Below are 45,905 nucleotides of genomic sequence, written 5' to 3' on the forward strand. Positions count from 1 at the left end.
TTGAAGAATTCAATTGCCACTCATCTGTTGTCCCCGCTGGGAATCCTGGTACTTGCAACGCTGTATTTACTGTCGTAAACACAGCAAGTGTACCAAAAATATTACCTGGTGCAGGCGATGTAGGGCTAAGTCCCAGCGTATTCCCAGTAAACGTGACGGCACCAGGTACTGTTGTCGTAAACCGATTTATAAAAGGCACACAATCATCTCATTTCAATTATAGTAAAAAGTGCTCTATACTATAAAATGTAGACAAACTATACAATGTACGTTGTCCAACAAAATTCCGCACATATGAGAGGGGTTTATAAAACTATGCGCTACGTTATTATAACAGGAACTTCACAAGGTTTAGGTGAGGCTATTGCCACACAATTGTTAGAAAAAAATACAACTGTCATCTCTATTTCTAGAAGAGAAAATAAAGAGCTTACGAAACTCGCAGAACAATATAATAGCAATTGTGTTTTCCACTCCTTAGATCTTCAAGATGTACATAATTTAGAAACGAACTTTAACAAAATCATTTCATCTATTCAAGAAGACAGTGTATCTTCTATTCATTTAATTAATAATGCGGGTACGGTTGCTCCTATGAAGCCAATTGAAAAAGCAGAAAGTGAACAATTCATTACGAACGTTCACATTAATTTACTTGCACCTATGATTCTCACCTCTACTTTCATGAAACATACGAAAGAATGGAAAGTAGATAAACGTGTTATAAACATCTCATCTGGTGCAGGAAAAAATCCTTACTTCGGATGGGGCGCTTATTGTACAACGAAAGCTGGCGTAAATATGTTTACACAGTGCGTGGCAACGGAAGAAGCAGCAAAAGAATTTCCAGTAAAAATCGTCGCTTTTGCACCTGGTGTTGTTGATACAAATATGCAAGCACAAATTCGGGAAACAAATAAAGAAGACTTCACAAATTTAGATCGATTCATCGCATTAAAAGAAGAAGGAAAGCTATTATCACCTGAATACGTTGCAAAAGCTATTCGTAACTTACTAGAAACCGAAGACTTCCCTCAAGGCGAGGTTATTAGAATTGATGAATAACAAAAAGGCGTGCTATTTTAGCACGCCTTTTTGTTCTACTTCTCTAAAAATATAAGCACAGACTCCGCAATTTGTTCATAACCAATTTCTTGATAAATTTTATTCGATGTTGGATTTGCCAGGTCCGTATATAATGTCGTTGTTTTGTAACCTTCATCTAACATACGTTGACTAAGTGCCGCTACACAATTAGATGCGTATCCCTTTTTCCTTTCTTCTTTCGGCGTATATACGAAATTAACTGTTATATTATTTTTAGTTGGACGTGTTTTTGCTGCTACAGAAACAAGTTTTCCATCTACTTCTAGACCAAATAAACGATGATTAGTAATTAATGTATGTGCCGTTTGTTTTGCTTCCTCTTTCGTAGTAGGAAGATTCACATCTCCACAAAATTGGTATATCCACTGTTCTATTAATGTTAGCTCATCACTATTTACTTCTCGAAAGACTTCATCTCCGTTCCACTTTTTCTTCACTTGTTTTAATTCATATATACCTTGCTCCATCGCAACAGTAGTTTTCTTATTTGCTAACACTGCAATCTCTTCGGCTAATCTCTGTACAATTTTCTTATTACCGATTAATCCAGGAACATTTGGATATACTTCCGCTAATTTTTTTGCAAGTTCCACGATGTCCTCTTCCGTAATTTCAGACGTAGCAACAATAATTTGTTTCTTCTCTTCTGTTTGAAGAAATACAACCGCAATTTCTTCTCCTTGTTTCGCTATCCCCATAAATATCGGTTGGTGGACCATTTGTAATACGCCTAATATGAGATTATTTTCCTGCTCATTCTTTTCTAGAAATGGTGTAACCTCTTCTTTAAAATTAACAATCTCTTCATATACATGCAATTGAATCATCGACAATCTCTTCTCTCTATTTATAGTTTTATTAAGGTATTGGCGATTAATTCACTAAATCCCTCTTTTACGATTCAATAATATTCGAAGCTAACGTATTCAAATTATTTTCAGCTTGTAAAATTCTCTGTTTTTCCTTTTCAAATACCTCTTCTTCTTGTCGAAATAACTCTTTTCGATTGTTAATCATGCGCTCCATTTCTTTTTTACTCGGCCCACCGTATACATTTCTTTTTTGTATAAAAGCTTCTGGCGATATAATTTCTTTCCACTCTTTTTCTAATAAAGTTATATTAAATTTTTCTTGTAAGTACATATTCACATCTTTCAAATGTAATTCATGAAGCTCCTTTTTCTGCTCCAATAACATATTTGCAATAGCACTCGCTGCATGATGCGCATGCCGAAATGGAATGTCATAGTTTTTTGTTAAAGCATCTGCGAAATCAGTTATCGTAATTGCATGTTTATAGGAACGATTTTTCAACGTTTCTTCCTCAACCTTCATCGTTCGAATAACTGCATTCATAATAGAAAAAACACGAATAGTCTTTTCAATCCCTTTATATAAGTATGGCTGCAAGTCATCCTCTGTATCAACAATATCACCAAATGGTGTATTATGAATCATTTGAAATACTGTAAATGCTTCTCCTAAAGCACTACTCGTAATTGCACGGGCGTGTTCAATGGAAACTGGATTTCGCTTTTGCGGCATAATACTACTAATTTGCACATATGGCTTCGCCACAGTAATACCATCATATTCTTTCGTCGCTAATAGTAAGAAGTCATGGATCCATCTGCTCGTATTCGTCATCATTACCATAAGTAAAGAGCTAACTTCTAATAAATAATCCGCTCCAGCAACAGCATCATATGAGTTCTCAATTACATTTGTAAACCCAAGTAACTCGGCAACTCGCTCTCGTTTAATTGGGAAACTTGTTGTAGCTAGCGCAGCGGCTCCCATTGGGGACTGATTTAAAAGTTTGTACGTTTTTTTCATGCGTTCTAAATCTCTCTGCATCGTATCATAAATCGCTAACGTATAATGACCAAATGTCGTTGGCTGCGCTGGTTGTGTATGGGTATAAGCTGGCATAATCGTTTCCTTATGATCAGCAGCAAGTTGCAATATACTCTCTTGCAATAACAAATGATGTTCCATTAATCGTAATACATACCGTCTTAAACTCATGCGATACATCGTGACACCCATATCATTTCTACTTCTACCAATATGCATATTACTTACAAAATTGCTTTTTGCTTCTTGAGAAATTAAATGTTCTACTAAAAAAAAGAGATCTTCATGCTGCTCTGTATAGAGCAATTGCTCTTCTGGCATTCCCTCTACCTTTTTTAACGCGTGTAATATAACTTTAGCTTCTTCCTTTTTCATTAAATTTTCTTCCATCAGCATCGTAATATGCGCTTTATGCACTTGAAACATATCTTTCAATAAGTAATTTCGTTGAAAATTAAATACATGTTGTAATACACAATCCACATATGTTTTCCCAGGGAAATCAGCGCCTTCACTCTTTATAAACTCTTCTTTACTTTGTTTCATCACCTTTTCCCCTTTCACCTAAGTATTACTACCCATCATACCCAGAGATAGCAAAAAAGTGCTTGTACACAAAAATAAACTCGGTGCTCTCTGCACCGAGTTTATTTAATAAAAGTCGCATCATACTTATCACTTTGCAACACTTGGAAATGCAAGTTTGCTAAATGTTTCCGTATTTCTGCACTGTCGTCCTCATTTAAATTATTTGCTAAAAACACTATTTCTGTACAGTTCCCCCGTTTATCCATCGCATAAACTGCTTTTGTAACTGTCCATGGCGTATAGCCGTTTTTTTGCCCTGCATGTCTAAATGTTTTACGGTATTTCTTAGCGCTCATATCTGTTTCAACGATGTTAGCCCATACTTTTTCTTCTGCTTCTGTCAGTCCACCCTTATGATTTGCCTTTTGAAGCAGTACCATATAATCGTTTGCAGAAGCAGCTGGCAACCGATCTGACCAAATTTTATCGTAACGTTCCTCTAAATAAAGAGGAATTTCCTTCTGTAATAATGGTCCCTTCTTTTTTAAGCGCTCATGAATAATCATCGCATATTGACGATATTGCTCTTGAGACATTTCTTTTAACTTTTTCTCTATTTTATATTTCGGAACGTGTAGTTCTTTATGCAAATATCCTGGAATGTACAAAGATGAAACAATTGGAAATAGCGGCTGATGTGCTGGAAGCGATAAACTTTGTAAATTCCGATTAATATTATCTAATCCTAACACTTCCATTAAATATTCAGCATTCGCATTCGAACTAAACTTAACCATTCCTTTTGCCACTTCTTCTAAAGAAATCGCTCCTTCAGTTATCTTACCTGTCTTCTCCAAATACCTTTGCCATCTATCTTGCGCACCACCATCTGTATTCGGTACATAATAACGATTCACATCATTTATGGAAACAAAACTAGACGAATCAATTTTCCCTTCCGTAACTTGTTTCGTAAATTCAAACGCCACAATTAATTTCATTGTACTAGCAACTGGCAATACAACATTCGGATTTACAGAATAAACGACTTTATCATTTCTTTTTACTAGAAGCGCGCTATTTTTTTCATCTTTATGTTCTTCAATAAAGGATGCGATATACTGCGCATCATCATTATTCAAACTCCAAACTTTTTTCACTAAAAAATTACCCGATATTAGCAAAACGAAAATACCCACAATCACTGCGCATACTATAGTTTTTTTCAAGTAAAATTCCTCTCCTATTGTGTAGCTCTTCTCTATCTATCTCTTACAAACAAAATAATGGAGATGATTATTTTAGTAATCATCTCCATTATTTTAACTTGTATTCTCCCATTATGTCTACGTCATAATTTTAACGAAATCTTCGAGGAATTTTTTATAGTGTAACGACCAACCAATTCGAACCCAATTCTTTAAAGCTTTTGCATCAGGTTGAGGACGAAAATCAGCAATACTCTCTCCTTTTGCAATCCCTACTGTATCTACATCGACACGGCGGTATACATAGTCCAAAATAGAGGGATTTGCCGCAACCATCATTGTAACGACGTCATGTACTGGACTCCCTGTTATTTTCGGATTTAATTTTCTATAAGCTTTATAATAATACGTAAAAATCGGTTCAATTAATTTATTAAAACTTGTTTTAGAATGTTTCGTAATGTACTTTACCATCTCTGGCGTAATTATAGCTTCAGATGTAACATTAAGCGGCACCAATGTCACATTCTTGGCATTTTGCATTACTAATTGTGACGCAATAGGATCACCATGAAAATTAGCTTCTGCGACTGGTGTCACATTGCCAGGCATTAAAAAAGCACCGCCCATTATATAATATTCCTTCACATACTTCATCAATGGTTTTTCTAAAATAAATGCTGTCGCAAGTGTCGTTGACCTACCAGCATCAACTATAATTAATTCTCCTTTATATTTTTCAAGTATGTCAAAAAACTCACAAAAAGGCTTTATATTTGGAGAAAGATTTTTTGGCGGTCGAATTGGTCCTAAACCTTCCGCCCCATGAATTTCTGGATAGTATGTTGTAATATCTCCAGATAAAGGGATTTTCGCACCATTAATAACAGGTATGTCTTCCCGCCCTGCCAGTTGCAATAAATATGCCGCATTACTTGTCGCCTTTTCTTGCGTTACATTTCCATATCCAGTTACTACACCAACAATATCAATATCAGGATGTAACAATCCATACATAATTGCCAAAGAGTCATCAATTCCCGGGTCTCCTAAAAACAATACTTTTTTCATCACCCTCAACTCCATCCCCTCAATTGTTATTAATTTATGAATATTCACAGGATTACAGAATAAAAAGAACAAATTTATACGAAAAAACGCAGTCCTCTAAGGACTACGTTCTCCCACTAACCTATACTGTTTTCTTTACAGCACTCATACTTCCAACAATATAAGCGATAAACGCAAAACAAATTGGGAAGACAACTGTATGTATACCGAACGGATTTGGATAGAAAAGATGGATACACATATATGAGCTTACCCCAACTAAAATAGATGCAAGCGCTCCTGTTGCATTTCCTTTCCTCCAATATAATCCTAATACGATTGGCCAAATGAATGCTGCTTCTAATCCACCGAAAGAAAATAAATTTAACCATATTAAAAAATCAGGTGGTTTAATTGCTGCTGCATAAACGAGCAGTCCTACGATAGCAGTAATCCATAAACTCCCTTTTCTAATCGTACTATCTGCCGCATCTTTATTTATGTAATTTACGTATATATCTTTAATGATTGATGAACTTACAAGTAGCAATAACGAGTTTACTGTAGACATAATCGCTGCCATTGGTGCAGCTAAGAAAACCCCAGCTAACCAAGGTGGCAACACTTCCATCGCGAGTAGCGGCATTACTTTATCTGGTACCGTTATACCTGGAAGTACGACTCGTGCGAACACACCCGTTAAATGCATACCAATCATAATTGTACCGACAACAATCGTCCCAATTATTAACGCTTGATGCATCGCTTTTGAATTTTTATAAGACATGGCACGCACACTAATTTGCGGTAAACCGACAACGCCAATTCCAATTAAAATCCAAAATGATGTCACATATGATTTCGTTAAACTACCATCTGCTCCGAATGGTGTAATTAAATTCGGATTGATTTGAACAAGTTCCTGCATAATCTTTTCAATTCCACCACCGGCAACGACAGTAGCAATTAAGATGATTGTCGTTCCAACTAACATAATGATACCTAATAACGTATCTGATAAAGCAACTGCACGAAATCCACCAATTAATACGTACACAAGTACAGAAAAAGTAAATAAAAATAGTGCTGTTGTATAAGAAAGACCCGTTAGCGACTCGATTAATCGGCCACCGCCGACCCACTGAGCTACTGTTGCTGAAAATAAAAAGATAATAATACATAACGCAGAAAGTATGACAACTGCTTTATTATTATATCTTCCCTTTAAATAATCGATAAGAGTAATGGCTTCCATCTTCCTAGCGATAATTGCAAACTTTTTACCGATAACTGTTAAAACGATATAACCTGTTACAACTTGAATCGCAGACAACAATACCCATCCAAGCCCCATATTGTAAGCAATACCAGGACCACCAATAAAGCTACTAGCACTACCGTATGTAGCAATCATTGTCATCGCTAATAATAAACCACCGAGCTCACGCCCACCTAAAAAATATTCTTGCAAAAATTTATTATGGGCAGTCGCTTGTACACGTCTTGAAGCATATACACCAATTAAAAATACAACGATAAACGAAATTATCATTGGAATGATTACATACCAATTCATCTATTATTCCTCACTTTTTTCTTCCTCATCGAGTGAAATATCTTGAAATACAAAACGAACAACTAAACTAAGTAAAATAACCATAACGATAAATCCAACGATACAGCTATAAAAAAACCATGCTGGAAAACCAAATACATATGTATATTCACTTGGATTTTTACTACCAAGCCCATAAGCAAATCCGTACCATATTATAAAATTGATAATAGCAAGTCCAAGACCAATTAACGCTTCTCTATGGGCGATTCGAAAGCGTGGATCATCATGATAATTCTTCATTTTTCTCCCTCCTCTCACGATGTATTATTGTACCATTGTTCTTCTAGTTTTTCCTACTAGAAAGCAAAAACAAGCAGGATTTTTTATAATCATATAGAAGACTTTCTTACATTACATATTTTTTACAATTGTAACACAAATGAAATTTGAATTTTCAGTATTTGTTAATTATGATTTTAATTAGAGGCTTTCCATCTAGTTTCCACATCCTTGATTTCGGAATAAACGCCGTCTCGTACTGCGTTTACATTATATTTTCAAGGGGGTTATACAATGAGTCAACTAGCTGTAAATCTTCATGAAAAGGTAGAAAAGTTTCTTCAAGGTACAAAAAAGTTATATGTGAATGGATCTTTCATTAAAAGCGCTTCCGGTAAAACGTTTAACACACCTAACCCAGCAACTGGCGAAACACTTGCCGTCGTTTCTGAAGCTGGTCGCGAAGATATTCATAAAGCTGTCGTTGCAGCTCGCATAGCTTTTGACGAAGGTCCTTGGTCTCGCATGAGCACTGCTGAGCGAAGCCGGCTTATGTACAAGTTAGCTGATTTAATGGAAGAACATAAAGAAGAGCTTGCACAGCTTGAAACGTTAGATAACGGAAAGCCAATCCGTGAAACAATGGCAGCAGACATACCACTTGCAATTGAGCATATGCGCTATTATGCTGGCTGGGCGACGAAAATCGTTGGTCAAACAATCCCTGTTTCCGGTGATTATTTTAACTATACACGTCATGAAGCTGTTGGTGTCGTTGGTCAAATTATCCCTTGGAACTTCCCACTTCTTATGGCAATGTGGAAAATGGGAGCAGCGCTTGCTACAGGATGTACAATCGTTTTAAAACCTGCAGAACAAACTCCACTATCTGCCTTATACTTAGCTGAATTAATTGAAGAAGCTGGATTCCCGAAAGGTGTTATTAATATCGTTCCTGGATTCGATGAATCAGCTGGACAAGCTCTTGTTAATCATCCACTCGTTGATAAAATTGCATTTACTGGTTCTACTCCAGTCGGTAAGCAAATTATGCGCCAAGCATCTTCCATGTTATAGGTACGTTTTTTCTTGGTCACTTTTAATTTCTCCTTGTGCCTCATAGGTTATTTGCATTTCGCCCAACACCTATTGGTCGAAATGATTCGCTAACTCCTTCTAAAACCTCTATTTTTAACTCACTTTTAAGTACAAATACACATATACGATTATTGGACTCGGAATCCTGTATTTCGTTGAAATGCTCCGCATATACTATTATGGGCGCATCCTGCATTTTGTTAGGAAACTCTTTACTGGTAAGGCATATACTGTTACTGGGTGGGGGTCCTGCATGACTAGGAGGGACTTTTTATGTCTCTTAATGAAGAGGACAATTTTCTAGAAGAAGACGAGGATGAAGGAATTGAATTAAAAACAATCCCCATTGCAGAGTATGTAAAACTGCGACGCGAACAACGAAAACAAGAACAACAAGTATTTGAAGACAAACTAAAAGTCCTCAAAGAAAAAACAGCTAGATTAAAAAAAGAACTAGGATACTAATATTAAAATGCCTCCGAATAATTTCATTCGAAGGCATTTTTTCTTTTTATGTTCTTTATAGGTTAGTATCAAAAAAGCTTTTATTGCCACTTCAATTGACCAGAGTTATGTTCATTCCAAACACCAAATCCCTCCGAATGTTTTTTATCTAAAAACATTGGTAACCTTTCTTTCATCCCTTCTGCAAGATTAAGTGTCGATAACTCATTTTTATCTACCCAAAATATACTACCTTCGTCCGTTTTATCTAACAATTCTCCATTAAACACTTCTGTTCTATAATTAAAAACAAAGAATTTTTCACCAGTTTCATCATTAAACCAATAAATAATTCCACACGGTTCTAAATTAGAAATCGTTAATCCTGTTTCCTCTTTTATTTCTCTTATAGCTGAATCAATTAGGCTTTCTCCATCTTCCACATGTCCTCCAGGAAATGAAATTCCTTTCCAAGATTTAATTCTATCTTGGACTAAGACTTTATTATTTTTTTTATCATAAATCATACACATATTTGTTAGTGTAACCTTAGTCATAAAGTTCCCCCTCCTTTGTTCTTGTAGATTAATCATAACAAATATACAGAAAATTACAAGAATACACGTTCGTTTAATTCATTTCAAAGACTATTTACGAAACTTACTTGCAAAGGAAGACTTTGGCTTCTTATCAAGGGGAAGAACCTTCGGCCCTTCTTGTACCTCTTCTTTCTCTTTAAACCCCTCTAGGAAAGCCGTAGGCTGTTCAAATGCCGTTTTCATGGCATAGTCCGCTTTTTGGTTTACTTCTTCGTTAGCATGTCCCATTAGCGTTCTATACAGCCTATATACCACACCTTGTAGCTTGTCCTTACTTTCTTTTTCTTTTTTCAAATCGTCTTTCACCTTATCGTGACTCTCTTGTAGTTTAGATAAGTCTTTCTGTAATTTCTTCTCTCTATCAAGCGACTCATGAAATTGCTTTTCCATGAAGAGTAAATGCTTTAACAGATCGTCTTTATCTTTATATCTTTTATTGACCAAATCCACTACATTTGGCACTTTCACTTCTTTTCCGTTGGACACAGTTATGGTTTCACTAAAAACCTCATTTGCTTTTTCTACTTCCATTCGACCGAGACGACCTTCTTTTCTCCAAAATGCATCAGAGGTAGAAGCTGATATGGCTCCTTGTTCATGAAGTGCATTCGCATAACGGTGAATCTCTGAAAAACTAATATTACCCATTTCCTGTACATTCTCTCTAAACATCAAAATTACTTTTCTTACTTCTTCCGTAGTTAATTTCGACTTACGACCAACTCTTTTAGTCATGTAACATGTCCCCTCCGTCCATATCTTCTATTTTAGAACTTAGCAATGCCATTTTGTATATATCGCTCTGGATAGCATTTGCTTTCGTTTTTATCTTCGTTAACAACTCTGGATTTCTTCTTGATAATTCGTCTTGTAGAAATTGCTTATTTAGGTTTTGTAAGGCTGCTGTCATTTCATTTACATTGTTTCTCATTTCAAGTATTTCCTTTTGAATCGTTTCTTTCTTTTCCACATACTCTTCGGTCGAAATTCCCCAGTGAGAACAGAAATAACAACGTTTGGATTCACATTTTTGTTCTTCGTCTTTACAAAATCCTATTTTCATTTTTTGTTTATACGTTCCACTAACTTCATACGCCTTCATCTTTACTTCGTCAGGAATAATTCCGACTTGTTCAGTTGAGAGACTAGTGTTTTTCACTTTTTTCATTAACTTAAACACTTCGCAATCCACCCAATATTCTTTATGATCACTATAGTGTAATTGTGTTTGAACAGTTTGGTGTCCACCTAAACGTGCAATTTCAACGGGACTATACCCTTGCATCATCAGAGACATGAACGCTATATGTCTGGTATCATTCGGTCGAAGCTGATTCTCTTCTTCTACTTTAAACCCATATACTTGTTCTATTGTTCTATAAAATCTAAAAATCATTTTTTCCAGATTCGCTCTATTAAATTGACTTATATTTTTTTGCAAATACCCGCGATTGCTGTCTTTCACACTCATAATCGAACGATATGAAATCAAAGTTTCTGTTTTTCCATACTGATTTGTTAAATCAATATAACGTTTAATTAGTTGGTACATTTCTTCATCTATTAATATTTTGTCCATAATTTGCACTCTTCTTGAAGATTGTTTCGTTCTCGGCAATTGTATATAATATTTCTCTTTATTTTTTTCTTTATCTATAATTAAACAATCTCGTTCTATCAGCGAAAACTCCGTACCACGCATTGGAATGATTGTTGTCAATCTCCACCATATTAAGATTGGATATACCATGAGTAATTCTTTATTAAAGTTTTCTTTATCAATAAAGCTTTTCATTAATGTTTCAAAATGATTTTCTAAGTAATAAGAAAACGACAATACATACTGTGAAGAGGGTAACTTTCTTATATTACTTTGTTGGCGACTCATTTTACCTTTTAGTTCTACAAGAGTAGGAAGGTAATCCTCTGCTATTTCCAAATCAGCATAATCAAAGAAATTACACAATGCAATTAAATTTTCTCGTCTATAATTATAACTTGTTTCTCCATATTCAATATAATCCGCGAGGGTTTTTATTTCAGTTGTTTGAAATCCTTTTGTTACTTCGAATACTTTTTTAAACATACTAAAAATCCACTTTGCGGTTTTTTTATTATCGATAATATTGATAAACCAACATTTCACTATTTCTTTAAAATCACTCGGTAATTTATGATTAAATTGGAATGAATCAAACAAGCTAAAATCATAATAATTAGACCTTTCATTATATAAAAGTGTATTAACTTCCCATTTATCCTCTTCAAACTCACCTCGAACCCAGCGATTTTCTTCTTCTAATCTTTTAATAATTTCTTTAGCCTCGATAATACTTTTTTTAATATCAAATGCTTCATCAGAAAAAACATCTATATCGAGTTCTATTTCTTTCACTGGACTATCTATTACGGACATATTTGCTCCCCCTGTACTACGATAAATATTTTGGATTGTATGTTAGATACTCATCAAAATCCTCACCCGTTTTTGTTTGTACTTCTCCAATCAAATCTACTAACTCGTTATATTCTTCTTTTCCTCTTTCGAAGAAATGAAATACTTCCTCTTCCCCAAACTTCTGCATGGCACGATGTAAATGGTCTAAATCCTTGTATAACACGTTCATAAGGCGCGTTTTTTCACCTTCGAAGGTAGTTGGGTTGAAATCTTTAACAAACTCCAAAATGGACGCTTTAAAGCCTTCTACGAGAGAAGAGAGTGAATAAAAGTTTGGAATAGCGAATGGGCAATCTTTACAAGATTCCAAATGTGGTTTTTGACAGTTTGGAGAAACAAGACATTGGTAATTTTCTTCTTTACTTGTCAAAGCATTAACTTCCAAATCAAACATTAAATCTGTGACTTTATCCAAACCCATTCCGAAAATTTGATCTGCTACTTTTTGTCGCTCCGCTAAAACTCTATTCATAAATCCAGAAGTTGCTTCCAATTTATGAATACCACCAAACGTTGTACTTAGAACCAATATTTCTTGTGTTCTTTGTTCTCTATCTTTCGTATCTCCAAGCAAAATGTCAGCCATCAAATCAGGGATATACCCAAAATTCTTACGATTAAATAAGCTTTCACTTAATGCGTCCAGTTCATGTTGTGGAATCACAAGATAGATGTTAGTAGTTTCAAAATCCTCGTGTGCTCGTAATCGTTGAGCCAGTTCTAAAGCTGCACTTCCTTTTCCTTTCTTTACAAGAACCATATATATCAACACTAATACTGTACGATTCATTTTAAGACTTTGGAATTGAAAATCTTTGATTTTAAAATCTTTAAAGAAAGCTTTGTGAGACTTGATACGGAAATAACTATCATCTTTTATACCAAAATCTACGATTCTCGTTTTAGTAGAATTTGAAGGAATGATAATGCTTGTTCGTTCTTTAGCGACAATCGAGCAAATAACAGCCGCTGTTGCAAATGAAACAACTAAATCTTCTGGACAATTAAAGCGATTCGTTGCGCCTGTTTTATTCACTGTCAAATCTTTTCGTTTGATTTGATTGATTATCGCATTTGCTTCTTCTTTTGTTAAATCCCGCGCTTTTAATGTTTCTAGAGAATTAATTCCGACCGATTCGAAATCAATCATTGGCATATCCAATACATCTCCATGACGCCAAGCGTTACCCAAGTGAGTCAATACATACAACCACGCAGAAGCGTAATAAGATATTCTTTTTGCATCTGCACCATTTATAATCTTTTCCGCATCAGAAATTGCTTTATGCTTATGATCTTCTTCTTGAACGTAATCGTATACTTTTATGTACTCGTCATACTCATAGACTTCTTTTGGCTTTTCTTCCACCTCATATTGATAAGGATTAATAATCCTATTCATATCAAATGGTTTCTTTTGTTCTCCTTGTTTATTTAAAAATATAATTAATTTTGCATGGAATTCCTTTAAGAAGGTATACAAATATTCTTGCGTACTCACAGGTATTGAAGGATTGAAAAAATTAAGATTGATTTCGTTAGAAGTGAATGAATACAATTCTTTTTCTAACGTTAAGTTTGATAAAATTTCCGTACAATTAACATACTTTTTTATCAAATTTCTCATACCTTTGTTACTGCTTTCAGACAGCGACAACTTTTGTTTGCAGTATGAATACCATTCTCGTTCTGTATATAGACTATTTTCAGAAAAAGAAATATCTTTCAATGTCAGCCATTCTTCAAATGCTTCTACTGACGTTTTTTCTGAAAGAATTCTTTTTATTTTATCTTGCATATCAAGTTTATTTTTGTATTCTTGTACTTCTTCCAATGGAAATACAAATGAAGCGTTCGTTCTAAATGCATATCTTATAATGGCATTTGTTTCGATTTTCGTAAAAACAGCCGTAGGTTGATTAACTGTTACACCACAAATATTAACAATTTCATTTGCAGGACAATATTTTTCTTTACTTTCCTTCATTTTTTTTGCAATTTCTTTAACAGCTTTTTTTGAGTAATAATTTCTAGCGTTTAACTTAACTGGTTCTATTTCTCCCTCTTTGGTAAATAACTGAAGTATATGATTTTTCATCCCAAGAATAGTATTCGTTTCCTCTCTTGTATAGTAATCATCCAAATTTGTGTCAAACACTTTAAAATGTTTAATATCCTCTATATGATAAAACCATACCATTCTAGTGAAACGTTTTCTTTTGAGGTTATTTCGTTTATCCACTATGTCAAACTGTGCATAATTTATATTGTATTTTTTCGCCAATTCCACGTTAGTTATATGTGTTTTAATAAAGCGAAGTATTTGCTCCTTATTTACATATAAAAAAGTTTTATCGAAACCATTTTTGTAGTATTTGTATTCAATTCTTTCCAAATCACAAAGAGAAATAATTTCAGCTATTTTACTTCTACCTGCAACACTATTGCCCGTAAAAGTACCTGTAAACCCAAGCTTTTTAGCCACTTCTTTTTCATTTAGATAATTTTTTTCCATTTCTTTTATTTTTTTCATCAAATCATCTAATTCTTTTATATTGAAAAGAGTCGCAGGTTTTCCATTTTCTCCTCTACCTTCTTTTGTAGTTAGATGACCTTGTTTTAACCAATATTTAAATCCATTAGCATGTGTTGAAATCTTTTTGTATTTTCCACATTTAATTACTTTCGATTTTGTAATCCACCCTTGTTCCAATGATTCTCCCGCCTTATAATTTTATAATTTGTTCTTCCACTTCTTCACATGGTCATAATCTATAACACCTAATTTTTCAGTAGGGTATTTTTTAAAATCATTTACAGCTTCTTGTATTTGTTCTGTCGTCAACGTTTGGTCAATGTATGACATAGCAGACGATAGATTTCGATCTCCACGCGCTATTGCTAGTTGCGTAGGAGTAAATCCCATATCAATTAGCATGTTTGTGAACACTCCTCGACCGATATGTGTGGACCAAAACGTATCCGTTAAAAGGTCATAATCTTTATGCCCCATTAACGATTCAAGAAATACCTTTTTTACTTTCTGAAAACGCCTATCATACACTTTACCAGACATCGCTTCTCCATCACCGTTTAGGAACAGAGCGCTCGGATTCTTGCATATACCCCTCTTAATCATGTAATCTAGTCTTTTATGATGTTTTCGATATACTTCCCAAACGAGGTCATTATCTAAAATAGTCTGTCTAGCCATCTCTGTTTGTAAGTAATTGAGTCTTTTAGGGTTCTCTGATTTTGTATCCTTTAGACGAGAAAAGAATTTGTTACGATTATCCCTTATTTGTACTTCCATTGATTCGCCTTCGCTTACAATCAAATCCCCTCTAGAAACATTAACAACTTCCCCTCTTCTCAATCCGCCATAAAATTGAAAACATAATCCTAGAGCTATGTCTTCTGCAACGTCCATAGCTGTTCGAATGAAGTGGGTTGTTAATTGTTTTCGGTCTTCTCCAAAATCCTTTAACTTTGCCACTTTTCTTTTACTTGTATCTCGTGAAGGGAATCTTGTTCCTAATTCTGGTTCTCTAAATAATGAACCATAAACAGCATCACCACTAGAATTCTTTTTTTCCTCTAAAGGAAAATCTTCTTCTATCCAATTCATTTTTTTCAAAAATACATAAAATGCAGAAAGGTATTTTTCATAATATTCTACTGTTGATTTTTGTAATCCCTCTAAAGAACAATGTGTTAAATATTGACTACCATGTCTACGTTGTAATCCGTGGATTCCCTTATCTTTCAAATCAATAAATTCTTCATGTCCTTCTTCAATCTTTTGTAAACAAAAATTCAAGAAACGACACACTACCCGTGCAGGTGCATCAGCACTGTTTAATGATCTCCCGTAAAACTCATACTGTTTTTTTATGAACTCTGATATAGGGTGCGGATATACAATACCTGTACTTTCCTCCAATACACCTATTGTAATCACTTTTATATTTCTCATTTTCCCTCTAATGATTTCATTTACAGTAGTTTCTTTACGAACAAATTTATAATCCATTATTTTATTCACTTCCCCTTATTCATAAAAGAATTTCTCCCTATGTACTCTCTTTTAATTTTGTTTAATATACTTACTTTTACTATTATCATTTCTCTGAATTAGTATCTAACTCTATCTTATTTTATTATCTCTATTTTGTCCAATAAATTATATATTGGGCTATTTCAAAAAAACTCATTATACCTTACATATAAACACTTTTAGTGTTATAATATAAGTACAATACATATTTTGACCAATAACGGGGGTATAAGAAATATTAAAGCGTGTTACACTTGAGTTAGGCGGTAAATCACCAAATATCATCTTGCCAGATGCTGATTTATCTCGCGCGATTCCTGGTGCACTTTCTGGTGTTATGTTTAACCAAGGACAAGTATGCTCTGCTGGATCACGTTTATTTGTTCCGAAGAAAATGTATGATAATGTCATGGCTGACCTTGTCCTTTACTCTAAAAAATTAAATCAAGGTGCTGGCTTAAGTCCAGAAACTACAATCGGTCCTCTCGTTTCCGAAGAACAACAAAAACGTGTAATGGGCTACATCGAAAAAGGGATTGAAGAAGGTGCTGAAGTACTTTGCGGAGGAAGTAATCCATTTGATCAAGGCTACTTCGTTTCTCCTACAGTATTCGCTGACGTAAATGATGAAATGACGATTGCAAAAGAAGAAATTTTCGGTCCAGTTATTTCTGCTATACCGTTTAACGATATTGATGAAGTAATTGAACGTGCAAATAAATCACAATTCGGCTTAGCAGCTGGTGTGTGGACAGAAAATGTTAAAACAGCACACTACGTTGCAAGTAAAGTACGTGCTGGTACAGTATGGGTAAACTGTTATAACGTCTTTGATGCAGCATCTCCATTTGGAGGATTTAAACAATCCGGTCTTGGCCGTGAAATGGGATCTTATGCATTAAATAACTATACAGAAGTGAAGAGCGTTTGGCTTAACTTAAATTAAAGAGAAAGAACCTGACCTATCCGGTCAGGTTCTTTTCATTCGCTGCCGTTTTCGTTAAACCTACAACGCCTGCCTTCGTAGCTGCATAGTTTGCTTGACCTATGTTTCCTTCTCTACTAATTGAAGATATATTAATAATACGTCCATACCCTTGTTGTCTCATGTAAAGCAGCGCTGGTTGCATACAATAAAAAACTCCAGTTAAGTTCACTTGTAATACTTGTTCCCAAGCAGACTTCTCCATTTTATGTAACATTGCATCCCTTGTAATCCCAGCGTTATTCACCAAAATATATAATGTCCCGAATTTTTGAACGGCATATTCAATTAACGACTTTGCTTCATTTTGATTACTCACATCACATCGATATAAGCTCACTTCATATCCTTCATCCAAGAACTCACGTGTCGTTTTTTGTAATTTCTCTTCATTTACATCACTAATTAATACTTTCGCCCCTAGTTTTGCATACACCCTTGCAATCTCTTTTCCAATTCCCTGTGCAGCTCCTGTTACAACAGCTGTTTTCCCGTTTAAAAACTCCATACCTATCCCCCATTTCTATTACTTATACTGTATATTTCGGCTTTTTACTTTCCAATTCCTCTTTGTATAAAAAAGTCTATTTGTGTCAAACTAACTTTGCAACGTCGCATAAAGTGAAACTTTAATCAGTGGGGATTTTCTTCATCTCCACTGATTATCAGCCCTCACCAATCGGACTTTTATGGGCAGCCCGTCCCCCCTAACTTCTTTGCTTTCACTGAATTTTAAGGTGGGGGTCTTACTGCCCATTAAAGCGGGATAAAGTGCAAGGAGATTGTGTCGAATGAACAAAAAAAATTTCAAACAAAACAAAGCTACTGATGGCATTGATGTAGAGTTCTCTCGTGAACTTGCTGACCACAATGACTTAGAAGCAAACGCACGTGCAAATGCCGCTGATGCACGTCAAAAACGCCAGTCAACTGAAAAATAAGGAAAGCACAACCTTATTCTTTTCAACAGGGACCTACTACCCAACAAAATAAACCGAGAGATATCTCTCGGTTTATTTTCTATATTTTTTTGTATAATGTGCCAAAGTAAGTAGCGGATAAATTTGGGCATAGCTATGATAACGAATATAAAACCCACCAGGTAAACCTGTTCCAGTAGGATATTTTTCATTCACATAAGGATTCGCAAGCAAATATGAAATGCCTTTTCGAATAGCTGGCGTTTCTGTATCATAGTAAGAAATGAGAGCATCTAACGCCCATGCTGTTTGAGATGGTGTACTAAATGGTAAAGTAATGAATCTTTTCTCCATACTACTTTGGCATGATTCTCCCCATCCACCATCTTCATGCTGTATATGTTCAAGCCATAAAGCTGCTCGTTTCAATGATGGATTGTTAGATGGAATTCCGAGTGACCGTAAACCTGTCATAACAGCCCACGTACCATATATATAACAAATCCCCCATTTCCCATACCATGATCCATTTTCCTCTTGTGCATTCATTAACCAATTTATCGCACTTTGTTTTTGTTTCTCAGGTAATTCATTTTGCGTATATGTCCCGAAAAGCTCTAACACTCTTCCTGTAATATCTGGTGTGGAAGGATCTGTAATCATATCACTTGCATTTTCGATTGGTAAATTTGCTAATAATTTGCTCGTCACACCTTTTTCAAACGCTCCCCAGCCCCCATCATTATTTTGTAATCCTTTAACCCAATCAATCCCTTTCTGCCAAGCATTATTTACCTTTTCATTCTCTCTACTTCTTGCCAACACTCTTAGTACAGCAGTTGTATCATCAACATCTGGAACTGTCGTATTTACATCCGAAAAACCCCAACCGCCAGGAATAAGTGCGGGAGCATGTACGCTCCAATCAGCTTTTTTTGTATGCTGTTTTTTTAATAAATATGTTATTGTCTGTTGAATCATCTTGTGATCTTTCGGAACTTGTGCCTCTTGTAACGCATAGCTGAGTAAAGCCGTATCCCATACAGTTGAAGGAGAGTTTTGCAAGTGACTCCCTCTTTCCATCTTCCATATATAAGATGTTATACCAGCTATAGCCTTTTGAATCATTGATGATTGAAGAGAATGCCCTAACGCAAGTAAAGCATAAATCATATAAAACGAGGCAGTTGCGTAACTATATAACGTTCCATTTTCATCAATACGCTCTTTCATGAAACGTTCGACTTCCTCATATCCTTTATGATGTAACGAAAGTGGATACGAGATAATTTGTTTTACATCACTTAATAACGTTTGAAACAAAGGAGACCGATCCTCCCGAAACCATTCTCCGCCCCCGCCCGCAATGTGATTTAAATTTGGCAATAACTTTTTCCCTACTCGAAATCTTTTATTTAAACACACCATCATCGGAATTAAATGGATACGTGCTGAGCTACTCAATTCAAATATACTGAGGGTGGAATCATTCTGTAGAAACATGATTGGTGTTGGTACATGAAAGAGTGAAGGATATTCATATTCTCCATGAATTGCTAATAAAAACTTTGTCATAAAATGAGCACGCGCCACGCCTCCGCGTTCCTTAATGAAATTTTCCGCTCGCTTCATATTCGCATCTTCTTTTGTATATTTTTGCGAAGCAAGTAAGGCGGCATAAGATTGAATGGTAGCTGATAAATTACCTCCCACTTCATCTTCAAACAATTTCCACGTTCCTTCATTTGTTTGAAGTGATGCTAACCTTTTTACAAACGGTTCTATCTCTTTATCTCTACCTAATAATTTTAATAAAAAAATCATATGGCAATCTGTTAATGGAGCTCCTTCAAAACAAAATCGCCACGTACCATCTTGCCGTTGCATCGTTTGAAGTGCAGTTGCTCTTCTCGCTATTTCTTCATGCACTTTTTCATATAATAACAAGTTACTCACCCACCCTTTCGAAATCCGTATAACGATATTCAAGAAAGCAGCTGAATATGTATGAATACAAAGAAAAGCAGAACATATAAGATGCTCTGCTTATAAACAATATCCTACTCCGACAATAATCCCTAATAAAGCACCAACTACTACTTCATACGGCGTATGCCCGACAAGTTCATTTAACTTCTTATATTCTGTTTGTCTACCGTGAAAAAACTCATTCAATATTTTCGCCTGTTTACTTACTGCAAGCCTTACTCCTGAAGCGTCATACATAACTATAATGGCAAAAATAGCAGCAATTGCAAATAAAGTACTTTCCACACCTTCCACAACGCCAACACCTGTCGCCAGTGCTGTAACAGTTGAAGCATGAGAACTTGGCATCCCACCTGAAGCGAAAAACTTTGCAAAATCAAATTCACCCGTTTTAAATAATTTAAAGACTACTTTCGTTAATTGTGCTAAAAACCATGAAATTACAGCGGCCATAAGCGGATCGTTATGTAAAATCGTTTCCACGTTCTCAGCTCCCTACTAGCTATAATGGAAATCCTATAGTATCAGTATAAAGAAAAATGCGTAGAAAATACTACGCATTACGATACTTTTGCTGATTTATTTTTTATAAATTTCGGTTGTTTCTGCACCAAGAACTTTGTTTTCGCTACCGAGAATACAACTAATGCAACCCATATACAGAAAAATGCAATCATATGAGTAGATGTGAAATGTTCACCAAATACGAATACACCTAAAATCAAACTAATTGTTGGTGCAATATATTGTAAAAAACCTACCATATAAAGCGGAATAAGTTGGGCTCCTTTTGCAAAATAAAAAAGTGGCAATGCTGTAACAATGCCCGCTCCTATTAATAGTAATGTCGATAACATTGAGATCGAGCCAAATGAGCCGAAACCATGTACTCCTGTCATTACTAAATAAATAATCGCAAACGGCGTTACTAACATCGTTTCCATCGTAAGTCCAATTGTCGCATCATAGTTTAACATTTTTTTTGTTAATCCATATAATCCAAATGAAAGGGCAAGTGATAAAGAAACCCACGGAATAGCCCCGAAACGTACTGTTAAAATGATAACCCCTACTCCAGCTAAACCAACTGCAACGTATTGCCAAAAGTTTAACTTTTCCTTTAAAACGACTGTACCAAGTAAAATACTAATAAGCGGATTAATATAATAGCCAAGACTTGCTTCAATAACATGATTATGATTAACGGCCCATATGTAGACAAACCAGTTTCCGCTAATCAAGACTGAAGCTATTGTTAATGACATTAATAATTTAGGTCGTTTAAAAAGATTCACGAACTCTCCAATAAACTGACGAAATCTCTTCGTAACACCTAATACGATTAACATAAACACGAACGCCCAAACGATGCGGTGTGCTAATATTTCATCTGCTGGAACTTCCTCAACCCATTTCCAATAGATTGGTAGTATTCCCCACATCGTATACGCACCAGCCGCATATATAATCCCTTTTTTTTGCTCTGCTGATTGACTCCCCATCTTCCTTTTTCTCCTCTTCTCATTTTTTCTCCATTATACGTTCCCACGTGCTCACTTTACCAATAATCAATCTGCATTTCTTTCGACATTTCTCATACAACGAATAATAAACATACCGTTATTACAACAAGTAACGGTATGCCGAAAACAAATTTCTTTTTATGAGTTTTATGATGAAACATATACATACCGATCCAAGCTCCAACTGCTCCCCCAGCTGCTGCTGATAAAAACAACGTACTTTCTGGCGTTCTCCACTGTTTCTTCTTCGCTTTCCGTTTATCAAGCCCCATAAGGCTAAAAGCTATAACATTAATAAGAATAAAATAAATCCATTTCATCGCTTTCTCTCCCTATGAAAAATTCGCTTAATGGTAACATGAAAAAACGATGGAAACAACTGAAGAACACTTTTTATTAATTCGTTACCTTCATATTTACATAGCCAATCAAAAGACTAATTATAGCTATTAAATAGAAAGATGTTATAGGCAAGATCCTTATATTTCATTCCCTTCACCCACTACCATAGCATCAAAAAAACTTCTCTCAATCACTTTTTCATCAAAGTGAAGAACTACAATTAGCCCTACATATAAAGAAACGAAATTTAAAAACCATTCCCCATTATCATCCTTATTAGCTAAGCATTTAAATATCTCTTGAAATTGCATACGCTCGTCTATAGCAACAACCGGTCGCACACCAAAATATTTCAATACGAAATGTAAATCAAGCTGCACGGATAAGGATAAAATATATTTTAATAACTCCGTATAATGAGCAACATTTTTTTGACTATATAGCTTCACGAGCTTTTGATGTAAATGAGCAATCGATAATTCTTCATCAGTCATTTTTGTTGCTTCTATCGTTTCAATCATCTTCTTCATATTCATTACATTTACCCCTCCTGTTACAAAACAAAAGCCAAAGCTTATTTATTTTATAATCAGCAATAATTGAGTATTTCTCGTCTCTCTTTCTTCTTCACTAACTAAGTCATACTTTTTTAGAAGATGAAAGACATCATTTAATATTTCTTGTGAGTGATTACCTTGCAAAAAATTTTTTAATCCTTTAAAAATCTCTTCAGATAAAAAACTCTTTTGACTTTCAAGTTTATTCATTACATCTTCAATAGAATGATCGATATTACACACCATAAAAATCCCTCCTCTATCCTTTATAAATAATATCTTCTGCTAACGATGTAAACACTTCTCCAACAAGAGAATCTTCATCATATACAGATGAACCGCTATTTTCTTCACGTTTTGCAAAAGGTACTTGTGCGATTACTTCTGTTTGCAATTGTTCTGCTAACATTTCGCCGCCGCCTTTTCCAAACAGATAATTTTTCGATCCATCTTGTTCTTCATAATAAGCCATATTTTCCACAATACCTAAAATCTCGTGTTTCGTATGTTTTGCCATTACGCCTACTCTAGATGCTACGAATGAAGCTACATTATGTGGTGTTGTAACGATAATTTCTTTCCCCTGCGGAATCATTGCTGCAACATCAATAGCAACATCTCCTGTACCAGGTGGTAAATCAAGAAGTAAATAATCTAATTCTCCCCAGTGCGTATTCGCAAGGAAATTTTGAATCCATTTATTTAACATCGGTCCGCGCCACATAACCGGATTATTTCCTTCTGTAAAAAATCCCATAGACATAATTTTAACACCGTGACTAATAACTGGAATTGCTGTTTGATCAATCATCGTTGGTTTTTGATTCGTTTCCATCATAGCTGGAATGCTAAAACCATATATATCTGCATCTAATATCCCCACTTTTTTGCCCATACGAGCTAAAGCCGTTGCAAGATTAATTGTTACAGTTGATTTTCCGACTCCACCTTTTCCGCTCGTTACAGTAAGAAATTGTACTCCTGAATCAGGACGAAGCATGCTTGGCATACCAGTTTCTGTTCTAGTATTTTTCTTTAACTTCTCTGTTAAGACTGCACGTTCTTCTTTTGTCATAGAACCGAATGTTAAATCTACTTTTGATGCACCAATTGCGTAAAGTGATTCTTCAATATCTTGTTGAATTTTTGCTTTTAACGGACATCCTTGAATCGTTAGCACTACTTCAAGTTTAACCTCTGTTCCATTCATTTGTATATTTCTAACCATGTTTAACTCCACAATACTTTTGTGTAATTCTGGATCCTCTACATGTTTTAACGCATTCATTATTTGTTCTTGAGTAAGCATAGAACTCATCCCTTCTCGTATTCGAATTTATATATAGCATCTTCTTATCGTTTCAAGAAACGCTTATTATCCACCACTAACAGGCGGGATGAATGCGACAATATCTCCAGCTCGTATCATCTCTTCATTCGTTACAAACTCTTCATTAACAGCCACCATCACACTATCAAGCGATTGTAAACTATAGTTTGCTTTGAGCCATTCTTTTAATTGCTGCACAGTCATTTCTTGTTTTTCGGAAATTACGAATCGATCTAACCCGACTTCCTCACGCAAATTTGCAAACAGTAAAATTGTAATCATTTTCTCATTCTTCCTTCTTCGGTTTTCCTGCTGGATATGGTGTATTTTCAAGTTGATCGCCAATCCACATCGTCCCATCTTCCCAAAATTCTTTTTTCCATATTGGGACGATTCGCTTTATACGTTCAATTGCGTATTCATTCGCTTCATAAGCTACTTTGCGATGCGGTGATGAAACTGCGATGACTACCGCAATATCCATTATTTCTAGCCGGCCTACTCGGTGCGTAATTGCTATTTTTGCGTCCGGCCATCTTTCACTAATTTCTTCACCAATTCTCATAAGTTGTTTTACTGCCATCGTTTCATATGCTTCATACTCTAAATGTAGCGTTCGTCTTCCTTTTGTTAATTCTCTCACTGTACCAATAAAAGTTGTAATCGCACCTGCGTCTCTTCTTGCAACCTTATTTGTTACTTCTTCAACTACAATCGGTATATCTACAATTTCAAATAGCACTTGTCCCATTAGAATCACCTCTCACTTTATAAAATGTCCAAGGCCATTCACTACCTTCGTTATCTTCCAACAAGAGAACATCTACGAACATATCTTTTTTATACCCTCTCGTACCACCTGGAAGTACAATAAATATATTTGTCTCTGCTAGAGAAGAAACTGAGCTAGATTTATCAAACCCTGACGGATAAGCGATTAACTGCCCTTCGTTATATGTTAGTTTTCCTCGTACAAATCTTGTAAATGGATTTGGCTTTAAAAAGTCTTCTCCTAATAACGCTTTTTCTCTTTTTACATGTGCTTTTTCACTAAACATATACGTTCGAATACAAGGTCTTACAAACAATTCAAATCCTACGTAACAAGCAGATGGATTTCCTGATAAACCGAATAATAACTTGCCATTTAATTGCGCTACAGTCGTAACACTTCCTGGCCTCATTGCAACTTTATTGAAAAGAACTGATGCACCTAATTTTTCATATATAGCTGGCAAATAATCGTAATCCCCTACTGATACACCACCTGTTGTAATGAGCATATCTACTTGGCTTATTGCTTCTTTTACAGCCGTAAAACACGTATAAAAATCATCGCTAAACTTCCCAAAATACTTTACTCTTCCGCCTGCTCTTCGGATTTGAGACAATATCATATACGTATTACTATTTCGGATTTTCCCTGGCTGTAATGAATCGTTTACATCCAGTAATTCACTGCCAGTCGCTAATAGTCTAACTACAGGCTTTCTCGCAACTGGCACCTCGCTATACCCAAACGTAGCAAGAAGAGCTGAAATGCCTGGATGAATGTATGTTCCTTTCTTTGCAAGAACCGTTCCTTTACGAGCATCTTCACCTTGAAAAGAAATATTATCGCCCGTTTTGAATGACCGTTTCAATTCCATATACTTACTGCCAGCCTCCTCATATTGACGGGTCAGCTCTAGCATAACAACTGCATCACATCCACTCGGAATCTGTGCTCCCGTCATAATTCGAACTGCTTGAAACGGACCTACTTTCTCATCGAATAGCGATCCTGCACCAATTTCACCCACTACTTCAAATACAATTGGCGTTTCATAACTTGCTAAATTCGTATCTTCTGCTCTAATAGCAAACCCGTCATACGGTGAACGATTAAATGACGGCACATCATGGTCAGCTACTAAATCCTCTGCTAATATACGTCCGTAAGCTAATTCAATAGGTAGTAGCTCCTTTAAGCCGTTATGAGCAAATCCCATCACTTTACGAACAGCCTCTTCAACTGTGATTGGTACTCTTCTTTCCATTGTTGACAACCCTTTCTATTAGCCGAATACGCGATAATATAGTTGTTTCGCTTTCGAAATATCATTTGTGCCATGAATAAAAACACGACCATCCCGAAAAACAACGATGCGGTACTCATCTAATTGGCAAGATAGTAAATACGGATTCCGATTTACTTCCCCCACTTTTTTTAATACTTTTTCTATATCATCAAAATTGTATTTTCTATTGTCAACTGGTCTAATTTGAACTGTATTTCTTCCGCATAAAGCAGCTACCTTCGTTTGATTTTCGTATAATAAATAAGGATAAATGCGATTCAAACCGCATGAAGAGCAATTGTCTGTCTTGATTTTCCCTAGTTTTATAAAATGGTTTTGATTACTCCATATATCAAATATGGAAAATGTTTTTCTAATTGCTGCAAAATCTTCTACTAAAATTTTGAGTGCTTCCGCCACTTGATATGCTGCGACGATTTGTACAGTCGGGCTAATAATTCCAGCTGTATCACACGTCACACCTGTAACTGGAACGTTCTTCAGCACACAATGTAAACAAGGTGTCTCTTGCGGAATAATTGTACAACTCATACCGTACGAGCCAACGCAAGAACCATATACCCACGGGATATTATGTTTTTGTGATAAGTCATTTATTATAAATCGGATATCGAAATTATCTGTTGCATCAATGATTACATCGACATTTTCTAATAGCCCTTCCAAGTTTTCTACACACGCATCCATTACGAAAGCATGTATTTGTACTTCCGAATTAAGTTTTTCTAACCGATTTTTAGCAGCGATTGCTTTTGGCAATTTCTCTCTTGCATCTTGTTCAGAGTACAATTGTTGCCTTTGTAAATTACTCCATTCAACGTAATCACGATCTATGATCGTCAACTTGCCAATACCTGCACGTACGAAACTTTCGGCACTTGCACTTCCTAATGCGCCTACTCCTACAATTAACACATGTTTATTTCGAATTTTTTCTTGCCCTCTACTCCCAATTGATTTAAACAAATGTTGTCGTGAATACCGCTCAGCCATTACATATACCCTTCCTCTCACGAACTCTATTTCATATTAGAATGTTGTTTTTGATAACAAGCAAAGTACGCAAATCCAACAAAACCAGCCCCGCCAATTACATTTCCGATAAAGACAGGAACAAAATTTTTAGCAAGATCCATCCATGTGAGATGACCTGCAAAAATAACTACTGAGATGACAAACATATTTGCTACCACTTGCTGAAATCCAATCACTACAAATGCCATAATGGGAATCCAAATTCCGATTATTTTTCCGACAAAATCACTCGTCCCATAAGCAAGCCAAAGCGCCAAACAAACGAGCCAATTACACCCAATTGCTAAAATTAAAGTTCTTCCAAAAGATTCATGTAACTTGCCTTCTGCTATCGCTACCGTTTTATTTAAATAATCCCCCTCTGTTAATCCGCCAAGATGACCGAAACAATACGCTACGAAAATAGCTCCTACAAAATTCATGAAAGTAATCCAAATCCAGTTATTTAGCACACTAACCAATGTAATTTTCTTTGCATATAGCGCCATAGACAGTGACATCATATTTCCGGTAATTAATTCTCCTCCCGCTAATACAACGAGCATGAGTCCAACAGGAAAAACCGCTCCTCCTAAAACATTTACTAAACTCCCCCAGCGCTCAGGCAAATTACCTAAAACGCGAATGTTAAGTAAAAAACCTAGCGAAATAAACGCTCCTCCTAAAAAACCGAGAATAAGCATTGCTGGCAAGGTCTGACTTACTTTTTGAACACCGGCCTCAATGACAAGCTCAGCAATTTGTTCCGGTTTATGAAATGCCATTACTAATTCCTCCATTTTCTCCAAATAAAAAAGCAGCTTCAAAAAACCTCCTCAAAATAAAGGTTTTTGAATGCTGCTTAATTTCTCTGCACATCTTTTACAGAGAGATCAACCATCACTTTTACTATAAAATAGAAAATCTACAACCATTGCACATCTTCCATTTTGTATATACTTCATCATATTGTCACTTATATATATCAACCACCAATATGTGACATTTCAATTTTAGGTGCTCTTTTTTTTCTTGTATGACTTAAGCGTTCATCTGAATAACGATCTTCTCGTTTGTTCCATATATCGCGTACGACATCTGTTATTTCCTCGTCAGTGTATTCTGATCGAAGCAGTTCTCTCAAATCATTTCCTTTAGAAGCGAACAAACAAGTATATAATTTTCCTTCTGCAGAAATACGAGCTCTCGTACATGAGGAGCAGAAGGAGTCTGTTACTGATGAAATAATACCTATTTCTTCATCACTTCCAATATAACGATAGCGAGTCGCAACCTCTCCTGCATAATTCGCTTCTATTCGTTCTAATGGCATAACTTGATGAATCGTATCTACTATTTCTTGTTTAGAGACAACCTCTTTTAAATCCCAACCGTTATAATTTCCAACGTCCATATACTCAATAAAACGAAGAATATGTTTATTTTCCTTAAAGTATTGCGCCATCTGCAAGATATCCTGTTCGTTTTTCCCCTTTTGAACGACCATGTTTATTTTAATTTTCATACCGACTTCAGCTGCAGCTTGTATTCCTTCCAGAACCCTTTGTACTTTGCTTCTATTACCATTCAAATAGAAAAACCGCTCTTCTTCTAAGGAATCTAAACTAACTGTCACACGTGATAAACCCGCCTTATATAAATCAGGAGCAAACTTTTTAAGTAACGATCCATTAGTTGTTAAACCGATATCCTCCACACCATCTATTTTATTCAGGCGCTCGATAAGCTGCGGAAGACCTCTTCGAAGTAACGGTTCTCCGCCTGTAATCCGTAATTTTCTAACACCTAAAGAAACGAAAATACGCGTTATCCTTTCAATTTCATCAAAAGATAAAATTTTATCATTAGACAAAAACGAGTAATCAGGACCAAATATTTCTTCTGGCATACAATATCGACAGCGAAAATTACAGCGATCAGTAACTGAAATACGTAAATCCTTTAACGGACGTTGTAGTTTGTCTAATGTGACAGATTTCATATTTATTGCCTCGCTTTTACTTAGTTTATATTTAAAACACGCTCCGGATGCGTATATACATTTAAGGATTCATTCCGAATAAATCCTATCGTAGTAATACCTAATTCTTCAGCTAGCTGTAAAGCCAACTCAGTTGGAGCTGATTTTGACAGTATAATTTCACAACCAATTTTTGCAACTTTCAATAATATTTCCGAAGAAATACGACCGCTAAAAACAATAATTTTATCTCTTATAGAAATATTATTTTTTAAACAATAACCGTAAATTTTATCTAACGCATTATGCCTTCCGATATCCATTCGACTTAAAATAATACCATTCACATTGCACAAAGATGCATTATGAACGCCCCCTGTATGACGAAATGTCTCCGCAGATTGCTGCATTTCTTTCATTAATCGAAAACAGTCTTCTGCAGTAACTTGTACATGGACGCCATTCATTTTCTTTGCACTTAATGCATCATTCGCAAAAACAAATCCTTGTCTACTCATACCACAGCATGAAGTAATATAACGTTTATTTTGCATTTGTTCGTAATACGGATTTACTTTTGCCGTCGTGACATGTACAAATCCTTCTTTCTCTTGTACCCATATGTCATCAATATCTTCATACTTCCGAATGATTCCTTCAGATGCTAAGAAGCCTATTACCATATCTTCTATATATTCTGGAGTACTAACCATTGTAACAAACTCCTGTCCGTTCATTTTAATCGTGACTGGAAACTCTGTTACAATGCTGTCCTCTATATGTTTAAACGCCCCTTGTTCATAACGAAAGATTTCTCTTTCTACCTGTATCGGTTTCACGATCAGTATCCTTCTCTCACGTTATATTTTTATCAAAAACAAATACCGAAACTGCAATATCTTCTTCTACTTTCATATCTGAAAACAAATTCACTAATTTCGCTCCAACAAGTTCCTCCAAATGTTCACGGGAATTTGCAGCATACACTTCTTGAATCATTTTCGTTCTAGCCATATGAACCATTTCCGCACCGTCCATTGTACTTGAAATGAATTTTTCAGTAGGTGTTAAGTTTCCGTAAAGAGTCGCAATCGCCATATTTTCAGCAAAAACAGTATGAATTCGTTCTGGCCCTTTTCCGAAAAGTTCCTTTCGAAGTTTTCGAATCATATCATTAAATTCATGTACTTTTTTTGACATACAATTATACCTCCCAAAAAACCTCATTTTACTTTATTATATATTTTACCAAAATGAGCCTTCCGCCCAAACTATTTCGTACAAACATTTGGGCGAAAGGGTTCACTTCATGAAGTTTATTCTTCTTTTAATCCTTTTCCCATACCTTTTAAGAAATGAAGCCCAAACCCGATAGCACGGTTAATGTCTGGATCTTTCAATACTTTCATAAGATCGAATACCCCTACTTTTTTATTACTCTCTAGATGTTCATTACCTTTTTCTAGCCCTACTAATAAGCTACCTATAAGCTTTTTCGTAAGCTCCGGATCAAGTTCTGTTAAAGCACCCGCAGCCCCCATCATATTATTAATTAAATTTGTAACGGGCTCACGAGTCACTTGACCAAGAACAATCTTTGCGATTGGTTCTTTCGCCTTTAGCATAGAATTTGCTGCTTCTAGCATGCCAATATCATTCAATTCCCCTACTATATTAAACATTTGATTTAGAGCGTCTTCATTATTAGCTAGAAGCTCTTTTAAATCGTCTAATTTTTTCTGTTTTATTTCTTCCTCAGTTAATTCTTGTTTTTGAATCATTTTTATAGGTGCAGCCATATTTTTCTCCTCCTACTTATCCGTTAAATGCACATACCCTGGACGTGCCCACTTACGATGTACCTCAATACCAGATTGAGGATGACGTTTTTTATTACGCGGGTTCGCTTTTGGCATCGGATTTTCGCCATCAACTTCCAGCACTTCCATACGCACTTTCGTCTGTTTATAAGCAGGTGTGTTCGTACGCGTATCAACGGCAGGACCTGTTAAGAAATTAATTGCTGTTTCATTATCTGTAGAGTTCATCGGTAAATATAACTCATTCGCTTTTACACGATTTGTTACAAGTGCACGTAATTTTAACGCTCCAAACGGAGAGACAAGACGGACTAATGAACCAGTTTTTACTCCACGTTCTTTTGCAAGTGCTGGAGAAACTTCAACGAAAACGCCAGGCACTTTCGTTTGAATACCTGTTGATTTATTTGTCATATTCCCTTCATGGAAGTGCTCAAGCATACGACCATTGTTAATATGAAGGTCGAACTCAGCTGGGAATTCAGCTGGGCGCACCCAGTCAGCAATCGCAAAACGAGCTTTTTTATCCGGGAAGTTAAATCCATCTTGGAAAAGAAGCGGTGTATTCGTTCCATCAAAACTTCCCCAATGGAAACTATTCCATCCTTCCAATACTTCATAGTTTGCTTGTGAAAATAGTGGTGATAAACTTGCCATTTCAGCAAAAATTTCACTTGGATGACTATAACTCCAGTTTGCACCTAATTTATTCGCAACTTCCTGCACAATCCACCAGTCTGGCTTCGCATCTCCAAGCGTAGGAAGAACTTGATATAGTCTTTGAACACGACGCTCTGTATTTGTGAACGTACCTTCTTTTTCAAGAGATGGCGCTGCTGGTAATACAACATCTGCATATTGAGCCGTTTTAGATAAGAAAACATCTTGCACAACGAAGAAATCAAGGCTTGATAATACTTCATGTACATGATTCGCATTAGAGTCTACAAGAGCCATGTCTTCTCCGACAAGATACATAGCTTTCATTTTCCCTTCGTCAATCGCGTGAAGCATTTCAATATTATTCAGACCTGGTTCGCTATTAATTTTCACTCCATAAGCCATTTCAAATTTCGCACGTTCCATATCGTTCGTAACGTGTTGATATCCAGGAAGCCATCCTGGTAAAGTACCCATATCACAAGCACCTTGTACGTTATTATGACCTCGAAGCGGATATGCACCAGCGCCTGGACGACGATAATTACCTGTTGCAAGTAGTAAGTTTGAAATTGCAGCGGAAGTATCAGATCCACCTGTATTTTGCGTTACCCCCATTCCCCAAAGGATACATGTACCATCTGCATCACGAATCATTTCAGCCATTTGAATCAGTGTTTCTTTTGAAATACCAGTCATTTCTTCTGCATATTCAAGTGTATATGCTGTAAGGCTCTCTTTGAAATCTTCAAAGAAATTTACATTCTCATCAATAAATCGTTGATCGTGCCAGCCTTGATCAATCATATATTTCGTAACAGCCATTAACCATACTTGATCTGTTCCTTGTTTTGGACTAATAAAGACATCTGAACGCTCTGCCATTTCTGTTTTACGAAGATCAGCCACAATTAATTTTTGTCCGTGTAATTTATGTGCACGTTTAATACGTGTAGCTAAAACAGGATGACCTTCTGTCGGATTACAACCTACAATAATAACAAGACCAGATTGTGCAATATCTTTAATCGTTCCAGCATCTCCGCCCATACCAATTGTACGGAATAATCCGTCTGTCGCTGGTGATTGACAATAACGTGAGCAGTTATCAATATTATTCGTTTCAAATACTTGTCGAGCTAATTTTTGAATCACATAATTATCTTCATTCGTAATTTTAGATGAAGAAATAAAACCGATAGCATCTTTACCGTACTCTTCTTTAATCGATCCTAATTTACTTGCAACTACATTCAACGCTTCTTCCCATGTTGATTCAACAAACGTTCCATTTTTACGAATTAAAGGTTTCGTAATTCGTTCTTTAGAATTTACGAAATCCCAACCAAATTTTCCTTTTACACAAGTAGAAATTGCGTTAACTGGCGCATCAGAAGAAGGTTGTACTTTAAGAATTTTACGCCCTTTCGTCCACACTTCAAATGAACAACCTACACCACAAAATGTACATACTGTTTTCGTTTTCTTCGTACGAGTATCACGCATGGCCGCTTCCACTTCTGATACCGCAAAAATACCGCTATATCCAGGCTCTACTTCTTTAATTAAATCTACCATCGGTTCAAGAATATCTGGCTTTAGTCCCGTCATAAATCCAGCTTCACCGAGCATCGTTTTCTCCATTAAAGCGTTACAAGGACAAATGGTTACACATTGACCACAACTAACGCATGAAGAATCATTAATATTTACTCCTTCATCCCAAATCACTCGTGGGCGTTCCGCTTCCCAGTCTATCGATAATGTTTCATTTACTTGTAAGTTTTGACACACCTCTACACATTGACCACATGCAATACATTGATTCGGGTCATAACGATAAAACGGATGCGTCATATCAACTTCACTTACATCTACTTTCGGTTCATAAGGATATTTTTGATGTTCAATTTCCATTAATTCTGCCGTATTATGCAGTTTACAGTTCCCATTGTTGTTGTCACATACTGTACAGTATAATAAATGATTTTCTAGTAACCGATCCATCGCCTCTGTTTGTGCTTCTTTCGCACGAGTAGAATTACGTTCAATGTTCATACCTTCTGTCGCTACTGTCGAACAAGAGCGCATTAACTTTCCGTCAACTTCTACAATACAAGTGTCACATGTTTGAATAGGATCTACTTCTGGCACGTAACAAATTTGCGGATGTTCAATCCCGTTCTCATTTATAACACCCAATATCGTTGAACCGGGCTCCGCTGTATACTTTTTTCCGTCCATTGTAATATGAACCATGTTGTTATTCATGGTCTTTCCCCCTTTTTGAGAATAAAAAAACTCCACCACGAAAATATACGCACCACATTTCGGCACGTTATTATCATGGTGGAGTAGTTTATTAGCACATCTTGCTAAAATACCAATCCATTTATTCATAAATAAAACGATAGAGTCATAACAGGTCATATCACGATTCCATCTTTAACACTATAATTATAGCGTTAAAGTTAAAAATATACAATATAAAATTTAAACTACGCATATGTCCGTATGGAACTATCCATAATAACCCATATAAAGTGAAACTTTAATCAGCCCTCACCAATCGGGATAAAACATAACAAGGAGTAAGCAAACAAATGGGGTCTTTTAATAAATGGATTCGTGGTGAAAAATCTTTTTCTAACCAAGAGCAAGCTGATCACACATTAAATATATCTATTTCTTCTTCCCTTTCCCTTAATTTAAAGCACTTGTCCAAACTGTTTAGCGGTATTCCAGAATTAATAACACGCAATTTTCCATTAAAAAACGGACAGGAAGCTGCACTTATATATATGGAAGGACTTGTAGACAAAACTGTTATTAACGTAAACATCCTTCGTCCTCTCTTATTTAAAGAGTGGAATGAAGACGATTTTTGGGAAGCCTCTGTTTCTATCGGAAATATTAAAAAGATTGAGCAGTGGACAGACATTGAACAATCTCTTTTACACGGCAAAAGTATTTTATTTATAAACGGGCAATTATCCGCTTTAGAGCTTGATACGCAAGCGGCACCAAAAAGGAGCATTGAAGAGCCTACAACAGAGAGCTCCATAAAAAGCTCACACGAAGGATTTAATGAAGTAGCGAGCGACAGCCTTGCACTTATTCGTCGATATATTCCAAATCGCGAATTGAAAGTGAAGGAATTCACTGTTGGTGAACGAGCTACTTCAAAGGTTTTTTTGCTTTATCTAGCAGATGTTGCGGACGAAGATGTCGTAAAAGAAATGGCATCCCGTATCGAATCAGTAAAAGTGGATGCGATTCTTACTACTGGTGAATTAGAGGGGTTTGTTGAAGATAATTCCTTTACTCTCTTTCCGCAATTATCAATAACTGAACGCCCTGACACAACAGCACATCATATTCTAGATGGGCGAATTGCTGTTGTTGTAGATCGTTCACCAGGCGTATTAATTGGACCAATGACTTTTTCAGCTTTTTTTCAGACGATAGATGATTACAGCTTCAGGCCAATGATTCCATCTTTTATACGATTACTTCGTTTCACTGGATTATTTATTGCAATTTTTGCTCCTGCTCTTTATATTGCTATGATTTCCTTTCATTATGAAGTGATTCTACTTAAATTATTGTTAACGATTGGAGAATCTCGAGCTAAAATTCCTTTTCCTCCTATATTAGAAGCACTTTTGATGGAATTAGTACTTGAAATGCTCCGCGAAGCTGCAGTTCGGCTTCCGGGTCCCGTTGGACAAACCATTGGCGTCGTAGGAGGGATTGTCATCGGACAAGCTGCAGTTCAAGCAGGAATAGTAAGTAATGTCATGGTTATCGTCGTATCTATTACTGCAGTCGCTTCTTTCATCATCCCTAATCTAGAAATGTCTGCAGGAATTCGACTTCTTCGCTTCCCAATGATGATAATTGCCTCTTTATTTGGTGTCATTGGCATTATGGTTGGGATGGTAATCATTATTATTCATATACTTTCTATGGAATCTCTCGGTGTTCCTTATGGTAGTCCTTTTTCTCCGTTATTTGCTTCGGATTTAAAAGATATTCTTATACGTTTACCATGGAAAATAATGAAGAAGCGTCCACTATCCCTTAACTTAAAACAAGAGAATCGACAACGCGATATAGAAGGAACGGAGGAAGAGAAGTGACAAAGCGTGCAAAGAGGGAGATTAGTTTATTTCAATACATTTTAACGATTAGTGGTGTTCAAGTAGGATTCGGTGTCCTTACACTTCCTCGTGAAGTTGTACAAGGGGCGAATACAGATGGATGGATTTCTATTATTATTGGATGCGCTATCACTACTTTAGTCAGTCTATGTATTGTAAAAATTATGGAAAAGCATCCTGGGTATACTTTACTTGATGTGCTGACTCGTTATCTTGGGAAGTGGCTAGGAAGAGCAGGAATGATTTTTTGGATTTTATATGCTGTCCTTGCAGCTATTTCCTTAATTTTTTCCCTCTTATACGTTATTCACATTTGGATTTTACCTAGAACTCCAATGTTTTTAATTATGATTTTACTATCTATTCCCATGCTTATGCTCGCATGTAAAGGCGTTCTTATTATAAGTCGTTACGCTGTTTTCACTGTGTTTTTCACACTGTGGATGCCTTTGCTATTGTTTATCCCTCTTAAAGATGGGCATTGGATATACCTTCTCCCTCTTCTTAAAGAGGGCTGGATACCAGTTTTAAACACCGTAAAATCAACTATTATTGCATTTCTTGGATTTGAGTTTGCATTTATCCTTTATCCTTATTTGAATAACAAATCCTCTGCCAAAAAAGGGATTGTTATCGCAAATTTAATTACACTATTTCTCTATCTTCAAGTCACGTTCGTTTCTTTCGTTTATTTTAGTCCAGATGGTATAACAAAGTTTTTATGGCCCACCCTTTCTCTTGTTACACCATTTCACTTTTCATTTCTGGAACGGTTTGAAATTATTTTTTTATCTTTTTATCTCTTCATTATTTTTGATTCTTGCATTCCTTACATATTTACCGCTTCAGATGGAATCAATCAATTACTTAACAAAAAAGGGAGTTCCTTACCTATTTGGTTTTTATTATTCGGGTGTATTGTTGTCTTATTCTTTTATATCCCTTCCTCTTACCAAATAAGTGCTTTGCGAGACTTTTGGGGAACTGCCAGTTATTTTATCGTTTTTCTGTTTCCAGTCGTATTTCTCTTATACATGACACTTTATCAGCATTGGAAAAGGAGAAAAATTTAAATGAGACGCTTTATTCATTTCACTATACTTTACTTTCTCATAACCTTTTTAACAGGCTGTGGAGATCGGCTAGACTTAGAAAAACAATCAATTTCATTAATTTACGGCTTTGACGCAAAAGCAAAAGGAAAATTAATTGTGTACCACGTAAACCCTATTTTTAATGAAGACGTAGAAAAAAAGTACGAAACACATGAAGCGAAAGTAAGTACACCTCGAGAAGCAAAAGCAACGTTTAATAGTTCAAGTGGCGGTTTAGTATCTACAGAAAAGTTACAGCTCATTTTATTTAGCACAAATTTTTTAAAACAAGAAGGGGCTATGCCTTACCTTGATGTTTGGTATCGTGATCCTAAAAATACCGGAAACATGCGTATGGTTGCAGTAGACGGTCCAATTTCTTCAGTTATATATAATAACTTTAAAGATAAGCCTGCCCTTCCCGAGTATTTAACAGATTTAATTAATACGAACAAACTGTACAATCGGACCGTTTTTACGACATTCCATGAATTTCATAGGCAAACTTTTAATAAGGGTATAACACCTGCTATTTCAGAAATAAAAAAAGGTAAAAAAGATGTTATCGTTACCGGTTCTGCGCTATTAACTTCTCGCGGAATTTATAAAATGTCATTAAATCGTTATGAAAGCGCCCTTCTTCTTTTGTTACAAAAGAAAGCGAATACACCGGTTTCGCTTACATTGAAAATCCCTTCTACTTCAGTCGAAAGTAATAGTGATTTAAAAGATACCGATGGCGGCGATTTCGTAACAATAAATGTTCATAGCATGAATCGTGATATCCATACAGACTATAGCGATAACCACTTCAAATTTAATGTTAAAATGGATTTAAAAATTGCTGTATCTGAACTTACATTCAATATGGATATAGACAAAGATAGAAAGAAATTAACTTCTCTTATTACAAAACAACTAAACAAAGATTTGAACGATTTAATCCACAACATTCAAAAACAGCAGCTTGATCCATTCGGATTTGGTGATTATGCGAGAGCGTTTCAATATGAAGAATGGGAAAAAGTTGAAGACGATTGGCCGAGTGTCTTTTCAAAAGCTAACGTGAAAGTAGCACCTACGATTAAAATTTTAGAAAATGGGATTATTAAATAGCAAAAAACACGCTACTTGCTCTTATACGTTTAAAGAGTAAGTAGCGTGTTATCATTTTTATTTTGAAGCTTCTTATACAGTTACACTTCTGTTTCTTGTTCTTCACTTTCCGCTTGTTCCAATCTTTGCTGCTCCGCAATTTCAGCTGAAATCATCCCATAATAAATTTCTGGATACAATCCAAATATTTGATATATACTTCCTAAAAACGGCATCGGAATCCCTCTTTTCTAAAGTTGTATTGCCACTTTTAAGGATTCCCTATTCATTCATTATACATTCGTTTTTGGCGTTTCCTCTTCATCATGAACGCTTAATAAATTTTGCCACTTTTTATAAGGAGCACTATTTGGATCTACGTATCCTTTCGCGTATGAACGATCCCACAATTGTTTAATAAACATTTCTTTCTCTTTCTTGGCAACCATATCGGCACCTGTACCGTAATAGTTTTGGAAATATAACTCAATTTCATCAAGAAATAACCTTAATAATTCATCAGAAGTTTCTTCTAACGTTGGATCATATTTCGCTTCACGGTCATACATTAAAATCATATCTAAAATATTATGGACATGCTCTTTACGTAGCCATCTAATATCTTGAGCACCTAATACAAATGGATGTGTATATAAATGTCCACCTTGTATCATCGCCTTTTCTTGTTCTTCTTCAAATCTGGATAAGATGTTTTCATAAATGAACGGATTATGAAGTAACGCTCTATGCAATTTGTAACTTTCGCTTGAAATATTTTTCCCCATCGACTGAATTAAGAAACTACGTCCAACGCCGTTATATTGATACACGAATTGACCATCAACAGCAACTAAACTAATCCAGCGATATATATACGCGTATAGAAGAGCGCGATTACATTTATCGTAATCTAATTTCGTTTGCGTTGCATTTAAGTCTGGCATGAAGGCTGGTAAGTGCCAATACTTATCTAAATGCGGCGTTAAACTAGATTTTTTACTATTCAACTTGTTTACACGGCGATAGTAAGACTGAAAATAATCACCTTTATCATTCATAAATCCATTTGCAATATGTCCAGACGAAAGCTTAGGAAAGTCTTGCAATGATAAACCGTAATGCGCACGATAACAAATGACCTCAAATGGTGAAAAAGCTTCATTTACTGTATCTTTTTCTTTAAACATTTCTTGCATTAATTCTTCTTGCAGTTCTTTCTTTAAAGATGGATGTATACCCCAATATTGTAATTCCCTATGATGTGAAACTTTCGGTACGAATGGACTTGCTAAATGGAACAAGTCTTCAATTTTTTCACGAACATATTCATCACGATCACGCTTCTTATAATCCGCTTCTTTTCTTAATGCTTCAACGATGTTCAGCTCTAATTTATCTCGATAACGTATTTGTAATTCATCGTAACAATAGCTTAGTATGTGTTCACGATAAAAGTCTTCTACCTTTTTCGATTGAATCTCTTCTGTTTTCGCATCCCGGCAATATTCCCCGTATAAGCTCATATAAATTTCTGCACATATATCTTTCGGTAATACACCTAAATTTAAATGTTGTTGCATATCTTGCCATATCTTTTCTTGTAACTTCTCTTCAGCTAATACGTATACATTCGTTGGGTTTGTTTTCCCTTCAAATTCCTTGCTTCGTTTTTGAATTTCAAACAATAAATTTTCACGTGTTTCATGTAAATTATCAAAAAATCTTTCCCAATATTGAATCATTTTATTAACCGCTTGATATAACGATTGATACACGAGTTCTAATAGCATTTCTTTACGGTATTCGTTTAATTTGTGTACATACTGCGTTACAATATCTTCAAATTCCTTTTTAAATAAACGCTGCTGGTTATTAATCATTTTTCCAAACCAACCTTGTTGTTGCGCAATTTCTACTCGGCGTACAGCTGTTACCGTTCCATCAATGTTACTCACATTAAATTTCTTATCGTAGTTTTGAATTAAATTACGCTTTTGTTCATTATTTTCATGTAAACGATTCATTTTCTCTACTAACTGCTTTCGAATTTCATACAACATAAAACGAGCTGCTACTGGATGAACAGAATCCGTTTTCTTTAAAAACCATGTATTTAGTTGATATGACTGTCCTTCAGAACCACTTGGTGAAAAACGGTCTGATTCAATCATGTCATATAAAAGCGTCGTTACATGTTCATGTACGCGGCTCGGAATCGCATACGCATATAAACGAACCGCATGATCCACCCTTGCTACTTCACCTTTCATTTGTTCCGTCATTTTCAGTTTCGCAGCCGAAATTTTACACTCATGCTGCAGACGATTTAATTCCTCGTCTTTTTGCACTGTACGCTGTACATAGCTTTCTACAGCTTCTAAAAACAGTTTAGATTTCGCAACACCGACCTTACCACCCTCTGCTCCTTCACGCGTTTCATTATACATTTGTCTATAAAAAATATGAGCCTGTTCTGGACGAGTAGCAAGATGTTCTAAGTCTTCTAAATAACTTTTCCCACGCTCTGGCTTTTCACGCTGCATACCACGTTTTACATCTTGATCGTATCTTTGTTTCTTTTCTTGAAACAATTGATCTAAATGAAGCCACGATTCGTCTAAGCCTTGCACGGCCCATTTTAAAGCACAATATTTTAACACATGCTCATATGGATAAATAATTTTTGCCGTTCCAGCCCCGCAATATCGCCCTTTCCCGCTTGATTCTGCCAATTGCTGAATTTGATTATCTTCCTGTGCAAAGTGATTTGCAGACATCGGACTAAATAATTGTAAATAAATCGTATTTGCCATTTGCTCCATATAATCTGATAAATTATGCAGATGGTGTCCATGTAAATTTTCGTAATCGTATAAAAAACAATAATTGTACGGTAAATGGTGTTGTTTAATCGTGTGATTTGTTCTCCCATCCTCATCTACTTGATCCGGTCGATACTCTAATTCAATCGTAACCCCACCGCGTTTGGATAGTTCTCCTGTAGAACCGAGCGTAATGGCATGCAATTCTTTTAACGAGGCATAGCCGTTTGCTTGCACCGTTTCAAACTCTTTCGCACTAACTGTTCTCGTCTTCACTAACACATCCGGCATTAGAAACGCACCACGTATTAAAATGTTGTGATGTTGCAGTTTTTTTCGAAGCATTTCACGTAAATATAATGCAATTTGTAGAAACATTCCTGAACCTGTTCCGCCCGCTAGTGATGTTACGATAATGACACGTACTCCATATTCCGTTTGATCGCTTGTAACTGGAAAAATCTTCTCGATTTCTTGCCAAAAGGACGTTAATTTATCTTCTTTCATCGCAGCACGTAACGCTAAACGGGAAATGACGCGTAACTGTCCTGCTCCTTCTGTTAATGGTTTATCAAGTATAGTTGGATCCATCGGAAACCACTCTGGAATCGTCGGATCTCCCGCAATATACTCCCTAGGTGTTTTACTAGAGCTCGTTTGCGTCTTAAACTTTCGAATATGATCAAATTTACTCAATGTATTCACATCTGTATCAAATACGTGCATTGCTACTTTTTTCCAGTGCTCCTCAGGTAGTCTTTCATATATTTGATGTGTCACAGTACTACCGATTCCACCTAAACCAATTAATATTGTTGGAACTTGTAACGTCATGTGAACCACCTTCCTATTCTTGCTTGTTTGAAAAAAGGAGGGAAAAATAATACTCTCCTCTTTTCCCCATCTACTATTCACACTCGTATTTGTAAATCTCCTTACCATATCCTCTATCAATTACTAAAAGTTCATTTGGATATAGTGTCTTATGTTCCATTCCAACCTCATCCTCTGTTATAAACATCCCATCAATAATCATTCCTACTACTTGTGACTCTTTCGCTACAAATATCGATTTCGATCCTTTCTTTGCTATAAACGTAACGGATTGCACAGTCTTTCTTTCTGCTCTATACGGAATACCAAAATAATGTTTCCACCATTTATTTTTGAGTAACTCTGGCTCAGATTGATATAACCAATCTTTCGCTACCTCTTGATCCCATTCGTAATACAATAATGCTTTACGGTGAAATCTTGGACGGACAATCCATCCTAAAACGATTATTCCTACTATTAACAGTAATAAAGTGATAGGAATAACAAACTTAAAAATAAGCGCATACTTTTCATAAAACGGTGCATCTTGAATGTGGAGTTTTATGTTTTTCTTTACTTCTTGTAACTTTGAATCCTGCACTACGATGGTAGCTTCTACGGTGCCGGTATCTGTAAAATTGAACGTGTCGGAGTAATGCGGTCGAGGATAAATGTAAATTTGATTACCATGCTGTTTTATTTCATAGTTGATTGATTGTTTAGATGTGACACCAGTAGATTTTAATAGTTTTTTTACAGCCTCTTCTGTCATCGGCTTATCATCTAACTGTGGTTGTATAATAAATGGTTTACTATTCTCTAAATTTGTTACTTTTTCTTCATAATCTTTCGTGACAGTTTGAAGTGATAATTTAGGCTTTTTCGTTGTTTCGATTTTAAATTCTTTCGTTTGTCTGTAAAACCCCTTTATGTTCATATGAACTTTCCCACGTACTAATCCTTTAGTAAGCTTCGTTTCGTAATAAAATACATGTCTTTTATCGTCCCACTTCATCGCATATTGCTTTCCATCTATTTCTACTTCTGCCTGGAAGTAAGAAGACTGAACGGGCAACTCAGTAGGCTTTGCTTCAATAACAGCTGTCACACCTTCATACATTTCCTCAACATTTTTTCTATCCTTATCTTCTTTGTCATAAGTAGAAACAGTATAATTAAGCGCCGGTTCGACTAGTACTTGTAACCCTTCTTTCTCAATATCTCGATCCACTTCTATCGTATACGTTCCTGGTTTAATAACTTCTTCATTTTCCGTACTGATATGAACTATATTTCCGAACAATTTCGCTTCACCTGGTGCATGTATGGAAAAAGAAGATTGTAATTGTAATGGTTTAGAAATTTGTGTGACCTGATAATTAGACAAAGAAGGCGATTGTCGCACAAGCGTCATACGCTTTAACGGAAATGGTGTTGTAATCTCTACTTTCTTTCCTACCACTTTCGTTTTTACAATCGATTCCACAGAGGAGAACGGATCACGATTTGCCACTAATGCCGCCACTTGATTGACGCTTTTTACAATACCATCCTCTCCACTAGATGGCATCGTAACTCCATTTATCTCTTTTTTCCATATTTCTTTAAACGTATTTAGTTGTGCCTTTTCTTGCTGTCCTAAATCCTCTTCCATCGTAATTAAAATTGGATGTAACGATATCTTTTTTGCATCCATTTCTTTCTTAAACTGTGCTAACTTCTGTGTAATTTGTTCTTTTCCGCCAACCTTATCTTTCTCTAAATCATTAAATGCCCCGTCAGTTAAGACAATAAGCCAAAATTCACGTTTTCCATCTATATCTGCTTCCTTTTTTATAGATTGCATCGCCGTTTCTACTGCGCTAAACGGAGTATTTAAATACGTTTTCCATGCTCCAATTCCCTCAATTTCCGTTTGTCTCTTATCCTTCGTTAACGAAATGTTTAATGGATCATTCGGCTTGCTCATTGGAACGTAAGAAAATGTATCTTTTTCATCTAATAGCGCAACTAAACTTTGCAAAGCATAATTGGCATATTTCCAGCGATCGTTATTTCTCATGCTGCCCGAATCATCATATACAAGTGAAACGACCCTTTCCTTTGCCTCCTCTCCTTTTGCAAAAGTCCAAAAAGGATGTAACCATATAAATAGAAACAACATGAATGTGGCACAAATTCGAATTTTCATGATGAGGCTTCGCCACCTTTGTAGACAAATTCCTATGTTTAAATTTATGAGAGGATACAAGATATATGACTTGTATTTTAGGACAACGAACGCAGCATAACTTTATTATGTAAACAGTTATAAAAACGGAATATGATTCCTTCTAGCGTTTTCTATCCGGTAATGTAAGTAAAAAAGCCTGTTTAAGCTTTACACTTAAAACAGACTTTTCCTACTTTTTATTTTAAAAACACATAACAAAAAGTTTGATTTTTGACTTAACACATTACTTCTATTGTAAATCCACCAGGTGCTTCAACGTAAAACGTATACGCATGTGCACGTTTAGGAGCCTCAACCAAAAATCCATCTTCCTTCAATCTTTGATTTATCTTATCTACTTGTTCTTCACTTTTTTGTGGAAATCCTACATGAAATGTTTTTGGATAATGTACGTCTTTCCCTTTCATTAACGTTAATATAAACCCATCATTATCACGCATAACCGCAAAGCCATTTCCCCTTGTTCCGCTACAAGTTAAGCCAAAATACTTTTCTAAAAACTCTCTCGCAGCTACTACATCTGCAACTGTTAAATTAAGATGTTTAATTTTCAAACCATCACCATCTTTCTTAATTTTCTAACATTTTATCATAAAAAGTGAAACTTTAATAAGTGGGGGGTTCACCCCCCGCTTATTATTAGTTGAACCAATCGGGCTTTTACGGCCAATTGATCCCCTGCCTCCCTTCTTTGCTTCCGCTGAATTTTGAGATGGGGAATTTACTGTCCGTTAATGCGGGACAAATAAAAAACACGCCTTCACAGCGTGTTTCATTTCTTCACATACACTTCAACAATCGGATTATCTTTATGATCCGCATGCAAGCGTATATTCTCTTCACTTGTACGATAAATGCTAGCTAATAACATAATTGTTAACACGTTAGGAGTTTTTGCATCGCTCCCGTATTTCCTTTCCAGCGTTTCCTTATACTCAAAATCCAAGTCCCCCTGCACATATGTATACACCTCAAAACCATCTTCTAAATTGCAAACGACTGTATCAATAATATCTGCCCCTACTTGCTTCTTCATTTCCTCTCGCAACGCTTTAATAAATTCTTCCCACGGTACTTCGTATGTCTGAAACTGATCTGTAGATTTCATGCCTTTTCCTCCTTATATATCCTCTTCCTATATTTCCCCTTTCCTATAACAATTATGATAGTTAGGGCATTCGTACAAGCCGCACTTGTCCCCTTTACATATCGTATTACTGTAATGGGAAGGAGAAGAAACATGCATAGACAAAAATGTTATGATACATGCCGACGTTATTTCGGTAAAGTCGTTCGAATTGAAGATCGTGAGGGGCGCATCCATTTAGGCAAAATAATTGATGTGACAAAAGACTCTGTATGGATTGAACCAGTGCAACAGCACTCATCTTTTGATTCAGGATTCGGATACTATGATGCATATGCAAACGGTGGTTGCGACCTTTGTGGCGGCCTTAGCAGATGTGATAGTTGCGGATTTGGTTGTGGTGGTGGATTCAGCAGCTGTGGATGTGGTGGTCGTGGTTGTGGTAGTTGCGGCGGCTGGGGTGGCGGCGGTTGTGGCTGGGGTGTTGAACTCGGATTTGGTTTCATCTTCGGAATTACATTAGCTGCATTATTTTTCATTTAACATAAGTAAAGAGTTGACTATCTTTAGCCAACTCTTTTTCTTTATTTTTCACATATAAAAATACGATGACCTAAAATATGTTGGTACATAAGTCGTACATTTTCATGTTGCACCCATGCCTCATATAACTCATTCGGAATAAATTGTGATACATTCCATTCCGGCTCTTCTATATAGCCAGAAATCGTTTCTGCAATTGTACCACCGCCAGCAATTGTAACCCGCTTAAAGTTTGCTTTCTGAAATAATTGTACCCACTCGCTCTCTGTTAATAGTTCTTTCATCCCGTATAATTGAGCGATTTTTTCTTCCTCTCCCTTATCAATGTGCCTATCAATAATCATTTCAATGACAACAAGCTTACCGTCTTTCTGTAATACACGATAGCACTCTGAAATAACCTTTTCTTTTTCTGTAAAAGCGAGTATCGATTCTCCGAGTACGAACTCAAATAAATCATGTAAACAAGGTAATTGCTCTACATTTCCTTCAATTAATTGAATGTCTAGTCCTTCAAACAACCATCTATCTTTATGATGATAGGTAAGGCTTTGATGTAATCTCCACCTTTTCCCCCACCTCACACCGTACGTGCTAGTTTCCTAGC

At 35.9% G+C, this 45,905-nt stretch carries 41 protein-coding genes and 4 pseudogenes (1 of these 45 only partly in view); 9 read left to right on the top strand and 36 right to left on the bottom strand.

Going from position 1 to position 45,905, the window contains the following annotated elements; all coding sequences use genetic code 11:
• Window positions 1-199, bottom strand: the 5' portion of a protein-coding gene (locus PDQ33_RS05780) for a DUF7507 domain-containing protein (protein WP_270755042.1). It extends 7,274 nt beyond the left edge of the window; the window shows 199 of its 7,473 coding nt (coding positions 1-199); it begins with the start codon at window positions 197-199; its stop codon lies beyond the left edge, outside the window.
• A gap of 116 nt (window positions 200-315) precedes the next feature.
• Between PDQ33_RS05780 and PDQ33_RS05785 the strand changes: the two genes are divergently transcribed.
• Entirely contained in the window at window positions 316-1,065 is a 750-nt protein-coding gene (locus tag PDQ33_RS05785) for a (S)-benzoin forming benzil reductase (RefSeq protein WP_001271062.1), read from the top strand.
• 35 nt (window positions 1,066-1,100) lie between these two features.
• Here PDQ33_RS05785 and PDQ33_RS05790 read toward each other — a convergent pair whose 3' ends face one another.
• The 6 genes from PDQ33_RS05790 to PDQ33_RS05815 form a co-directional block, all read right to left on the bottom strand.
• A complete protein-coding gene (locus PDQ33_RS05790; RefSeq protein WP_048557163.1) occupies window positions 1,101-1,934 on the bottom strand; it encodes a GNAT family N-acetyltransferase in 834 nt (277 codons plus the stop codon).
• A gap of 67 nt (window positions 1,935-2,001) precedes the next feature.
• Entirely contained in the window at window positions 2,002-3,510 is a 1,509-nt protein-coding gene (gene argH / locus PDQ33_RS05795) for an argininosuccinate lyase (protein ID WP_000813994.1), read from the bottom strand.
• A gap of 101 nt (window positions 3,511-3,611) precedes the next feature.
• Window positions 3,612-4,721 (bottom strand): serine hydrolase, encoded by a 1,110-nt coding sequence (locus PDQ33_RS05800; protein WP_270755044.1) that lies wholly within the window; start codon window positions 4,719-4,721, stop codon window positions 3,612-3,614.
• A gap of 117 nt (window positions 4,722-4,838) precedes the next feature.
• Window positions 4,839-5,786 (bottom strand): nucleoside hydrolase, encoded by a 948-nt coding sequence (locus PDQ33_RS05805; RefSeq protein ID WP_155005152.1) that lies wholly within the window; start codon window positions 5,784-5,786, stop codon window positions 4,839-4,841.
• A gap of 106 nt (window positions 5,787-5,892) precedes the next feature.
• Window positions 5,893-7,326, bottom strand: coding sequence for a sodium/pantothenate symporter (gene panF, locus PDQ33_RS05810; protein ID WP_001104829.1), 1,434 nt, complete (start codon window positions 7,324-7,326; stop codon window positions 5,893-5,895).
• Between the two features lie 3 nt (window positions 7,327-7,329).
• Window positions 7,330-7,608 carry a YhdT family protein gene (locus PDQ33_RS05815; RefSeq protein ID WP_000800722.1) on the bottom strand — a complete coding sequence of 93 codons (279 nt, stop codon included), beginning with the start codon at window positions 7,606-7,608 and terminating at the stop codon, window positions 7,330-7,332.
• 273 nt (window positions 7,609-7,881) lie between these two features.
• Between PDQ33_RS05815 and dhaS (PDQ33_RS05820) the strand changes: the two are divergent.
• A pseudogene (dhaS, locus tag PDQ33_RS05820) lies at window positions 7,882-8,661 on the top strand (aldehyde dehydrogenase DhaS); the annotation flags it as partial.
• 297 nt (window positions 8,662-8,958) lie between these two features.
• Window positions 8,959-9,150, top strand: coding sequence for a hypothetical protein (locus tag PDQ33_RS05825; protein WP_073515859.1), 192 nt, complete (start codon window positions 8,959-8,961; stop codon window positions 9,148-9,150).
• Window positions 9,151-9,230: 80 nt separating this feature from the next.
• On the opposite strand, the gene PDQ33_RS05830 is transcribed toward PDQ33_RS05825, so the two are convergent.
• From PDQ33_RS05830 to PDQ33_RS05850, 5 genes are all read right to left on the bottom strand, one after another.
• The gene (locus PDQ33_RS05830) at window positions 9,231-9,686 is read right to left on the bottom strand and encodes an 8-oxo-dGTP diphosphatase (RefSeq protein WP_073515860.1); all 456 of its coding nucleotides are present in this window, start codon (window positions 9,684-9,686) and stop codon (window positions 9,231-9,233) included.
• A gap of 90 nt (window positions 9,687-9,776) precedes the next feature.
• Complete coding sequence (locus tag PDQ33_RS05835; protein WP_073515861.1) at window positions 9,777-10,463, bottom strand: hypothetical protein; 687 nt, start codon at window positions 10,461-10,463, stop codon at window positions 9,777-9,779.
• The gene (locus tag PDQ33_RS05840; RefSeq protein WP_100648802.1) at window positions 10,456-12,144 is read right to left on the bottom strand and encodes a site-specific integrase; all 1,689 of its coding nucleotides are present in this window, start codon (window positions 12,142-12,144) and stop codon (window positions 10,456-10,458) included. The genes PDQ33_RS05835 and PDQ33_RS05840 overlap by 8 nt, the downstream gene beginning before the upstream one ends.
• A gap of 16 nt (window positions 12,145-12,160) precedes the next feature.
• Entirely contained in the window at window positions 12,161-14,899 is a 2,739-nt protein-coding gene (locus PDQ33_RS05845; RefSeq protein ID WP_270755046.1) for a hypothetical protein, read from the bottom strand.
• Window positions 14,900-14,920: 21 nt separating this feature from the next.
• Window positions 14,921-16,219: a hypothetical protein gene (locus tag PDQ33_RS05850; protein WP_073515864.1), complete on the bottom strand. Its 1,299-nt coding sequence runs from the start codon at window positions 16,217-16,219 to the stop codon at window positions 14,921-14,923.
• A gap of 256 nt (window positions 16,220-16,475) precedes the next feature.
• Here PDQ33_RS05850 and dhaS (PDQ33_RS05855) point away from each other — a divergent pair.
• Window positions 16,476-17,189: pseudogene (dhaS, locus tag PDQ33_RS05855) on the top strand (aldehyde dehydrogenase DhaS); the annotation flags it as partial.
• A gap of 34 nt (window positions 17,190-17,223) precedes the next feature.
• Here the strand turns inward: dhaS (PDQ33_RS05855) and PDQ33_RS05860 are convergent.
• Window positions 17,224-17,736: pseudogene (locus PDQ33_RS05860) on the bottom strand (SDR family oxidoreductase); the annotation flags it as partial.
• A gap of 283 nt (window positions 17,737-18,019) precedes the next feature.
• On the opposite strand from PDQ33_RS05860, the gene PDQ33_RS05865 reads away from it, so the two are divergent.
• The gene (locus PDQ33_RS05865) at window positions 18,020-18,169 is read left to right on the top strand and encodes a YfhD family protein (protein WP_001035808.1); all 150 of its coding nucleotides are present in this window, start codon (window positions 18,020-18,022) and stop codon (window positions 18,167-18,169) included.
• 72 nt (window positions 18,170-18,241) lie between these two features.
• Here the strand turns inward: PDQ33_RS05865 and PDQ33_RS05870 are convergent, their stop codons facing one another.
• The 17 genes from PDQ33_RS05870 to fdhF all read right to left on the bottom strand — a co-directional run bounded on the left by PDQ33_RS05870 (window position 18,242) and on the right by fdhF (window position 33,716).
• Window positions 18,242-20,095 carry a terpene cyclase/mutase family protein gene (locus PDQ33_RS05870; protein ID WP_270755048.1) on the bottom strand — a complete coding sequence of 618 codons (1,854 nt, stop codon included), beginning with the start codon at window positions 20,093-20,095 and terminating at the stop codon, window positions 18,242-18,244.
• Between the two features lie 99 nt (window positions 20,096-20,194).
• Complete coding sequence (locus PDQ33_RS05875; protein WP_000447815.1) at window positions 20,195-20,620, bottom strand: divergent PAP2 family protein; 426 nt, start codon at window positions 20,618-20,620, stop codon at window positions 20,195-20,197.
• Window positions 20,621-20,697: 77 nt separating this feature from the next.
• Window positions 20,698-21,639: an EamA family transporter RarD gene (rarD, locus tag PDQ33_RS05880; RefSeq protein ID WP_061131691.1), complete on the bottom strand. Its 942-nt coding sequence runs from the start codon at window positions 21,637-21,639 to the stop codon at window positions 20,698-20,700.
• Window positions 21,640-21,731: 92 nt separating this feature from the next.
• Window positions 21,732-21,980 carry a DUF1294 domain-containing protein gene (locus PDQ33_RS05885; RefSeq protein ID WP_000871337.1) on the bottom strand — a complete coding sequence of 83 codons (249 nt, stop codon included), beginning with the start codon at window positions 21,978-21,980 and terminating at the stop codon, window positions 21,732-21,734.
• 159 nt (window positions 21,981-22,139) lie between these two features.
• Window positions 22,140-22,538, bottom strand: a complete 399-nt coding sequence (locus PDQ33_RS05890; RefSeq protein WP_048557167.1) for a hypothetical protein — start codon at window positions 22,536-22,538, stop codon at window positions 22,140-22,142.
• A 42-nt stretch (window positions 22,539-22,580) separates the two neighbouring features.
• Complete coding sequence (locus PDQ33_RS05895) at window positions 22,581-22,805, bottom strand: hypothetical protein (protein WP_000227057.1); 225 nt, start codon at window positions 22,803-22,805, stop codon at window positions 22,581-22,583.
• A 13-nt stretch (window positions 22,806-22,818) separates the two neighbouring features.
• Window positions 22,819-23,868 (bottom strand): P-loop NTPase, encoded by a 1,050-nt coding sequence (locus PDQ33_RS05900; RefSeq protein ID WP_061131689.1) that lies wholly within the window; start codon window positions 23,866-23,868, stop codon window positions 22,819-22,821.
• Between the two features lie 66 nt (window positions 23,869-23,934).
• Complete coding sequence (gene moaD / locus PDQ33_RS05905; RefSeq protein ID WP_270392994.1) at window positions 23,935-24,171, bottom strand: molybdopterin converting factor subunit 1; 237 nt, start codon at window positions 24,169-24,171, stop codon at window positions 23,935-23,937.
• A 4-nt stretch (window positions 24,172-24,175) separates the two neighbouring features.
• Complete coding sequence (moaE, locus tag PDQ33_RS05910) at window positions 24,176-24,640, bottom strand: molybdopterin synthase catalytic subunit MoaE (RefSeq protein ID WP_061131688.1); 465 nt, start codon at window positions 24,638-24,640, stop codon at window positions 24,176-24,178.
• Window positions 24,621-25,928 (bottom strand): molybdopterin molybdotransferase MoeA, encoded by a 1,308-nt coding sequence (gene moeA / locus PDQ33_RS05915; RefSeq protein WP_270755053.1) that lies wholly within the window; start codon window positions 25,926-25,928, stop codon window positions 24,621-24,623. Before moeA ends, moaE begins: the two co-directional genes overlap by 20 nt.
• Before the next feature lie 18 nt (window positions 25,929-25,946).
• Window positions 25,947-26,963 carry a molybdopterin-synthase adenylyltransferase MoeB gene (locus PDQ33_RS05920; RefSeq protein WP_061131686.1) on the bottom strand — a complete coding sequence of 339 codons (1,017 nt, stop codon included), beginning with the start codon at window positions 26,961-26,963 and terminating at the stop codon, window positions 25,947-25,949.
• Between the two features lie 26 nt (window positions 26,964-26,989).
• Window positions 26,990-27,769, bottom strand: coding sequence for a formate/nitrite transporter family protein (locus PDQ33_RS05925; protein WP_270755056.1), 780 nt, complete (start codon window positions 27,767-27,769; stop codon window positions 26,990-26,992).
• Window positions 27,770-27,969: 200 nt separating this feature from the next.
• Complete coding sequence (gene moaA / locus PDQ33_RS05930; RefSeq protein WP_270755057.1) at window positions 27,970-28,986, bottom strand: GTP 3',8-cyclase MoaA; 1,017 nt, start codon at window positions 28,984-28,986, stop codon at window positions 27,970-27,972.
• Between the two features lie 20 nt (window positions 28,987-29,006).
• Window positions 29,007-29,804 carry a formate dehydrogenase accessory sulfurtransferase FdhD gene (gene fdhD, locus PDQ33_RS05935; RefSeq protein WP_000802675.1) on the bottom strand — a complete coding sequence of 266 codons (798 nt, stop codon included), beginning with the start codon at window positions 29,802-29,804 and terminating at the stop codon, window positions 29,007-29,009.
• 16 nt (window positions 29,805-29,820) lie between these two features.
• A complete protein-coding gene (locus PDQ33_RS05940) occupies window positions 29,821-30,165 on the bottom strand; it encodes a DUF2294 domain-containing protein (protein ID WP_000039582.1) in 345 nt (114 codons plus the stop codon).
• 116 nt (window positions 30,166-30,281) lie between these two features.
• Window positions 30,282-30,764: a DUF1641 domain-containing protein gene (locus tag PDQ33_RS05945; protein ID WP_000729889.1), complete on the bottom strand. Its 483-nt coding sequence runs from the start codon at window positions 30,762-30,764 to the stop codon at window positions 30,282-30,284.
• Window positions 30,765-30,776: 12 nt separating this feature from the next.
• Complete coding sequence (gene fdhF, locus PDQ33_RS05950) at window positions 30,777-33,716, bottom strand: formate dehydrogenase subunit alpha (protein WP_270755058.1); 2,940 nt, start codon at window positions 33,714-33,716, stop codon at window positions 30,777-30,779.
• 332 nt (window positions 33,717-34,048) lie between these two features.
• On the opposite strand from fdhF, the gene PDQ33_RS05955 reads away from it, so the two are divergent.
• Genes PDQ33_RS05955 through gerSC form a run of 3 tightly spaced genes read left to right on the top strand, consistent with a single transcriptional unit; the run spans window position 34,049 to window position 37,818 of the window.
• Entirely contained in the window at window positions 34,049-35,587 is a 1,539-nt protein-coding gene (locus tag PDQ33_RS05955; RefSeq protein ID WP_270755059.1) for a spore germination protein, read from the top strand.
• Entirely contained in the window at window positions 35,584-36,681 is a 1,098-nt protein-coding gene (locus PDQ33_RS05960; protein WP_270755060.1) for an endospore germination permease, read from the top strand. The genes PDQ33_RS05955 and PDQ33_RS05960 overlap by 4 nt, the downstream gene beginning before the upstream one ends.
• Window positions 36,682-37,818 (top strand): spore germination protein GerSC, encoded by a 1,137-nt coding sequence (gene gerSC / locus PDQ33_RS05965; RefSeq protein WP_270755062.1) that lies wholly within the window; start codon window positions 36,682-36,684, stop codon window positions 37,816-37,818. It abuts the gene before it with no gap.
• An 80-nt stretch (window positions 37,819-37,898) separates the two neighbouring features.
• Here the strand turns inward: gerSC and PDQ33_RS05970 are convergent, their stop codons facing one another.
• From PDQ33_RS05970 to PDQ33_RS05990, 5 genes are all read right to left on the bottom strand, one after another.
• A complete protein-coding gene (locus tag PDQ33_RS05970) occupies window positions 37,899-38,033 on the bottom strand; it encodes a hypothetical protein (RefSeq protein ID WP_001116168.1) in 135 nt (44 codons plus the stop codon).
• A gap of 57 nt (window positions 38,034-38,090) precedes the next feature.
• Window positions 38,091-41,453 carry a tubulin-like doman-containing protein gene (locus PDQ33_RS05975; protein WP_270755063.1) on the bottom strand — a complete coding sequence of 1,121 codons (3,363 nt, stop codon included), beginning with the start codon at window positions 41,451-41,453 and terminating at the stop codon, window positions 38,091-38,093.
• A gap of 73 nt (window positions 41,454-41,526) precedes the next feature.
• Window positions 41,527-43,626, bottom strand: coding sequence for a vWA domain-containing protein (locus PDQ33_RS05980; RefSeq protein WP_219913163.1), 2,100 nt, complete (start codon window positions 43,624-43,626; stop codon window positions 41,527-41,529).
• Between the two features lie 257 nt (window positions 43,627-43,883).
• Window positions 43,884-44,222, bottom strand: a complete 339-nt coding sequence (locus PDQ33_RS05985) for a VOC family protein (protein ID WP_219913164.1) — start codon at window positions 44,220-44,222, stop codon at window positions 43,884-43,886.
• A 218-nt stretch (window positions 44,223-44,440) separates the two neighbouring features.
• Window positions 44,441-44,776, bottom strand: a complete 336-nt coding sequence (locus PDQ33_RS05990) for a hypothetical protein (RefSeq protein ID WP_000842911.1) — start codon at window positions 44,774-44,776, stop codon at window positions 44,441-44,443.
• Between the two features lie 132 nt (window positions 44,777-44,908).
• Between PDQ33_RS05990 and PDQ33_RS05995 the strand changes: the two genes are divergently transcribed.
• Window positions 44,909-45,298, top strand: a complete 390-nt coding sequence (locus PDQ33_RS05995) for a hypothetical protein (RefSeq protein ID WP_000555003.1) — start codon at window positions 44,909-44,911, stop codon at window positions 45,296-45,298.
• 41 nt (window positions 45,299-45,339) lie between these two features.
• On the opposite strand, the pseudogene PDQ33_RS06000 reads toward PDQ33_RS05995, so the two are convergent.
• Window positions 45,340-45,831: pseudogene (locus tag PDQ33_RS06000) on the bottom strand (class I SAM-dependent methyltransferase); the annotation flags it as partial.
• Between the last annotated feature and the right edge of the window lie 74 nt (window positions 45,832-45,905).

It is taken from the genome of Bacillus cereus group sp. Bc031, assembly GCF_027716265.1.
Lineage (GTDB): Bacteria > Bacillota > Bacilli > Bacillales > Bacillaceae_G > Bacillus_A > Bacillus_A paranthracis.

Excerpts from the sequence above, each read along its gene's own strand:
- PDQ33_RS05785 (WP_001271062.1), top strand. The coding sequence starts at position 316 with ATGCGCTACGTTATTATAACAGGAACTTCACAAGGTTTAGGTGAGGCT.
- PDQ33_RS05790 (WP_048557163.1), bottom strand. The coding sequence starts at position 1,934 with ATGATTCAATTGCATGTATATGAAGAGATTGTTAATTTTAAAGAAGAG.
- argH (WP_000813994.1), bottom strand. The coding sequence starts at position 3,510 with ATGAAACAAAGTAAAGAAGAGTTTATAAAGAGTGAAGGCGCTGATTTC.
- PDQ33_RS05805 (WP_155005152.1), bottom strand. The coding sequence starts at position 5,786 with ATGGAGTTGAGGGTGATGAAAAAAGTATTGTTTTTAGGAGACCCGGGA.
- panF (WP_001104829.1), bottom strand. The coding sequence starts at position 7,326 with ATGAATTGGTATGTAATCATTCCAATGATAATTTCGTTTATCGTTGTA.
- PDQ33_RS05815 (WP_000800722.1), bottom strand. The coding sequence starts at position 7,608 with ATGAAGAATTATCATGATGATCCACGCTTTCGAATCGCCCATAGAGAA.
- PDQ33_RS05825 (WP_073515859.1), top strand. The coding sequence starts at position 8,959 with ATGTCTCTTAATGAAGAGGACAATTTTCTAGAAGAAGACGAGGATGAA.
- PDQ33_RS05830 (WP_073515860.1), bottom strand. The coding sequence starts at position 9,686 with ATGACTAAGGTTACACTAACAAATATGTGTATGATTTATGATAAAAAA.
- PDQ33_RS05835 (WP_073515861.1), bottom strand. The coding sequence starts at position 10,463 with ATGACTAAAAGAGTTGGTCGTAAGTCGAAATTAACTACGGAAGAAGTA.
- PDQ33_RS05840 (WP_100648802.1), bottom strand. The coding sequence starts at position 12,144 with ATGTCCGTAATAGATAGTCCAGTGAAAGAAATAGAACTCGATATAGAT.
- PDQ33_RS05850 (WP_073515864.1), bottom strand. The coding sequence starts at position 16,219 with ATGGATTATAAATTTGTTCGTAAAGAAACTACTGTAAATGAAATCATT.
- PDQ33_RS05865 (WP_001035808.1), top strand. The coding sequence starts at position 18,020 with ATGAACAAAAAAAATTTCAAACAAAACAAAGCTACTGATGGCATTGAT.
- rarD (WP_061131691.1), bottom strand. The coding sequence starts at position 21,639 with ATGGGGAGTCAATCAGCAGAGCAAAAAAAAGGGATTATATATGCGGCT.
- PDQ33_RS05885 (WP_000871337.1), bottom strand. The coding sequence starts at position 21,980 with ATGAAATGGATTTATTTTATTCTTATTAATGTTATAGCTTTTAGCCTT.
- PDQ33_RS05890 (WP_048557167.1), bottom strand. The coding sequence starts at position 22,538 with ATGAATATGAAGAAGATGATTGAAACGATAGAAGCAACAAAAATGACT.
- PDQ33_RS05895 (WP_000227057.1), bottom strand. The coding sequence starts at position 22,805 with ATGGTGTGTAATATCGATCATTCTATTGAAGATGTAATGAATAAACTT.
- PDQ33_RS05900 (WP_061131689.1), bottom strand. The coding sequence starts at position 23,868 with ATGCTTACTCAAGAACAAATAATGAATGCGTTAAAACATGTAGAGGAT.
- moaD (WP_270392994.1), bottom strand. The coding sequence starts at position 24,171 with ATGATTACAATTTTACTGTTTGCAAATTTGCGTGAGGAAGTCGGGTTA.
- moaE (WP_061131688.1), bottom strand. The coding sequence starts at position 24,640 with ATGGGACAAGTGCTATTTGAAATTGTAGATATACCGATTGTAGTTGAA.
- moeA (WP_270755053.1), bottom strand. The coding sequence starts at position 25,928 with ATGGAAAGAAGAGTACCAATCACAGTTGAAGAGGCTGTTCGTAAAGTG.
- PDQ33_RS05920 (WP_061131686.1), bottom strand. The coding sequence starts at position 26,963 with ATGGCTGAGCGGTATTCACGACAACATTTGTTTAAATCAATTGGGAGT.
- PDQ33_RS05925 (WP_270755056.1), bottom strand. The coding sequence starts at position 27,769 with ATGGCATTTCATAAACCGGAACAAATTGCTGAGCTTGTCATTGAGGCC.
- moaA (WP_270755057.1), bottom strand. The coding sequence starts at position 28,986 with ATGAAATCTGTCACATTAGACAAACTACAACGTCCGTTAAAGGATTTA.
- PDQ33_RS05940 (WP_000039582.1), bottom strand. The coding sequence starts at position 30,165 with ATGTCAAAAAAAGTACATGAATTTAATGATATGATTCGAAAACTTCGA.
- PDQ33_RS05945 (WP_000729889.1), bottom strand. The coding sequence starts at position 30,764 with ATGGCTGCACCTATAAAAATGATTCAAAAACAAGAATTAACTGAGGAA.
- fdhF (WP_270755058.1), bottom strand. The coding sequence starts at position 33,716 with ATGAATAACAACATGGTTCATATTACAATGGACGGAAAAAAGTATACA.
- PDQ33_RS05955 (WP_270755059.1), top strand. The coding sequence starts at position 34,049 with ATGGGGTCTTTTAATAAATGGATTCGTGGTGAAAAATCTTTTTCTAAC.
- gerSC (WP_270755062.1), top strand. The coding sequence starts at position 36,682 with ATGAGACGCTTTATTCATTTCACTATACTTTACTTTCTCATAACCTTT.
- PDQ33_RS05970 (WP_001116168.1), bottom strand. The coding sequence starts at position 38,033 with ATGCCGTTTTTAGGAAGTATATATCAAATATTTGGATTGTATCCAGAA.
- PDQ33_RS05975 (WP_270755063.1), bottom strand. The coding sequence starts at position 41,453 with ATGACGTTACAAGTTCCAACAATATTAATTGGTTTAGGTGGAATCGGT.
- PDQ33_RS05980 (WP_219913163.1), bottom strand. The coding sequence starts at position 43,626 with ATGAAAATTCGAATTTGTGCCACATTCATGTTGTTTCTATTTATATGG.
- PDQ33_RS05990 (WP_000842911.1), bottom strand. The coding sequence starts at position 44,776 with ATGAAATCTACAGATCAGTTTCAGACATACGAAGTACCGTGGGAAGAA.
- PDQ33_RS05995 (WP_000555003.1), top strand. The coding sequence starts at position 44,909 with ATGCATAGACAAAAATGTTATGATACATGCCGACGTTATTTCGGTAAA.